The 57,671-nt window shown below is 43.3% G+C and carries 53 protein-coding genes (1 of these 53 running past the window's edge); 27 read left to right on the top strand and 26 right to left on the bottom strand.

Going from position 1 to position 57,671, the window contains the following annotated elements; genetic code table 11:
• Positions 1 to 504, bottom strand: the 5' portion of a protein-coding gene (locus FTU01_RS03085) for an alpha/beta fold hydrolase (protein ID WP_166136318.1). The gene continues 834 nt to the left of window position 1, outside the view; 504 of the gene's 1,338 nt are visible here — the first part of the coding sequence; it begins with the start codon at positions 502 to 504; its stop codon lies off the left edge, out of view.
• Between the two features lie 324 nt (positions 505 to 828).
• Here FTU01_RS03085 and FTU01_RS03080 point away from each other — a divergent pair, with 324 nt between their 5' ends.
• The 3 genes from FTU01_RS03080 to pta all read left to right on the top strand — a co-directional run bounded on the left by FTU01_RS03080 (position 829) and on the right by pta (position 5,916).
• A complete protein-coding gene (locus tag FTU01_RS03080) occupies positions 829 to 2,094 on the top strand; it encodes a glutamate-5-semialdehyde dehydrogenase (RefSeq protein ID WP_180010888.1) in 1,266 nt (421 codons plus the stop codon).
• 406 nt (positions 2,095 to 2,500) lie between these two features.
• On the top strand, positions 2,501 to 3,724 hold the full coding sequence (locus FTU01_RS03075) for an acetate/propionate family kinase (RefSeq protein WP_166136315.1): 1,224 nt from the start codon (positions 2,501 to 2,503) through the stop codon (positions 3,722 to 3,724).
• Positions 3,725 to 3,777: 53 nt separating this feature from the next.
• Positions 3,778 to 5,916, top strand: a complete 2,139-nt coding sequence (gene pta / locus FTU01_RS03070) for a phosphate acetyltransferase (RefSeq protein WP_180138098.1) — start codon at positions 3,778 to 3,780, stop codon at positions 5,914 to 5,916.
• Between the two features lie 307 nt (positions 5,917 to 6,223).
• Here the strand turns inward: pta and FTU01_RS03065 are convergent, their stop codons facing one another.
• On the bottom strand, positions 6,224 to 6,463 hold the full coding sequence (locus FTU01_RS03065) for a DUF2171 domain-containing protein (RefSeq protein ID WP_166136309.1): 240 nt from the start codon (positions 6,461 to 6,463) through the stop codon (positions 6,224 to 6,226).
• 753 nt (positions 6,464 to 7,216) lie between these two features.
• Between FTU01_RS03065 and FTU01_RS03060 the strand changes: the two genes are divergently transcribed.
• A complete protein-coding gene (locus FTU01_RS03060) occupies positions 7,217 to 8,743 on the top strand; it encodes a fumarate hydratase (protein WP_005232211.1) in 1,527 nt (508 codons plus the stop codon).
• A 60-nt stretch (positions 8,744 to 8,803) separates the two neighbouring features.
• Here the strand turns inward: FTU01_RS03060 and FTU01_RS03055 are convergent, their stop codons facing one another.
• The 4 genes from FTU01_RS03055 to tig form a co-directional block, all read right to left on the bottom strand.
• Positions 8,804 to 9,520, bottom strand: a complete 717-nt coding sequence (locus FTU01_RS03055; RefSeq protein WP_004781989.1) for a DUF2846 domain-containing protein — start codon at positions 9,518 to 9,520, stop codon at positions 8,804 to 8,806.
• Positions 9,521 to 9,687: 167 nt separating this feature from the next.
• Positions 9,688 to 10,998 (bottom strand): ATP-dependent protease ATP-binding subunit ClpX, encoded by a 1,311-nt coding sequence (gene clpX / locus FTU01_RS03050; RefSeq protein ID WP_004781987.1) that lies wholly within the window; start codon positions 10,996 to 10,998, stop codon positions 9,688 to 9,690.
• A gap of 29 nt (positions 10,999 to 11,027) precedes the next feature.
• On the bottom strand, positions 11,028 to 11,633 hold the full coding sequence (gene clpP, locus FTU01_RS03045; protein ID WP_004781985.1) for an ATP-dependent Clp endopeptidase proteolytic subunit ClpP: 606 nt from the start codon (positions 11,631 to 11,633) through the stop codon (positions 11,028 to 11,030).
• Between the two features lie 190 nt (positions 11,634 to 11,823).
• Entirely contained in the window at positions 11,824 to 13,155 is a 1,332-nt protein-coding gene (gene tig / locus FTU01_RS03040) for a trigger factor (RefSeq protein ID WP_180138096.1), read from the bottom strand.
• A 503-nt stretch (positions 13,156 to 13,658) separates the two neighbouring features.
• Between tig and FTU01_RS03035 the strand changes: the two genes are divergently transcribed.
• The 10 genes from FTU01_RS03035 (at position 13,659) to rdgB (ending at position 28,411) form a co-directional block, all read left to right on the top strand.
• Positions 13,659 to 15,896 carry a TonB-dependent siderophore receptor gene (locus FTU01_RS03035; RefSeq protein WP_180138095.1) on the top strand — a complete coding sequence of 746 codons (2,238 nt, stop codon included), beginning with the start codon at positions 13,659 to 13,661 and terminating at the stop codon, positions 15,894 to 15,896.
• A 412-nt stretch (positions 15,897 to 16,308) separates the two neighbouring features.
• Positions 16,309 to 18,564 carry a catecholate siderophore receptor Fiu gene (locus FTU01_RS03030; protein ID WP_179992401.1) on the top strand — a complete coding sequence of 752 codons (2,256 nt, stop codon included), beginning with the start codon at positions 16,309 to 16,311 and terminating at the stop codon, positions 18,562 to 18,564.
• A 79-nt stretch (positions 18,565 to 18,643) separates the two neighbouring features.
• On the top strand, positions 18,644 to 19,327 hold the full coding sequence (locus tag FTU01_RS03025; protein WP_034704407.1) for a Fe2+-dependent dioxygenase: 684 nt from the start codon (positions 18,644 to 18,646) through the stop codon (positions 19,325 to 19,327).
• Positions 19,327 to 20,433 (top strand): alpha-hydroxy acid oxidase, encoded by a 1,107-nt coding sequence (locus FTU01_RS03020; protein WP_180138093.1) that lies wholly within the window; start codon positions 19,327 to 19,329, stop codon positions 20,431 to 20,433. Before FTU01_RS03025 ends, FTU01_RS03020 begins: the two co-directional genes overlap by 1 nt.
• Before the next feature lie 313 nt (positions 20,434 to 20,746).
• Entirely contained in the window at positions 20,747 to 23,065 is a 2,319-nt protein-coding gene (locus tag FTU01_RS03015) for a TonB-dependent siderophore receptor (RefSeq protein WP_180032204.1), read from the top strand.
• 464 nt (positions 23,066 to 23,529) lie between these two features.
• Positions 23,530 to 25,227, top strand: coding sequence for a 2-isopropylmalate synthase (leuA, locus tag FTU01_RS03010; RefSeq protein ID WP_034704399.1), 1,698 nt, complete (start codon positions 23,530 to 23,532; stop codon positions 25,225 to 25,227).
• A 112-nt stretch (positions 25,228 to 25,339) separates the two neighbouring features.
• Positions 25,340 to 26,500 (top strand): homoserine O-acetyltransferase, encoded by a 1,161-nt coding sequence (locus FTU01_RS03005; protein WP_034704397.1) that lies wholly within the window; start codon positions 25,340 to 25,342, stop codon positions 26,498 to 26,500.
• Positions 26,500 to 27,093 carry a methionine biosynthesis protein MetW gene (gene metW, locus FTU01_RS03000; RefSeq protein ID WP_004781976.1) on the top strand — a complete coding sequence of 198 codons (594 nt, stop codon included), beginning with the start codon at positions 26,500 to 26,502 and terminating at the stop codon, positions 27,091 to 27,093. The genes FTU01_RS03005 and metW overlap by 1 nt, the downstream gene beginning before the upstream one ends.
• Entirely contained in the window at positions 27,090 to 27,680 is a 591-nt protein-coding gene (locus FTU01_RS02995; protein ID WP_166136288.1) for a tetratricopeptide repeat protein, read from the top strand. Before metW ends, FTU01_RS02995 begins: the two co-directional genes overlap by 4 nt.
• A 104-nt stretch (positions 27,681 to 27,784) precedes the next feature.
• The gene (rdgB, locus tag FTU01_RS02990; protein ID WP_180138092.1) at positions 27,785 to 28,411 is read left to right on the top strand and encodes an RdgB/HAM1 family non-canonical purine NTP pyrophosphatase; all 627 of its coding nucleotides are present in this window, start codon (positions 27,785 to 27,787) and stop codon (positions 28,409 to 28,411) included.
• Between the two features lie 166 nt (positions 28,412 to 28,577).
• Here the strand turns inward: rdgB and FTU01_RS02985 are convergent, their stop codons facing one another.
• Together FTU01_RS02985 and FTU01_RS02980 are read right to left on the bottom strand one after the other, a co-directional pair.
• On the bottom strand, positions 28,578 to 29,459 hold the full coding sequence (locus FTU01_RS02985; protein ID WP_180032208.1) for a permease: 882 nt from the start codon (positions 29,457 to 29,459) through the stop codon (positions 28,578 to 28,580).
• Positions 29,460 to 29,572: 113 nt separating this feature from the next.
• A complete protein-coding gene (locus FTU01_RS02980) occupies positions 29,573 to 30,355 on the bottom strand; it encodes an NRDE family protein (RefSeq protein WP_180032210.1) in 783 nt (260 codons plus the stop codon).
• Between the two features lie 93 nt (positions 30,356 to 30,448).
• On the opposite strand from FTU01_RS02980, the gene lgt reads away from it, so the two are divergent.
• The 3 genes from lgt (at position 30,449) to FTU01_RS02965 (ending at position 32,122) form a co-directional block, all read left to right on the top strand.
• Complete coding sequence (lgt, locus tag FTU01_RS02975; protein WP_180033533.1) at positions 30,449 to 31,261, top strand: prolipoprotein diacylglyceryl transferase; 813 nt, start codon at positions 30,449 to 30,451, stop codon at positions 31,259 to 31,261.
• Between the two features lie 89 nt (positions 31,262 to 31,350).
• Positions 31,351 to 31,743 carry a hypothetical protein gene (locus tag FTU01_RS02970; RefSeq protein ID WP_034169880.1) on the top strand — a complete coding sequence of 131 codons (393 nt, stop codon included), beginning with the start codon at positions 31,351 to 31,353 and terminating at the stop codon, positions 31,741 to 31,743.
• Positions 31,736 to 32,122, top strand: coding sequence for a hypothetical protein (locus FTU01_RS02965; protein ID WP_179992411.1), 387 nt, complete (start codon positions 31,736 to 31,738; stop codon positions 32,120 to 32,122). The genes FTU01_RS02970 and FTU01_RS02965 overlap by 8 nt, the downstream gene beginning before the upstream one ends.
• A 49-nt stretch (positions 32,123 to 32,171) precedes the next feature.
• On the opposite strand, the gene FTU01_RS02960 is transcribed toward FTU01_RS02965, so the two are convergent.
• Positions 32,172 to 32,717, bottom strand: a complete 546-nt coding sequence (locus FTU01_RS02960; RefSeq protein ID WP_179992412.1) for a CHAP domain-containing protein — start codon at positions 32,715 to 32,717, stop codon at positions 32,172 to 32,174.
• Between the two features lie 388 nt (positions 32,718 to 33,105).
• Between FTU01_RS02960 and FTU01_RS02955 the strand changes: the two genes are divergently transcribed.
• From FTU01_RS02955 to msrA, 6 genes are all read left to right on the top strand, one after another.
• Positions 33,106 to 33,597: a lipocalin family protein gene (locus tag FTU01_RS02955; RefSeq protein ID WP_179992413.1), complete on the top strand. Its 492-nt coding sequence runs from the start codon at positions 33,106 to 33,108 to the stop codon at positions 33,595 to 33,597.
• A 170-nt stretch (positions 33,598 to 33,767) separates the two neighbouring features.
• Positions 33,768 to 34,610 (top strand): thymidylate synthase, encoded by an 843-nt coding sequence (thyA, locus tag FTU01_RS02950; RefSeq protein WP_180010908.1) that lies wholly within the window; start codon positions 33,768 to 33,770, stop codon positions 34,608 to 34,610.
• Positions 34,611 to 34,708: 98 nt separating this feature from the next.
• Positions 34,709 to 35,221 carry a trimethoprim-resistant dihydrofolate reductase DfrA40 gene (gene dfrA40, locus FTU01_RS02945; RefSeq protein WP_180057611.1) on the top strand — a complete coding sequence of 171 codons (513 nt, stop codon included), beginning with the start codon at positions 34,709 to 34,711 and terminating at the stop codon, positions 35,219 to 35,221.
• Between the two features lie 26 nt (positions 35,222 to 35,247).
• A complete protein-coding gene (locus FTU01_RS02940; protein WP_180138090.1) occupies positions 35,248 to 36,294 on the top strand; it encodes a DUF4105 domain-containing protein in 1,047 nt (348 codons plus the stop codon).
• Positions 36,295 to 36,397: 103 nt separating this feature from the next.
• Entirely contained in the window at positions 36,398 to 36,859 is a 462-nt protein-coding gene (locus FTU01_RS02935; protein ID WP_180057617.1) for an META domain-containing protein, read from the top strand.
• 98 nt (positions 36,860 to 36,957) lie between these two features.
• Positions 36,958 to 37,482: a peptide-methionine (S)-S-oxide reductase MsrA gene (gene msrA, locus FTU01_RS02930; protein WP_004781907.1), complete on the top strand. Its 525-nt coding sequence runs from the start codon at positions 36,958 to 36,960 to the stop codon at positions 37,480 to 37,482.
• 89 nt (positions 37,483 to 37,571) lie between these two features.
• On the opposite strand, the gene FTU01_RS02925 is transcribed toward msrA, so the two are convergent.
• The 5 genes from FTU01_RS02925 to FTU01_RS02905 all read right to left on the bottom strand — a co-directional run bounded on the left by FTU01_RS02925 (position 37,572) and on the right by FTU01_RS02905 (position 41,236).
• Positions 37,572 to 37,976 carry a biopolymer transporter ExbD gene (locus FTU01_RS02925; RefSeq protein WP_004781905.1) on the bottom strand — a complete coding sequence of 135 codons (405 nt, stop codon included), beginning with the start codon at positions 37,974 to 37,976 and terminating at the stop codon, positions 37,572 to 37,574.
• On the bottom strand, positions 37,976 to 38,599 hold the full coding sequence (locus FTU01_RS02920) for a MotA/TolQ/ExbB proton channel family protein (protein ID WP_034702346.1): 624 nt from the start codon (positions 38,597 to 38,599) through the stop codon (positions 37,976 to 37,978). The genes FTU01_RS02925 and FTU01_RS02920 overlap by 1 nt, the downstream gene beginning before the upstream one ends.
• 25 nt (positions 38,600 to 38,624) lie before the next feature.
• Positions 38,625 to 39,395 carry a TonB-dependent receptor gene (locus FTU01_RS02915; RefSeq protein WP_159123617.1) on the bottom strand — a complete coding sequence of 257 codons (771 nt, stop codon included), beginning with the start codon at positions 39,393 to 39,395 and terminating at the stop codon, positions 38,625 to 38,627.
• 193 nt (positions 39,396 to 39,588) lie between these two features.
• Positions 39,589 to 40,455: a formyltetrahydrofolate deformylase gene (gene purU, locus FTU01_RS02910; protein WP_004781900.1), complete on the bottom strand. Its 867-nt coding sequence runs from the start codon at positions 40,453 to 40,455 to the stop codon at positions 39,589 to 39,591.
• A 61-nt stretch (positions 40,456 to 40,516) separates the two neighbouring features.
• Positions 40,517 to 41,236, bottom strand: a complete 720-nt coding sequence (locus tag FTU01_RS02905; RefSeq protein WP_034580311.1) for a TetR/AcrR family transcriptional regulator — start codon at positions 41,234 to 41,236, stop codon at positions 40,517 to 40,519.
• Positions 41,237 to 41,350: 114 nt separating this feature from the next.
• On the opposite strand from FTU01_RS02905, the gene FTU01_RS02900 reads away from it, so the two are divergent.
• The 4 genes from FTU01_RS02900 to FTU01_RS02885 all read left to right on the top strand — a co-directional run bounded on the left by FTU01_RS02900 (position 41,351) and on the right by FTU01_RS02885 (position 45,254).
• The gene (locus FTU01_RS02900) at positions 41,351 to 42,799 is read left to right on the top strand and encodes a coniferyl aldehyde dehydrogenase (protein ID WP_159123618.1); all 1,449 of its coding nucleotides are present in this window, start codon (positions 41,351 to 41,353) and stop codon (positions 42,797 to 42,799) included.
• A gap of 165 nt (positions 42,800 to 42,964) precedes the next feature.
• Positions 42,965 to 43,201 carry a 50S ribosomal protein L28 gene (gene rpmB, locus FTU01_RS02895; protein ID WP_000048256.1) on the top strand — a complete coding sequence of 79 codons (237 nt, stop codon included), beginning with the start codon at positions 42,965 to 42,967 and terminating at the stop codon, positions 43,199 to 43,201.
• 16 nt (positions 43,202 to 43,217) lie between these two features.
• Positions 43,218 to 43,373 (top strand): 50S ribosomal protein L33, encoded by a 156-nt coding sequence (rpmG, locus tag FTU01_RS02890; RefSeq protein ID WP_001205031.1) that lies wholly within the window; start codon positions 43,218 to 43,220, stop codon positions 43,371 to 43,373.
• A 153-nt stretch (positions 43,374 to 43,526) separates the two neighbouring features.
• Complete coding sequence (locus tag FTU01_RS02885) at positions 43,527 to 45,254, top strand: cation:proton antiporter (protein WP_159123619.1); 1,728 nt, start codon at positions 43,527 to 43,529, stop codon at positions 45,252 to 45,254.
• A gap of 200 nt (positions 45,255 to 45,454) precedes the next feature.
• On the opposite strand, the gene FTU01_RS02880 is transcribed toward FTU01_RS02885, so the two are convergent.
• The 12 genes from FTU01_RS02880 to FTU01_RS02825 form a co-directional block, all read right to left on the bottom strand.
• Positions 45,455 to 45,733, bottom strand: coding sequence for a hypothetical protein (locus FTU01_RS02880; protein ID WP_004781893.1), 279 nt, complete (start codon positions 45,731 to 45,733; stop codon positions 45,455 to 45,457).
• A gap of 104 nt (positions 45,734 to 45,837) precedes the next feature.
• Positions 45,838 to 46,341, bottom strand: a complete 504-nt coding sequence (locus FTU01_RS02875; protein WP_159123620.1) for a DUF6586 family protein — start codon at positions 46,339 to 46,341, stop codon at positions 45,838 to 45,840.
• Positions 46,342 to 46,549: 208 nt separating this feature from the next.
• Positions 46,550 to 46,801 (bottom strand): RNA-binding protein, encoded by a 252-nt coding sequence (locus FTU01_RS02870; RefSeq protein ID WP_005232301.1) that lies wholly within the window; start codon positions 46,799 to 46,801, stop codon positions 46,550 to 46,552.
• An 83-nt stretch (positions 46,802 to 46,884) separates the two neighbouring features.
• Positions 46,885 to 48,873, bottom strand: coding sequence for an ATP-dependent helicase (locus FTU01_RS02865; RefSeq protein WP_180138088.1), 1,989 nt, complete (start codon positions 48,871 to 48,873; stop codon positions 46,885 to 46,887).
• Between the two features lie 289 nt (positions 48,874 to 49,162).
• Positions 49,163 to 50,305: a glycerate kinase gene (locus FTU01_RS02860; protein WP_180032015.1), complete on the bottom strand. Its 1,143-nt coding sequence runs from the start codon at positions 50,303 to 50,305 to the stop codon at positions 49,163 to 49,165.
• Positions 50,306 to 50,428: 123 nt separating this feature from the next.
• Positions 50,429 to 51,001 (bottom strand): HdeD family acid-resistance protein, encoded by a 573-nt coding sequence (locus FTU01_RS02855; protein ID WP_166136256.1) that lies wholly within the window; start codon positions 50,999 to 51,001, stop codon positions 50,429 to 50,431.
• A 125-nt stretch (positions 51,002 to 51,126) separates the two neighbouring features.
• Positions 51,127 to 51,885, bottom strand: coding sequence for a hypothetical protein (locus tag FTU01_RS02850; protein ID WP_180138086.1), 759 nt, complete (start codon positions 51,883 to 51,885; stop codon positions 51,127 to 51,129).
• Positions 51,886 to 51,917: 32 nt separating this feature from the next.
• A complete protein-coding gene (locus FTU01_RS02845) occupies positions 51,918 to 52,115 on the bottom strand; it encodes a hypothetical protein (protein WP_180138084.1) in 198 nt (65 codons plus the stop codon).
• A gap of 124 nt (positions 52,116 to 52,239) precedes the next feature.
• Positions 52,240 to 54,882 carry a type I DNA topoisomerase gene (gene topA / locus FTU01_RS02840; protein ID WP_005232311.1) on the bottom strand — a complete coding sequence of 881 codons (2,643 nt, stop codon included), beginning with the start codon at positions 54,880 to 54,882 and terminating at the stop codon, positions 52,240 to 52,242.
• A gap of 31 nt (positions 54,883 to 54,913) precedes the next feature.
• Positions 54,914 to 55,363: an ammonium transporter gene (locus FTU01_RS02835; protein ID WP_179993121.1), complete on the bottom strand. Its 450-nt coding sequence runs from the start codon at positions 55,361 to 55,363 to the stop codon at positions 54,914 to 54,916.
• Between the two features lie 71 nt (positions 55,364 to 55,434).
• Positions 55,435 to 56,337, bottom strand: a complete 903-nt coding sequence (locus FTU01_RS02830) for a PIN domain-containing protein (RefSeq protein ID WP_180138082.1) — start codon at positions 56,335 to 56,337, stop codon at positions 55,435 to 55,437.
• A 19-nt stretch (positions 56,338 to 56,356) separates the two neighbouring features.
• A complete protein-coding gene (locus FTU01_RS02825) occupies positions 56,357 to 57,358 on the bottom strand; it encodes a hypothetical protein (RefSeq protein WP_180138080.1) in 1,002 nt (333 codons plus the stop codon).
• Positions 57,359 to 57,671: the final 313 nt, after the last annotated feature.

Below are 57,671 nucleotides of genomic sequence, written 5' to 3'. Positions count from 1 at the left end.
GCGGGTTTTCTGCATTACACCCATCAAAATCATACGGTCTACCAGTTCAGGACGCTGATCTGCCAGGCAGGAAGCCACCACTGAACCTAAAGACATTCCCAGAATAGCCACCTTAGGCAGTTGCATCTGCTCCAGCCATTGGCCTAGCATCGCTGCCAGATCTTCCAGTTCAAGTGTTCCTGCAGATAAGCCGGTATCAACGTTAGTAATTTGCTGGTTGGCCCCCATGGAAGGTAAATCAATTAAAATAATAGGTCCCGCATCAAATAACTGTTCTACACAATATTTGTAAGAATTAAAGTTCTGAAAAGCTCCCCCAATAATCACCATTGGGCGCATATGCAAAGTATCAGGACGCGCAATGGCCATATACTCGATTTTCCAGCCATCGATCCATGTCGTACGTGCTGGTTGCTTGAAACTGTGCTTATCATAAAGATCAAAAAAACCGTAATGGCTATGTTGGTCCAATGCCTGGGCATCCATCTGGATAATGGAATTCATATTCCTTTCCTCCGTCCTTGCCTTATTTTTATTGTGCAAGTCATTATTTACAGATCTTATGCTTCAGGATTATTCCGATTATCCTGAACACGCATCCTGCGCTGTAGTAATTATATCAATGACATCTATGTCGCTACATTTCATTCTATACAGAGCGGCTTTTCACAAGCAACTGATTCGACAACCACTTATCTGCTTTTAAAGATAAAACAATTTCAAAATGTTTAGAAACAGTGAAAAGCTTATGATTTTTAAGTGATGGGCTTCATTGTCCGGCATCAGACTGTTAATATCAAAGTGAAATTTCTAAGTGATTGAACCGCTATGCAAGAGTCTATTGAACAATATATGCAAACGGTAGGACAGCAGGCACGCCAGGCTTCTCGCATTTTGGCTCGTGCGTCTACCCAAACTAAAAACAGCGCATTGTCAGCAATTTATACCGCTTTAGAAAACAGTCAAGCTGCTATTCTGGCTGCTAACCAGATTGATATGAATAAAGCTCACCAGAACAATCTGGATAGTGCCCTGCTTGATCGCTTAGAACTCAACCCCGCACGCTTTAAAGGTATGTTACAGGGCCTGAAAGATGTGATCAGCCTGAAAGATCCAATTGGTGAAATCACTGATATGGCTTACCGTCCTACAGGGATTCAGCTTGGCAAGATGCGTGTGCCTTTGGGCGTAGTGGGCATGATTTATGAATCACGTCCGAATGTAACTCTGGAAGCTGCTTCACTGGCATTAAAATCTGGAAATGCGATTATTCTGCGTGGCGGTTCAGAAGCTCTGGAATCTAACCAGGCCATTGCAACTGCCATCCAGCATGGCTTAAAAGTGGCAAGTTTACCTGAAGCATCAGTTCAGGTGATTAATACGACTGACCGTGCTGCAGTTGGCCAGCTGATTACTCTGACTGAATATGTCGATGTGATCGTACCGCGTGGTGGTAAAGGCTTAATTGAACGCATTACTGAAGAGGCACGTGTGCCTGTGATTAAACATCTGGACGGGAATTGCCATGTCTATGTCGAAGCACAGGCTGATCTGCTCAAAGCCCTGCCAATTGCTTTAAATGCCAAAACCCATCGTTATGGCGTATGTAATGCCATGGAAACTTTGCTGGTTGATGAGAAAGTGGCTGAAGATTTCCTGCCTCGAATTGCTGAGCTGTATCAGGAAAAACAGGTGGAACTTCGTGGTTGTCGTGAAACCCAGCGTATCTTGGGCAATCAGGTAGTCGCAGCGACAGAAGAAGACTGGTACACCGAATATCTGGGTCCGATTCTGGCAGTTAAAATCGTATCGGGTGTTGAGGAAGCCATTGAACATATCAATAAATATGGCTCGCATCATACTGATTCAATTATTACTGAGAATTACAGCATCGCTCGTGAATTTTTAGCTGGTGTAGATTCGAGTTCAGTAATGATCAATGCCTCTACCCGCTTTGCCGATGGTTTTGAATATGGCTTAGGGGCGGAAATCGGTATTTCGACGGATAAGATTCATGCCCGCGGCCCGGTTGGCCTAGAAGGCCTGACTTCTCAGAAATGGGTAGTCTTCGGTGATGGTCAGATTCGCCAGTAAATAGATAATAAAATCAGCCTTGTTCGCAAGGCTGATTTTTTATGCATTAGATGAATAAAAGATATGTTCAAGTAAATATGCAGCCTTTATAAAATTGCATATAATTTCTTCATATCCATACCTAAAAGGTAGAATAAATAAACATTATTTTTAAGAAATATAAGTTACAGTTTAATAGATCATTTTTTAGCAGTATTTTATTTATAAATGAAAACTATGAACTGATAAATTTTAATTATTATTGTCGCTATGGTCGATAATGCTTAAGTCTAATCGGCTAAAGTCTATCTAGGACAGTAAAAAAACCCATGTTAAAACATGATCACAGACCTATCTTGTGTCGCTTTTGCCAGCAGACAGGTCAACGAAATGGATGAGAATTTTAATTAGAATCGGGTAAACAATCGTGTCTAAATCAGTATTAGTTATTAATTGTGGCTCTTCTTCAATCAAGTTTGCCCTATTGCTTGAAGAACAGAATTTCCGTATTCACGGCTTAGCTGAAAACTTAGGCACAGAAAATGCCCGTATTAAAGGTGTGACTGTCGGTAATGAACCCGTCGATATTCATATTCCTTTTGCAGATCATAAAAAAGCGTTAGAAGTAGGTTTAGAGCGTCTGGCAAACTATAAGCCGGATGCGATCGGTCACCGTGTGGTACATGGTGGCAGTCTGACCAAAGCTGAACTGATTACTGACGAGATTATTGAAAAAATTCGCGAAGCAACTCCACTTGCGCCTTTACACAACCCGGCTCACCTGATCGGGATCGAAGCGACTAAACGTTTATTCCCAGACTTGCCACAAGTCGCAGTATTTGATACTGCTTTCCATCAAACCATGCCGGCACATGCTTACCGTTATGCGCTGCCTAAATTCCTTTATACTGAATATGGCGTACGTCGTTATGGTTTCCATGGTACCAGCCATGCTTATGTGTCCGATCGCGGTTCTGAACTGGCTGGTAGCTTTAAGCAAGGTGGCTGGTTAACAGCACATCTCGGTAATGGTAGTTCGACCTGTGCGGTATGGAATGGCCAAAGTGTAGATACCTCAATGGGTCTGACGCCACTTGAAGGTGTGGTGATGGGGACCCGTAGTGGTGATGTCGATCCAAGTTTGCATAGCTTCCTGGCTGCAAACCTAGGCTGGGATGTATATAAAATTGACAAGATGCTCAACAAAGAAAGTGGCTTGCTTGGTTTGTCTGACAACCTGTCTAATGACATGCGTACCCTGATTGAAGCCTCAGAACAAGGTAGTGAAGATGCGACTCTTGCGATTGAAGTATTCTGCTACCGTCTGGCGAAATCTTTAGCTGCTTTAAGCTGTGGTCTGCCACGTATTGATGGTCTGTTCTTTACCGGTGGTATTGGTGAAAACTCGGCGTATATCCGTGAAAAAACCATGGCTTATTTACCACATTTCGGTTTCAACCTGGATAAAGACGCTAATAGCAGTTTGAAACGCGGTACAGAAGGTCGGATCGATAACGGTACAGGCCCACAAATCTGGGTAGTTCCGACTGATGAAGAAGGCCGAATCGCGAAAGAAACTCATTCTGTGGTAGAGAATGAAGTGGAGCAAGCCACTGCAAAAAAGTCTGAACCTGAAGCTGCGCTTGCATAAGCAAGCCCGGTTCCCTTTTACCTAATTTCTATTATTGCGCGACTGATATTACTATGAAAACGATTTTATTGGTGCCGACCGGGGAAGGCGTCGGCTTAACTTCAGCCTGTTTAGGTTTGGTATATGCTTTAGAATGCCAAGGGGTAAAAGCAGGTTTTGTGAAACCTTTTTCACAGGAAAAAAGTCAGGAAACAGATCGCACTACAGCACTCTATCGTCATTTATCCCAAAGTGAAACCGTTGAACCGATTGCTTATGAAAGTCTGATTCAGCGCTTTAATCTGGGTGAAACAGATGAATTGCTTGAAGATGCAGTACGCCTGCATCGTGAGATTGCCAAAAATCACGACCTGATTATTGTTGAAGGTTTGGTACCAAATAGCCGCGATACCTTTGCGCCAAGCTTTAATGCGGCATTGGCGCAGGCACTCGATGCCAAAGTCATCATTGTCAGCAATGCTGATATCAACCAGCCTGAAGTGGCAGCTGAAAAAGTTGAAAGCCAATTACGTTATCTGGGTGGATCCTCTTCTACCCGTATGGCTGGCGTATTGTTTATGCGCACCAAAGGCCTACCGGAAGATTCTGCACAGATCCCGGTGACTATTGATCCTGGTTTACGCCTGATTAGTGATACCAACAAATTTATAGCAGCTATTCAGAAAACTCATGCCCATATTGGGTCTGAAAAGCTTCCAGTCATTGGTCTGGTTCCATTCAGTAATACTTTAAGTGTGCCACGTATTTCTGACCTGGCAGCGCATATTTCAGCAGACTGGGTGAACTTGGGTGAAGCAAAACAGCGCCGTGTCTTACACAGCAGTTTAATTGCGTCCAACATTGAACATGAATTGCATAAATTTGTAGCTGGCGAACTGATTATTAGTGCATCAGACCGTATTGATGTCTTGCTGGCAAGTAGCTTGGCGAGCAGCAATGGCATTCCATTGGCAGGTCTGGTACTGACTGAACATTATGAGCCAAATTCGGCTGTACTGGAGTTCTGCCAGACAGCGATTAAACATGGTCTGCCTATTCTGCATACGCCACTTAGCACTTTTGAAACTGCCCAAAGTCTGGCCAATTTAAGCAATGAAATTCCATGTGATGATACTGAACGTGCTGAACAGGTCACTCGTTTTGTGTCCAGTCATTTAAATGAAGAATGGATTGCACAGCTAATCAATGGTTCTTACAAGCCACGTCTGTCTCCTTCTGCATTCCGTCATGAACTGGTACAAAAATCGATTACTGCGAAAAAACGTATTGTGCTTCCGGAAGGTGATGAGCCACGTACCATTCAGGCGGCTGCGATCTGTCAATCTCGTGGGATTGCGCACTGTATCTTGCTGGCAAAACCGGAAGAAGTGGTGGAAGTTGCTAAAGCACGCAATATTGAATTACCGCACGATCTTGAAATTATTGATCCAGACCTGATTCGCGAGAATTATGTGGAAAAAATGGTTGAACTGCGTAAAGGCAAAATCAATGAATTGCAGGCGCGTGAACAGCTACAGGATACTGTGGTACTCGGCACCATGATGCTGGCACTTGATCAAGTGGATGGTCTGGTTTCTGGTGCAGTACATACGACTGCCAATACCGTTCGTCCTGCTTTCCAGTTGATCAAGACAGCACCTGAATATTCACTGGTTTCTTCTGTGTTCTTTATGCTGCTGCCAGATGAGGTCTATGTTTATGGTGACTGTGCGATTAATCCAGATCCGGATGCTGAACAACTGGCTGAAATTGCAATTCAGTCTGCTGACTCTGCAAAAGCCTTTGGCATTGATCCACGTATTGCCATGATTTCTTACTCTACCGGGACTTCAGGCACAGGTGCAGACGTAGAAAAAGTGGCGAAAGCGACTGAGATTGCGAAACAGCGTCGTCCTGATCTGTTGATTGATGGTCCACTGCAATACGATGCCGCTTCAGTTGAAAGTGTAGGGCGTCAGAAAGCACCAGATTCACAAGTCGCTGGTCGTGCCAATGTGTTTATCTTCCCTGATCTAAATACTGGTAACACCACTTATAAAGCGGTACAACGTGCGGCAAATGTCGTGAGTGTCGGTCCGATGCTGCAAGGCTTGAACAAGCCGGTGAATGACCTGTCACGTGGTGCGCTGGTCGATGACATTGTATTTACTATAGCCTTAACTGCGATTCAGGCAGATCAGCAAGCTAGTTAATTTTCTTTACTTACTCTACAACCATCCGGTCAAAAGATCGGGTGGTTTTTTTATTGATCTATTTATAAGTTTTCTCAGTAATCATTAGGCGTTCTATCATCTACAGATCGTCTAGCTCAAAAAATTATGCAGCTTCGTAATCCGCGCTATGAGTAAATAAAACTAAAATAAAAAGATTGATGATACAAAATAAATGCCAGCCGAACAGGCTGGCATTTACCACTTTAACAGATCAGAGTGCCTATTTAAGCTTGCATCCAGTTTGACTATTTAAGCCAAACCAGAACAAGTCAGGCAACGATCATGCTTATACCGTGGTCCATTCTTTGTGCACATCTTCTGCTGTTTTATTCAAGATCACGCTGTCATCTTTCACTTCGCTTACCCAGCTGACCGGAATCAGATGATGCTCATTATTCTCGTCATCACTTCTTGTCAATTTAATCTTGTCCTGACCTTCTAAATGATCCACTTTACCAACTTGAGTACCATCTGAAGCAATTACTGAAGCATGTTCTTTGATGTCATTTGTATTAAAGTTACTCATTCCAATTGCCCTATTTATAGAAGTTGAGAGACCTCAGTCTAAGCCCTAAAAAATTGGCTGTGTGTAAGGGTTTTCAGGCTTTGGGTTTTTCTGGGTTAATAATGTAATGAAGAAAAATAACTGTGTCACAGGCGTGTTGTGGCAAGGCCAAGATGATTGAAATATTGTTTTTTTATTAAGGTAATTTGAAGATTTGAAGATTTGAAGATTTGAAGATTTGAAGATTTGAAGATTTGAAGATTTGAAGATTTGAAGATTTGAAGATTTGAAGATTTGAAGATTTGAAGATAGGCTAATTTTTTAGCTCTTAAAATGTAAAAAAGAAGATAAAGCTTAAGCTTGATCTTCTTTCTGGCCGTAGAACCAAGTAGCAGCGATATAAAGACTAAAAGCAATTACCATCAATACACTAGTCAGGGTCATAAAGAAAACTCATCATTCATTTGATAAGCGCATTATGTAAAAGTTTTATGACAGTTATATGACAATGATGAAATTTTCATAATTTTAATTAATTAATAAAAATCATATATTTAGAATATATTTAATTATATTCCAATAAATTTTAAGCTGAAATATGACAGTAAATATGACAAATACCTGTCATTTTTAACCAATCTTTCAGCCAAAGTAATTTTCCTTATTGCTTAAACTATAAACTTTTGGCCAATGTCCCTGCAAAACGCCCACAACCGGATTCATTTGTCTTATAATTTAGCCCGCTAGCTAACAGCCCGCTCAAGAGATATTTGTATGACAACTATTATCAAGCAAGATGACTTGATCACATCGGTTAAAGATGCGCTTCAGTTCATTTCTTACTATCATCCACAAGACTTCATCCAAGCGATGAGCCGTGCGTACGACCGTGAAGAGAACAAAGCTGCGAAAGATGCGATCGCGCAAATCTTAATTAACTCACGCATGTGTGCAGAAGGCCACCGCCCTATCTGCCAGGATACTGGTATCGTCAACGTATTTGTTGAAGTGGGCATGGACGTTAAATTTGATTTAACCATGAGCCTGGACGATGCGATCAACGAAGGTGTACGTCAAGGTTATCTTGAAAACTCTAACGTACTTCGTGCATCTGTACTGGCTGACCCTGCTTTTGGCCGTAAGAACACCAAAGACAACACGCCTGCTGTGATCTATCACAAACTTGTTCCAGGTAACAAAGTAGACATCACTGTTGCTGCTAAGGGTGGCGGTTCAGAAAACAAATCTAAACTGGCAATGTTGAACCCGTCTGACTCAATCGTGGACTGGGTATTAAAAACTGTTCCAACTATGGGTGCAGGCTGGTGTCCTCCTGGTATGCTGGGTATCGGTATTGGTGGTACTGCTGAAAAAGCCATGATGCTTGCAAAAGAAGCATTGATGGAAGAGATCAACATGGACGAATTGCTTCGTCGTGGCCCACAAAACAAACTTGAAGAACTTCGTATCGAAATCTTCGAGAAAGTAAACGCATTGGGCATTGGTGCTCAAGGTCTTGGTGGTTTAACCACTGTTCTAGACATCAAGATCAAAGATTACCCTTGTCACGCTGCGGGCAAACCAGTCGGCATGATCCCGAACTGTGCTGCAACCCGTCACGCACACTTCACACTTGATGGTTCAGGCGTTGCGCATATTCAAGCACCAAGCCTTGAAGACTACCCATCAGTCACTTGGGATTCTTCATCTTCTAAACGTGTTGACCTAGACAACATCACTCAAGAAGAAATGAACTCTTGGAAACCAGGTGATACGCTGCTTCTAAACGGTACAATCTATACTGGCCGTGATGCTGCACACAAACGTATGGTAGACATGCTGAACAACGGTGAAGAACTCCCTGTTGATCTAAAAGGCAAATTCATCTACTACGTAGGTCCTGTTGATCCAGTGGGTGACGAAGTTGTAGGTCCTGCAGGTCCAACAACTGCAACTCGTATGGATAAATTCACTCGTCAGGTATTAGAAGCAACTGGTCTTTATGGCATGATCGGTAAAGCGGACCGTGGTCCTGCTGCTGTTGAAGCAATTAAAGACAACAAAGCGACTTACCTCATGGCGGTTGGTGGTGCTGCATACCTCGTATCTAAAGCAATCCGTGAAGCTGAAGTGGTTGCATTTGCTGATTTGGGCATGGAAGCGATCTACAAGTTTGTAGTGAAAGATATGCCTGTATCTGTAGCAGTTGACGTAAATGGTACATCTGTACACGCGACTGCTCCAAAAATCTGGCAAGCAAAAATTGGCAAAATTCCAGTAGTTGACGCTGCTGCGGGTTAATTTAAGCTATATAAAAAAGCACCCTTAATGGGTGCTTTTTTATTGGAATTTTAAAATTAATTACCAGGTTCTTGGATCCCAGAGTTTAAACGGTGTGGTTAACTGTACATCTGTAGATGGATCATATTCAGTTGCCTTAATTTTCTGAGCTTTCTTGCGGATTTTCCCAGTTTCCTGATCCTGTGCAAAAAAGTTAAAACTGTCCGATTTTAACTGGGTAAAAGCAATTTCATTGAGGCCCACACTGCTCGGCATCAGCATCAGAGGTCCCGGAACACTACGACGGGTGCTTAGATTTTCTTCATCATACTTAATAAAATAGGATTGACCCGCTTCTACGGTAAAGTCCAGATATTTAGGTTTCTGGAAGTGCAAAGCACCTAAAGGACGGCTGGTACTCAAGCGATAAGTGCCTGCAGGTAACTCAATCCAGTAATGATGATTATGCAATAAACTCGGAATACGATGCTGATTGATAAATAGGCTGGCAGCGACAATTTCCTGACGGTTCCATTTGGAATCCGGGCGGTATAAATAAACAATTGCTGCATCCTCATGCTGAGGTTTAACTGCCTGAAAATGATTGCCCTGTTTCTGGTTGACCCAGCCGCCAATTGTAAACATCCCCACCCGATGCTGTTCGACGAAGCCTGGTTTTTTTTCAAGATCAATATTTTTTAAAGTGCTGAGTGGCTGTGTAGGCTCAACTACGGCTTTTTTACCGTGACAACCCATCAGCGCCAAACTGCCGATGAGCACCATTGCGACTCCACGCATGCTTATCCCTCACTGCGTCTTTATTCTTGTATGCAAGTGCTTTGCGATATATTTTTATAGCTTTCGGCGTCCACGCCTAGATGTTGAGATTAGCATCTGCTTTTATCTTTTGGAAATAAAAAACGTGCGAAAACACGGGGTTTTCGCACGTTTCTGACGAATAGCAATCAAGCAGATTTGCTATTCACCACCTTTAAATCAACTTTTGCCGCTGTTTCTGGCTCATCATGTGGTTGACGTTCAGCACGAAATTCTGGTGCAGCTTCACCATTAATGACAGCTTCATTCACCACCACGGTGCCTACATCGCTACGACTCGGCAGGTCATACATGGTTTCTAGCAATGAATTTTCCAGAATCGAACGCAGGCCACGCGCACCAGTATTACGTTCCAGTGCTTTTTTCGCAACGGCACGTAGTGCTGAATCTTCAAAGACCAAGTCCACATTTTCCATCTCAAACAAATGTTTATATTGACGAGTTAATGCATTCTTCGGCTCAGTCAGAATCTGCATTAAAGCTTCTTCATCGAGCTCATCCAAAGTCGCAATCACGGGTAAACGACCAATGAATTCTGGAATCAGACCAAATTTCACTAAGTCAGTCGCTTCGACCTGACGGAACAATTCAGACAACTTTTTGCTTTCGTCTTTATTACGGACTTCTGCAGTAAAGCCAATACCACCTTTCTCCTGACGCTGCTGTACGATTTTCTCAAGACCTGAGAATGCACCGCCACAGATGAACAGGATATTCGAGGTATCAATCTGAATGAATTCCTGCTGCGGGTGCTTACGACCACCTTGTGGTGGAATTGAAGCAACCGTACCTTCGATCATTTTCAGCAAGGCTTGCTGTACGCCTTCACCTGATACATCACGAGTAATGGATGGGTTTTCAGATTTACGGGTAATCTTGTCGATTTCATCGATATAGATAATGCCCTTTTGCGCTTTTTCGACATCGTAATCAGCTTTTTGCAAAAGCTTTTGTACAATGTTTTCAACATCTTCACCCACATAACCCGCTTCAGTTAGGGTTGTTGCATCTGCCATGGCAAATGGAACGTCCAGAAGACGGGCAAGGGTTTGTGCCAGCAAGGTTTTACCTGAACCGGTCGGACCGACCAGCAGGATATTACTTTTGGCAATTTCAACGGAATCATCTGCTTTCTTACCATTGGTCTGTACTTTCAGACGTTTGTAATGGTTGTATACGGCCACAGATAATGTCTTTTTCGCTACGTCCTGACCAATCACATATTGATCGAGCGCCGCACGGATTTCATGCGGTTTCGGTAAAGGACGGTTCGCCCAGTCATTGGTTTCGACCTGTTGACTGGTTTGAACCAAATCTAAGCATACGTCCACACATTCATTACAAATGTATGCGTCCTCGCCTGCAATCAGCTTTCCGACTTCAGACTGCGTTTTACCGCAAAATGAACAATGCTTTTGTCCTTGAGGATGTTCGGACATATTTACTCCAATATCTCAATCTCTAAAACTTATGGACGTTTCGTTAGAACTTCATCCACAAGACCGTATTCTTTCGCTTGCTGAGCAGTCATGAAGTTGTCACGGTCTGTATCGCGTGCCACTTTTTCATAGTCCTGACCGCTATGTTCAGCCATTAAACGGTTTAAACGTTCTTTAATGAACAGAATTTCACGTGCGTGAATTTCAATATCTGATGCCTGGCCTTTGAAACCACCCAAAGGCTGGTGAATCATGACACGTGCATTTTCAAGGCAGTAACGTTTGCCTTTAGTTCCTGCATTGAGCAGGAATGCACCCATTGATGCTGCCTGACCCATACAGTAAGTCACAACATCCGGTTTAATAAACTGCATGGTATCGTAGATCGCCATGCCAGCAGTCACCGAACCACCCGGTGAGTTGATATATAAATGAATATCTTTATCTGGGTTCTCAGCTTCTAAAAACAACATTTGCGCAACGATCAGGTTGGCCATATTGTCTTCAACTTCACCTGTCAGAAAAATTACCCGCTCACGTAAAAGGCGTGAATAAATATCAAAAGAACGCTCACCACGAGAGGATTGTTCTACCACCATTGGCACTAAAGCGTTTTCAATCGTTGGAACATACATAGGTTTATTTATTCCTAAATTTTTGTGACTTAATCCATAATCACAATATGAGGGATAATCAATGAAATTGCAAAATAATCGCGAATAATTCCATCATATTTTTTGCATTAGTTTTGTGAAAATCAGATATGTCAAGAAATTACTAATATGAAAAAAGGCGCACGAAGCGCCTTTTTAGGGAAAGCTTGAATTAGCCTTGTTGACGAGCTTGTTGCTCTTTCAATAAGTCTTCATAGCTTACAGTCGCATCAGTCACTTTAGCAGATGCTAGGATGTGATCAACAACTTGGTCTTCAAGTACAACTGCTTCGATTTGAGCACGTTGTTGCTTGTCATTTTTGAAGTATTCGATTACTTCGTTTGGATCTTCGTAAGAAGAAGCCATGTCTTCGATATAAGCTTCAACGCGCGCTTGATCTACTTCGATTTTCGCATCAGCAAGAATGCGGCTTACCAATACGCCAAGTTTAACTGATTTCTCAGCTTGTTCTTTAAACAGGTCATCTGGAAGCATGCTTGAATCAAATGCTTTCGCGCCTTGAGCACCGAACTGTTGAGTGAACTGCTGGATCATTTGTTGACGTTGACGGTCAATTTCTTGAGCAACCATTGCAGATGGAAGTTCAACTTCGTTTGCAGCTACAAGTGCATCGAAAGTTGCGCCTTTAACCTGGTTACGCAGGCCGTTTTTCACTTCACGTTCCATGTTTTTACGAACGTCGGCTTTCAGTTTATCAACGCCATCTTCTTCAGAAATACCGAAGATTTTCAGGAATTCAGCATCAATTTCTGGAAGTTTTTGTTTTTCAACAAGTTTCACATTGATTTTGAATTGAGCTTGTTTACCAGCAAGGTTTTCAGCTTGGTAATCTTCAGGGAAAGTAACATCGATCACTTTCTCTTCGCCTTTCTTCATACCGATGATGCCATCTTCGAAGCCAGGGATCATACGACCAGAACCTAAAACAAGTTTAAAGTCTTGCGCAGCGCCGCCTTCAAATTTTTCGCCATCAACAGTACCTTCGAAGTCGAAAGTTACTTGCATGTCTTTTTTAGCCATGCCTTTAGTTTCAGCCCAAGAAGCGCGTTGTTTTTGAAGATTTTCAATCATCTTCTCAACGTCTTTATCATTTACTTCAGACGCTTTACGTTCAACTTCCAGACCTTCGAATTTCACTTCAACTTCTGGATAAACTTCAACAGTCGCTTCATAAACTAAAGCATCATCTTTCATTTCAGTTTTTTCGATGTTTGGCATACCAACAGCGTTGATTTTTTCTTGTTGGATTGCTTCGAAAACTGTGTCGCGAATGATGTCGTTGACAACTTCTTGGTAGATACCAGCGCCGTATTCACGACGAACTACGTTTACAGGTACTTTACCTGGACGGAAGCCGTTGATCTTCGCAGTTTTAGCAGTGCGTTTTAAACGAGCTTCAAATTGCTCATTAATACGGCTCGTCGGTACAGAAACATTTAAACGACGGGCAACGCCCGAAACCGCTTCAGAAGTTACTTGCATGGCTTCCTCTATATATTTGGTAATAACAGGTTTATAAAAATGTGCCACATTATATGACAACATTTGCAGATATACAAAACACAATACTTGAATCGTCTTTATTGATGCTGTAATAATCAAATTTATTCAGTCAAATTCATTTTTCTTTGATTAAATATCCCTTCCCTCAAATAAGAGTAGATATATTGATTACTCAAACTGGACAGATCATCTCATTCATCGGCATTTATGGATTTTTATAGGACTTTTAGTAAACTTTTCTTTATCTTTTCTTCAAAATTTTTAAACTCTAATAATCTCAATAAAAGTAACGATAATAATCTATTAATCAGATCTATTTTAAATACATTAACTTAGAAACATTTTGATACACTATCACATTGATCAAACCAATTAATACAATCCTTAAAATCGTCATTTCCTATCGGCAAGTAATTCTTAATTTAAATAAGAATTATTATTATTCGCATACATAAATTTTAAGCTTTTTTTCGGGTTCCCACATGTCGTTTATCAAATCACGTAAAAAACTCGTTTCATCGGCGATTGCCTCTTCCCTCTCGATTGTAACCGTAAATGCTGTGGCTGATGAAAATGTGGTCAAGCTCGAAACTATTCATCAAGAAGTTAAAGCTGAACAGACACCAAGTTTAAAAGTAGATAATTCCGCAAATAAGAAATTTGTTGCAACTTTACTGGATACACCTAAATCTGTATCAGTCATTTCTAAGCAACTGATTGAAGACACTCAAGTCACTACACTTTCTGATGCTTTACGTACTGTACCTGGTATTACTTTGGGTGCGGGTGAAGGTGGCAACCCGAATGGCGATCGTCCATTTATTCGTGGTTATAACTCTGAAAGCTCAATGTATGTAGATGGAGTTCGTAGCGCGACTTCACAAAACCGTGAAATGTTTGCGGTCGAACAGGTTGAAGTGACCAAAGGCTCTTCTTCTGCAATGGGCGGTGCCGGTACGACTGGCGGTAGCATCAACATGATCTCTAAGGTTGCTAAAGCTGGTGATTCTTTAGAAGGTTCCATTGCACAAGGTACCGATAATTACCAGCGCATCACTTTAGATGGCAACAAAGATTTCGGTAATGGCATTGCAGCGCGTATTGCTATGATGGGTCATCAAAATGAAAAAGCAGGTCAGAAAGACGGCGCTGAATATAAACGTGTAGGTATTGCACCAAGTATCAGTTTTGGCCTGGATACTCCTACTCGTGGGACTTTAAGCTATTACTACTTAAAATCTGATGATACGCCTGATGCTGGTGTTCCATATAATTATGACAAAGATAAAAAAGCGACTGTCGGTAAACCTATCGATGTTAAACAAGGCATCTACTATGGTTTATTAAATCGTGATTTCCAGAAACAAGAAAATCAGATTGGTACACTTAAATTAGAACATGATCTGACTGATGATTTGACTTTGAGTAATACTGCTATTTATAGCAAGTCAAAAAATGATTATCTATGGACGCAGCCTGATGACTCAAAAGGTAACGTACTCAATGATAAAGTATGGCGTCGTATTAACTCACGGATTACAGATACAGAAACCTTTAGCGATCAACTTTCTTTAGCAGGTAAGTTTAATACCGGTGCTCTAAAGCATAGCTTTAATACAGGTGTTGAATACTCTAAACAAGAATCTGATAAAGGTAACTATTCAACCACCTACCCTGGCTACCCTGATAGCACGACAGGTGGATTTAACAGTGATTGTGCAAATAATGATGCATGGTGTACTTCTTTAACCAATCCAAACTCACGTGATCAATGGTTAGGTGCTCGTACAGCCAACAGAGCTACCACGACCACTACCACAGAAACAGCTTCTATTTATTTACTGGATAACATTGAACTCAATCCGCAATGGTTATTGGACTTAGGATTGCGTTGGGATGACTTTGATACCAAGCAAAAAACCAATGCTTCAGGTGAAACCATTTCAAGTGACGCTGATTTCTTCACTTACCAGGCAGGTCTTACTTTTAAACCGCGTGAAAATGGATCTATTTACACAAGCTTCGCTACTTCAGCCAACCCTGTAGGTGTTGACTCAGGTGATGGTTCAGAAGGTATTGCAGAAAATTATAGCAATCTCGATCCTGAAGAAAGCCGCACATTTGAAATTGGTACGAAATGGGATCTATTTAATGACAAATTGAATTTGACTGCTGCAATTTTCCGTACTGAAAAACAGAATGCTCGAGTTCAGTTAACACCGACTACTTATGCTAACGTTGGTGAAAGTAAGGTAGATGGCTTTGAGCTTGGTTTAAACGGTAATCTTACTGATAAATGGGCAGTCTCTGCGGGCTATACATACCTAGACAGTGAAGCTGTTGATAATGGAAAAAAATGTAGCGGTCGACCAACTGTATGTACAAATGAAGATAGTCCATACAATGGAAATAAAATGCCTAACGTTGCGAAAAACTCAGCCACACTTTGGACGACTTATGATCTAACCCCTGCGTTAACAATCGGTGCTGGTGCAGTTGCGATGGACAAAGTGTATGGTGACCTAGCGAATACTAAATATGTTCCAGGTTATGTACGCTATGATGCCATGGCACGTTATAACGTAAATCAAAATGTTGACCTGCAGTTAAATGTAAATAACTTATCTGATGAACGTTATTTCACTAAAGCTTATGCATCTCACTATGCAACTGAAGCAGAAGGCCGTAACGCAGTTCTTTCTCTGAACTTTAAATACTAAGTTTTAGCTTCTTCCCTCATCAAAAAATAGCCTCATTCGTGAGGCTATTTTTATTTTCTGAAAGATATAAAACTTTAAATCTAGATTTAGTTGTATTTATAAACCTTTTGATAAAAAGCTTTAAATAGAAAATAATTACATTTTTTAATCTTAGGTAAAAAACTGAAAAATAAGTTTATTTTGAAATTTTTCTTAATAGAAATCCCAGATTAAAGTTTGAATATTAAACAGTAATTTCATCCATAAATTCATAAGAATGATTTAATTAAATATTGTTAATGATAATTATTATCACTACAATTCGCAAAATTGTTAAAGGCCATAACAATAACTCCATAATTGCTGCTATTTGATGAACTCGAGCATATCAAGGTGGTAAGGGAAATATTATTCAATTCAGGAATTCTGTCACATGGCGCATATCAAAAGCCGAAAACATCATTACAAGACTTCATTGGTCGCACTTGCTGCAACTTTGCCACTGATCACTCATGCAGATAACATCACCAATGAAGGCGTTATTCAGCTTCCAGAAATTACAGTTAAGAATAAAACTGCAAATGAATATAAAGTAGATCAATTGAGTTCTGCTAAATCTAGCCAAGCTTTAGTAGATACGCCTCAGACTGTTTCGATTATCAACAAAAACTTATTAAAAGAACAAGGTGCAACCACCCTGGTTGAAGCCTTACGTAATACGCCAGGAATTACCCTACAACTCGGTGAGAATGGGAATACCAGTGCTGGCGATGCCTTCCAGATGCGCGGCTTTTCAACTCAAAGCTCCACCTATCTGGATGGCATTCGTGACCTCGGCGCTGTAAGTCGTGATGTGTTTAACCTGGAACAGGTGGAAGTCGTAAAAGGCCCTGCGGGTGCCGAAGGTGGGCGTGGTACGGCGTCTGGTTATGTGAATCTGGTCAGCAAATTGCCTCATTTGGAAAACAGTCGTGAAGTCTCTGCCACCTACAATACGGCTGAACATACGCGTCTTGCCACTGACATTAATCAGGCGATCAATGACAGCGTTGCTGTCCGTTTAAATGCAATGGGTCAAGATGGCGGTGTAGAAGGCCGCGACTTTATCCAGAATCAAGGCTGGGCTGTTGCCCCTTCTATCGCCTTTGGTCTGGATAGTGATACTCGCCTGTATCTTTATTCCCAGCATATCCGCCAACGTAACATTCCGGATGGCGGTATTCCAACGATTGGCATGAAAGGTTTCTGGAATGCTGACCCACTGATTGCCAGTGCACCTAAAGTAGACCGTGAAAATTATTATGGCCATACCGATGACCATGAAGATGTTGATGCTGACATGTATACAGCAAAAATCGAAAGTGACTGGGCTGAAAATCTGAAATTTACCAATATTACCCGTCTGGGTAATACCCATATGCAGCGTACTTTGACGGGGATTAATAGCCTTTCAAGAAATGACTCTACCAATCCTCAAGACTGGACAGTAAGCCGTTCACGCCAGGGTGTCGATCAGGAAAATAAAATTCTGGCTAATCAGAGCACGGTGAACTGGAATGTCAAAACCGGTTCAGTGGAGCATGATCTGGTCGCTGGTGTAGAACTATTAAAAGAGCAGCAACATTCCAGAACACTGGCCACACAAATGCCGGGACAGCCAAGCAACACCACACCACCCGCGAATCTATATCATCCTGACCGTCACCAGAATCTGCCTGATCCTGTGTATACGGGCGCTTATTCGGATGGTGAAACCCAAACGGCGGCTGCTTATCTTTTCGATACGCTCAAGTTTGGCGAACGTTTTCAACTTAATGGTGGCGTCCGTGTCGATTATTACGATACTAATTACGATGCGCTGGGTTACTCAACCGACAGTACGACACTAGCAGTGACTGAAACCAAAACAGATTTAAAAGCCCATGACACTTTATTCAGCTGGAAGCTCGGTGGTTTATATAAGCCAACCGCCTACAGCAGTGTCTATGCATCTTATGCCAAATCCCTGACACCGCCGGGTAGCAGTAACTTTAGCCTTTCATCCACAGGAATAAACAGCTCAGCCGCAGACCCTCAAGAAACTCATCATTATGAAATTGGCACCAAATGGGATCTGCTAGAGGGTGATCTGGCTTTAAATGCTGCGGCATACTACACCGAAAATGAAAACCAGTTTACCCAAGATCCAATTACCCGCGAGTCTGTTCAGGAAGGTAAAACTACAGTTAAAGGAATCGAATTGGGTGCTGTCGGTAAAATTACTGATGCCTGGAATATTTCAGCAGGTGTTGCCCATATGAAAACCGAGCAAAAAGACCAGTTCAGTGTCAACTCCAACACGGGTGTAGTGACCCAGACCAATAGTGTACGTTGGTCACCTGAATGGACCGCTTCTTTATGGACGACCTATAACATTGCTGGTTTAAAACTGGGCTTGGGCGCACGTTATGTGGATGAGCAAAAACGTGTGATTACCGATAGTACTGCAGCAGCGAATATGCCAAGTATTCCAAGCTATGTGGTATTTGATGCTATGGCCGGTTATACCTTTAATGACCAAACTTCCTTAAACCTGAATGTTTATAATCTGGCAGATAAAGAGTACATCAGCACGCTGAATAATGGAGGTGGCCGTGTGATCTTAGGCCAACCACGTTCAGCAGCTTTAACCCTGAACTATAAATTTTAATTCAGCTTTTATCTCTATCTATCAATATCGTGTATTCTCTTGAATGCACGATATTTTCAATTGCAGGAATGCTTTTAAAATGATGTTACATATCCCGGCAGTATTAAGCAAAGCACAAGTTGCCGAACTGAGACAACAACTAGATCGTTCAGAACACTGGATGAATGGGCAACTCAGCGCCGGGAGTCAGGCACAGAAAATCAAAAAGAACCTGCAGCTGGATTCTTCTTCTGTCCTGTATCAGCAGATTAGCCCTATCATTTTACAAGCGCTTAAAAGTCATCATTTAATTACCTCTGCTGCCCTACCGAAACATATCCTGCCGCCCCTGTTTAACTGCTATCAGGATTCTGGTACCTATGGCAATCATGTCGATAATGCCATTCATTACTCTCCTCTACTCGGACAGGCCATTCGTACCGATGTGTCACTAACTTTATTCTTATCTGAAATCGATGAATATGAAGGTGGTGAGCTGGTCGTTGAAGACCAGTATGGCTGCCATGAAGTCAAGCTGGATGCGGGTGATGTGATTGTTTATCCATCGACCAGCCTGCATCGGGTTGAACCAGTAACTCAAGGCAAACGTATTGCTGCCGTAACCTGGATTCAAAGTATGATCCGTGAAGATGCTAAACGCAGTATGTTGTTTGATCTGGACATGACCATTATCAAACTACGCCAGCAGATTGGCGATACTGAAGAAGTCCTACAACTGACCCATCATTATCACAACCTGATTCGTCAATGGGGTGATTTATAATGTCACGTGAACCAATGGCGCCATTAACCCAGATCCCGGCCTACCTACAAACCATCGCCGATTATGAGGTCGAAGCAGAAAAACATCTCTCCAGTATGGTCTGGAACTATCTGCAAGGTGGCTCCATGGATGAAATCAGTGTCCAGGATAATTTACAGCAGTTTCAGGATATTCAGCTTCTGCCACGTATGCTGAAAGATCTGACCCAAGGCAGTACTGAACTTGAAATGTTCGGACAGAAATTTCCGCATCCGATTTTTTTGGCACCGATTGGACATCAGCAGCAGTTTCATCCTGAAGCCGAAGCCGCTTCTGCACTTGCGGCAGAAGTGATGGGCAGCAATATGATTCTCAGTACGTTTACCAATACCGATATGCGCGCATTGAAACAGGACAATCCACGCAAATGGTTTCAGCTGTATTGGCAAGGGGATCGGGAAAAATCTTTAGCTTTGATCAAAATGGCTGAAGCGCATAATTATACGGCGCTAGTGATTACGGTAGATTCACCGCATACTGGCATCCGCGATCGTGAACGTCGTGCTTTTTTCCATTTACCGGAAGGCATGCAACATCCGCATACACCTACCCATATTCCCCTACCAGAATTAAAGGAAGGTGATCATCCTGTCTTTAACGGACTAATGAAAATTGCCCCAACTTGGAAAGATATTGCCTGGATGGTACAGCAGACTCACTTACCTGTGATTCTGAAAGGCATTGTGCATCCTCAGGATGCCCAGCTGGCGATTCAGCATGGGGTAAAAGGCCTGATCATTTCCAATCATGGCGGTCGCGTGCTGGATACCTGCATTTCTCCTCTCATTGCCTTACAGCTGATTAAAAAGGTGGTGCCAGCAGATTTTCCTCTGCTCTATGATGGCGGCATCCGTCGTGGATCGGATGTATTCAAGGCAATTGCCCTAGGTGCTTCTGCTGTCCTGATTGGCCGTCCTTATATTTATGGTCTGGCGACTGCCGGAGCTTTGGGCGTAGCGCATGTGATCAAAATCCTGAAAGAAGAATTTGAGATTACCATGGCCTTAATGGGAACAGCGACCGTGGCAGATATTCAACCGAGCTGTCTATTTAGGGGAATTGATTAATTAGGATTTAATTGAAAATAAAAATGAAAAATAAATTAGTTAAATATCTTACCCTTAACTCCTTGAAGCGTCTTTAAAGGCAATTCAACATAGCTTTATCTATCAATAGCTATTATCAATAAAAACCAAATAAGATCCATATTTAATCAATCTATATTAAAAACATGGTTTTAATTCTCAGTTCGCACTCTAGTCTATCTATTTTTTAAATTGATTAAATTTTGTTCATTGCCAATATCAATGCAAGAAGGATAGCAACGATAACAATAATAATTATTTGCGAATCCAAACTTAAAAATAAAAAAGAATGATTATGAGTTATATAAAATCTCGTAAAAAAATAGTTTCTTCAGCCATCGTTTCTTCCCTTTCTTTTGCATCTGCACACACGATTGCACAAGAAAATGTGGTGCAGCTTGAGACCATTCATCAGGAAGTACAAGCTGAACCCGTGCCGGGTCTAAAAGTCGATCAGTCAGCCAATAGCAAGTTTGTTGCGCCACTCCTGGATACGCCAAAATCTGTGGTCGTGATTCCCCAACAACTGATTGAAGATACGCAGGTCACTACGCTGGCTGATGCTTTGCGTACCGTACCAGGTATTACTTTAGGCGCAGGTGAAGGCGGCAATCCGAATGGGGACCGGCCTTTTATTCGAGGCTATAACTCGGAAAGTTCGATGTACGTCGATGGCGTACGAAATTCGACTTCACAAAACCGAGAAATGTTTGCCATTGAGCAGGTCGAAGTTACCAAAGGTTCTGCTTCTGCCATGGGCGGTGCGGGCACTACGGGTGGCAGTATTAATATGATCTCCAAAGTGGCGAAAAAGGGAGATGCGCTGGAAGGCTCTGTTGCGGGTGGTACAGATATGTATGCACGTATCACTCTGGATGCTAACAAGGACTTCGGCAATGGCATGGCGACTCGTATCGCGGTCATGGGCCACCAGAATGAAAAAGCCGGTCAACATGACGGTGCTGAATATAAACGTGCTGGTATTGCACCCAGCTTCAGTTTCGGCCTGGACAGCGCAACGCGTGGTACTTTCAGTTATTACTATCTAAGAACTGATGATATTCCAGACTCTGGCATTCCCTATAACAATCCATTTGCAGCGACCAATGCCAATGTCGCTTTAAATGGCAATGGGAAACCAATTGATGTGAAAGCTGGCCAATACTATGGCTGGAAAGATCGTGATTTCCAGAAACAGGAAAACCAGATTGGTACCCTTAAATTGGAACATAACCTGAATGACAATCTAACTCTGAGTAATACGGCGGTATTTAACCGCTCTAAAAATGATTATCTCTGGACCAACCCCGATGATTCACGTGGGAACTTCATTTTGAATGGCAATGTCTGGGCGCGGGCCAATTCACGTATCGCAGATACCGATACCTTTACTGACCTACTGGCTTTAACAGGCAAATTTGATACTGGTGCTATTCAACACAGCTTTAACCTAGGTGCAGAATATTCAAATCAGGATACCGAACGTACCCAATATATTATTAATGGTCTGAATGCTACTGGAAGCTCTTTTGCGGCCTGTGGTACTTCTGCCAATGTGGCCTTAGGTTGGTGTACTTCTGTAGACAATCCAGACCGGGGCGCCTGGACGGGGACAATTAGCACAGATGGTGCGGACCGTTATGGTATCGAGACCAAATCAAAGTCGATCTACTTACTGGACAGTATCGAATTGCATCCACAATGGATTCTGGATCTGGGTGTACGTTGGGATGATTATAAAACCCAGCAAACCTTGACCTATGGACGATTCAATAATGCGGTGACAGGCGCAAACAATACGCCGATTACCGCCGTTCCAGGTGATCAGCTTACCCTCGAAAATGAAGAAGACTTTTTTAATTATCAGGCCGGTCTGGTCTTTAAGCCAAGAGAAAATGGCAGTATTTATGTCAGCTATGCCACTTCATCGAATCCGGTCGGTGTCGATGGCGGTGATGGCTCTGAAAGTATTAGTGCAGCTATTGAAAATTTAAAAGCTGAAAAAGTTCGTACCATGGAACTGGGAACTAAATGGGATCTTCTGGAAGATAAACTGAATCTGACGGCTGCCATTTTCCGTACTGAAAAAACCAATACCCGCTCCACCGATGCTGATGGTAGTACCCGTAATATCGGTGAGACCCGTGTCGATGGGATTGAGCTGGGTATCAATGGAAATATTACTGAGAAATGGGCAATTTCCGCAGGCTATACCTATTTGGATAGTGAACTGATTGATGGTGGCTTTGAAAATATTGGAACCACGGCCGAACCGGTTTATGTTCCAAGCACAAACAATGGCAATCAGGTTCAGAACGTAGCAGAAAACAGTGCAACTCTATGGATGACCTATCAGGTCATGCCTCAACTGACATTGGGTGCCGGTGCTGTGGCAATGGATAAAGTCTATGGCAATGCCGCCAATACCAAATTTGTTCCCGGTTATGTGCGTTACGATGCCATGGCACGTTATCAGGTGAACTCCAATGTAGATTTACAGCTGAATATCAATAACCTGTCCGATACGCGTTATTTTACCAAAGCCTATTCTTCCCACTATGCCACTGAAGCAGAAGGCATCAGTGCCGTTTTAGGCCTGCATTTTAAATACTGATCTGAGCAATCTTCATGATATTAAGGGCTAGTCTGGATTCATCAAACTAGCCTTTATTTTTTGATATGAAAGATTTCATGTATGCATTGCTTAAGAACTTCCAACAAAGCTATTATATAAAGAAATATTTTAGCCTTATCGCTTAATTACAGGAAAATCCAACAAAATTAAAATAGATTATAGAAATATTTTTCCAATTAATAACTTTATAAGAAAATCTTTTTTAAGATACGACTAAAATCCATAGAAAAAGCAAAAACTTTTCACGTTTTCTGGACTAAAATTTAATTATAGGTTCACCATGCAGGTGTCTGGTTGATCCTGATGATCAAAACTTAAAAAAGACAGGATTGATCTAATTTACCCTCACCTGCCTGTAAACGAATATATAGACAAAATCTATGCTGTAGACCGAGCAACTGCTACACCAAGCAAGTATGCCAGGCTACCTAAGGAGCTCTCTCATGATGTTGGCTGATCCAAGTAAAAAATACCGTCGCATGTATCAACGTGTGGACTTACCAGACCGTCAATGGCCGAATAATGAAATTACTAAAGCGCCAATCTGGATGAGTACTGACCTGCGTGATGGTAACCAGGCGATCTTCGAGCCAATGAACATTGAGCAGAAGTTCAAAATGTTCCAGATGTTGGTAAAAATCGGTTTCAAACATATTGAAATCGGCTTCCCGTCTGCCTCTCAAATTGATTTCGACTTCACTCGTAAATTGATTGAAGAAGGTCATATTCCGGATGACGTCTACATCGAAGTATTGGTTCAGGCACGTGACCATTTAATTGCACGTACTTTTGAATCTTTACAAGGTGCGAAACGCGCAATCGTGCATATCTACAACTCTAACTCTCCAACCTTCCGTCAAAAAGTGTTGAACGTAGACGTTGAAGGTGCAAAACAGTTAGCGATAAATGCAGCGCAAAAAGTGAAAGAATACGCAGCAAAACAGCCTGAAACTGAATTTGTCTTCCAGTACAGTCCTGAATGTTTCTCTGCAACTGAATTAGAAGTTGCCAAAGATGTCTGCGACGCTGTGACTGAAATCTGGGAAGCATCTCCAGAAAACAAAGTGATCTTGAACTTGCCAGCCACTGTCGAAGTCTCTACACCAAACGTATATGCCGATCAGGTGGAATGGATGCACCGTAACATCGAGCGTCGTGACGGCGTGATCATTTCAGTTCACTGCCATAATGACCGTGGCTGTGGGATCGCAGCGTCTGAATTAGCAATTATGGCCGGTGCTGACCGTGTTGAAGGTTGTGTATTCGGTAATGGTGAGCGTACCGGTAACGTGGACGTAGCAGCAATTGCCTTGAACATGTATACCCAGGGTGTTGCACCAAACTTGGATTTCTCGAATATCAACGAAATCATTGCAACTGTTGAAGAATGTACGGGCTTGCCAGTCCACCCACGTCATCCATATGCGGGTGACTTGGTGTTCACAGCATTCTCTGGTTCACACCAGGATGCCATCAAAAAAGGTTTCGAATTCCAGAAAAACGAAGAAATCTGGGATATGCCATACTTGCCGATCGATCCGAAAGACTTGGGCCGTGACTATGACGCTGTCATTCGCGTGAACTCACAGTCTGGTAAAGGCGGTATCGCTTACTTGTTAGAATCGAACTACAACGTGACCTTGCCACGTCGTTTACAGATCGAATTCTCGCAAATCGTGCAGCAAAAAACTGATGAAGATGGTACTGAGATTTCAGCACAAGCGATCTGGAGCTTGTTCAAAGAGACGTATGTTGCCGCGAAAGATGCTCATTACTCTGCCAAAAACTACAAATTGTCAGATGAAAATGGCAATCAGGTCATTGAGCTGGATATTGAAGTCAATGGTGAAACCCAGCACTTACGTGGTGAAGGTAACGGTCCGATCTCTGCAATCTTGGATGCTTTACAATTGCCAATCGATGTCTTGAACTATGAAGAACGTAGCATCAGCTCAGGTGCACATGCCAAAGCCTTGGCATTGGTTGAACTTCAAGTAAAAGGCACAGGTAAATCTGCCTTTGGTGCTGGTGTACATGACAACATCGTGACCTCTTCAATTGAAGCGATTATCGCATGTACCAACCGCCTGATCGACCAGGATGTGTTAAGCACTGAACAGGTGATTGCTGCTGCCGTCTAAACCCGGTATTTGAATTAGCAATAATTCATAGCATTAAAAAGACTTTAGAAGGATACTTGCAAATGGTATCCTTTTATTTATTCATACTAAAGATTTAAGGCGAATCATTCCCGTGTCTTTTCCAGCTGACTCAGTGGGCCTTGTTGTCCCACAAAAGTTCCAATTCGAACAGCCGTTAGAGCTTGAATGCGGTCGCATCCTCCCACGTTTTGAACTGATGGTAGAAACTTATGGCGAACTGAATGCCGATAAGTCCAATGCCATTTTGATCTGCCATGCCCTGTCTGGCCATCACCATGCTGCCGGTTATCATCATGAAGATGATAAAAAACCAGGCTGGTGGGATGCCTGTATTGGCCCGGGCAAGGCAATCGATACCAATAAATTCTTTGTGGTGGCGCTGAATAATATCGGCGGTTGTAATGGTTCTACTGGTCCTACCTCTCCTAATCCCGAAAATGATAACCGTCCATATGGTCCAGACTTTCCGCTGGTCACTGTGCGTGACTGGGTAAAAACACAGGCGATGCTGTCTGACCGTCTGGGGATTGATGTGTGGTATTCCATCATTGGCGGCTCACTCGGGGGCATGCAGGCCTTGCAATGGTCGGTAGATTATCCGGACCGTCTGCAAAAATGCGTGATTATTGCTAGTGCACCGAAACTGTCTGCACAAAATATTGCCTTTAACGAAGTCGCGCGTCAGTCCATTCTGTCTGATCCAGACTTCCATCATGGCCGTTATCTGGAAAATGACAGCTATCCAAAACGTGGCCTGATTCTGGCACGTATGGTCGGTCATATTACCTATCTGTCTGAAGAAGCCATGAAGCAGAAATTTGGCCGTGATTTAAAATCTGGCAAATTCATGTATGGCTTCGATGTAGAATTCCAGGTCGAAAGCTATCTGCGTTATCAGGGTGAACAGTTTAGCCGTAACTTTGATGCCAACACTTACCTGATCATGACCAAGGCACTGGACTACTTTGATCCTTCACGTGAATATCAGCAGTCACTGGTCAAAGCGATGGCACAAACCAAATGTAAGTTCCTGGTAGTTTCTTTCACGACTGACTGGCGTTTCTCGCCTTCACGTTCTGTTGAAATCGTGGATGCCCTCATTACCAATCATAAGCCTGTCAGCTATGTCGATATTGATGCTGAACAAGGCCATGACTCCTTCCTGTTCCCGATTCCCCTGTATGTAAAATCCTTGCGCGCCTTTCTAGGCGGTGAAGAACATCTGCGATCAACACCGAAGGAGGCTGTGTAATGCGTATTGACCAACAACTTGCTGAGAAATGGATCAAGCCCGGTTCACGTATCCTCGACCTCGGTTGTGGTGATGGCGAACTGCTGGCCCATATGAGCAAAAAGCACAATATTCGTGCATATGGATTAGAAATTGATCAAGAAAAGATTGCAATTGCGATCAGTCGCGGGTTAAATATCATCCAGCAGGACTTAAACCTCGGTTTAAGCCGTTTTGCTGACCAGTCTTTTGACTATGTGGTGATGGCACAAGCTTTGCAAGCTGTAGATGCACCAGACGTATTATTGCGTGACATGGTGCGTGTAGGGAAACAGGCCATTATTACCTTTCCAAACTTTGCGCACTGGAAGACCCGTTCTTTCTTGGCATTAAAAGGGAAAATGCCGGTTTCGGAAGCCTTACCCTATATGTGGTATAACACCCCGAATATTCACCTATGTACCTTCCGTGACTTTGAAGCATTATGCGCGGAAAACAACATCAAAATTATTAATCGACTCGCTGTGAATGGGAATCAAGAAGATAGTTTGCTTAGCAAACATCTCCCAAATCTGTTTGGTGAAGTCGCAATTTATCGAGTGAGCGCTCTATGAAAAAATTATTATTAAGTACGACGCTACTGGCTGGACTTTTTGGCATGCAGGCCCATGCCGATTACGTTGCACCAACGCCTTCTGTGGCCAGCCAAGCAGCGCAATATTCAGTAATGGACATTCATAGTCTGACTAAAGCGGCTAAAGCAGGTCAGCCTGGTGCACAATTTTATTTAGCAACAAAATACCAGTATGGTAAAGACATTCAGAAAGATGAACGTCAGGCTTTTGCCTGGTATAAAGCAGCAGCAGATCAAGGTCTGGCAGTGGCTCAACTGAATGTTGGCCGTATGCTGGCAGATGGTATTGGCACCAAGAAAGATGAAACACTGGCTCGCCAGTACTTTGAAAAAGCAGCCAGCCGCGGTGATAATCGTGCCAGCTTTAACCTGGCGATGATGGAAGAGAAAAAGAAAAACTATATGGGTGCTTATCAGTGGTATGAACTCTCTACCCGTGACGGCATGCTGGACAATAAAGTGATTACTTTATCTGAAGGCAAAAAAACTGCATTGGCAGCCAACTTGACCCAGGAACAGATCCGTCAAGCACGTGATCGTGCAGACCGTTGGATTCAGGCACAATAAGCTGGATCTGCAAAAGAGCGCCTTCGGGTGCTTTTTTTTATGGCCTAAAAACTGCAGCAAGTTGCTACACTACATATATGTAATTTGAAAGATGAGTAATTAATATGACTTCAACTGACTGGCTCTCCCAAGGCACACTGGTATTGGCAAGTAATAATAAGGGCAAGATTGCAGAATTCGAAAAGATGTTTGCTGAGCTTAAACTTCCGGTTGAAGTGATTCCTCAAGGTCAGCTGAATATTGAAGACGCAATTGAAGATGGTTTGAGCTTTGTTGAAAATGCCATTATCAAGGCACGTCATGCCTCACGTATTTCTGGCAAACCTGCGATTGCTGATGATTCAGGGATTTGTGTACCAGTTCTGGGCGGTGCACCTGGAATTTACTCTGCTCGTTATGCGGGTGAACATGGTGATGATGCAGCGAACAACGAAAAATTACTGGCTGACCTGAAACCACTGCGTAAAGACGGTGAACCGATTGAAGGCATGTTTGTGTGTGTACTGGCCTTAGTTCAACATGCCGAAGACCCATTACCACAAATCTTCCAGGGCATCTGGAAAGGTGAAATTCTGGAAGCAGCACGCGGTGAAAATGGCTTTGGTTATGATCCATTGTTCTGGTTACCAGAACTAGGAATTTCCAGCGCAGAAATGAGCAAGGAAGAGAAAAATAAAATCAGCCATCGTGGTCAGGCGATGAAACTGTTTAAGGCGAGTTTGGAAAAATAAATCTAATTCCTAAAGGAGTCCTCCCTCCTTTTAGGAGGGAGTTAGAGGGAGGCCATTTCCTCACCCTTGGGGAGAAGGAGCCCCTCCCTTTTTCAAAGGGAGGTTGGGAGGGATTTAAATAGTAAATTACCTCTCCCTAACCCTCTCCTACAAGGAGAGGGAACTTTCATAACGTTGGCACCACCGCATGTACCACCATCCCATACACCCCAATCAAAATTGCACTCGCAATCGTTCCTGAGGCAATATATTTCGCTGAATAACCTGTGCCCTGATAATGGGTTTCCAGTGCCACAATATTCGCGGCGGGTGGAAGCAGGAAATACATCATCATCACAGCATAGATCAGGGCTTGATGTGGAATCGGTAATAAGAAATAAGCCCCTGCTGCCAGACCTAGAGCTAGCACAAAACGACCGCTGATCAAGATCAAACTACGTTTTAAATCACTCAGTTGAATCCTGACTTTACTCAACCACATTCCCAGAATACACATACCGGCAAAAGTCACTAGAAACTTGTTCGTGGCATAGCCCCATTGAATCAGCGGATGCGCTTCATAGGTAGTAAAATCCCAGAAGGACAAAATCGCTGCAATAGAAAGCGCAATCACTGGCGGGGATTTCAGCATATTTTTAATAATGAATTGGGGATCCTGTTTATCAGGACTAACAGCGACTACAGCACTGACATTGCCAAATAAAGAACCGCCAATATAAAGAGCCACAATGGTATTTAAGGCATCCGGACCAAATACAGCTAAGGCAAAAGGAAAGCCGAGCCAGACCCCGTTTAAATAACTAAAACATAATGCCCGCAACTTATCTTTGGAGAAAAGAAAGAACAGGCTAAACAGAAACAGTGAGCTAAAGATACTAAAACCGATCAGCCACAGACTGCCCGGCTTATAAAACACCATGTTGTAAATGACAATCAAGGGAATCAAAAGACGTGCCAGCAAGGCCGCCATGAATGGACGGATCGACTTTAAATAATGAACGCCCCAGAATCCAATCAGAAATGAAATAAGCGGAAGGAGCAGTGCCATAGGAGAGCTGAAAATTGCATAGATAGATGGGCTTTATCCTAGCACACCTATCTACTCTCAGAGTTCACTGTTTAAACTAAGCTTTTTATCAAGATCATCATGAATACTATTATTTATACAATGATCTGAATGACTTTTTCTACGATCTGCCCTGCACTCTCTCCCTGCTGGGATTTTTCCAGCCATTGCCAATGCTGCTGATGCAATCTTAGAAAATTGGAACAACGTGTGCCGTAGACCGGACTCTGAATAAATGTAGATGATAGGAGTTCTTCCATCTCCTCGTTAATTCCGGTTTTGGGCAATAGTGCCGGAATCACTTTACGCTCATCTTCCAGAATATCCCAGGCAGCATGATAAATGTCTGCTTGTGGAATGTTGTTCTGTTGAAGCATCGGCAGAAGCTCCTGAGTAAAGCGCTTGCGCAAATGCCTGGTCTTTTGCCAGTCTTCGCTCATTAGGCCATTTGAGACTACATATACCCCATGTGCCAGTACTTGTGGCGCCTCACCACGATTACTCATATAGACGGCTTGATCACGATCACCGACAAACAGGTTAAAGCCCGCATAATCACATTGACGTTTTTCCAACTCTTGAGCAAACCGGATAGGTTTCAATTCAGATTCCAGAAAATGCTGAATGATATGTCCACGTGAAGTTGGGTAGTTATTCTTGTCATTACCATCCCTGAAATTGGTAATCACTGCCCATCGTCCTGAAGCAGTTATACCCATCCAAGTACCACCAGACTGCAGATCCTGCCCGGCAATAATCGGACTGTTCTCCCATTCATATAATGCCTGTGTTGGACGTTGATAGAACTCATCACGATTTGAAATCAGACATAAAGGCGTTTCATCCAGAACTCGCCAAGCCAGTGCCACAATACACATAATTGATGCTCTCGATCTTTACACATTGAATGTACAACAATTTTCTTCGCTTTCAGCTAAAATCTGTGCAAAACAGAATCACAAGGAACAGGAATGCTCACCTATCCAAACATAGATCCCGTTGCAATTTCGCTCGGGCCTTTGCAAGTCCACTGGTATGGACTGATGTATCTCTTGGCTTTTTTATTTGCCTGGGGACTAGCGACTTATCGCGCTAAACAACGCGGCTGGACACCAGATATGGTCTCGGATCTGATTTTCTTTGGGGCTTTGGGTGTGATCATCGGCGGCCGGGTCGGTTATGTTTTATTCTACGGTTTTTCTCAGTTTTTGGAAAATCCACTGTGGCTGTTCCAGATCTGGACCGGTGGGATGAGTTTCCACGGCGGCTTCCTCGGCGTAATCCTGGCCATGTTGTGGTGGTGCAAGAAATATAAGATGGCCTGGTTCCAGACACTGGACTTTATTGCGCCCTGCGTTCCGACAGGCCTGATGTTTGGCCGAATTGGTAACTTTATTGGTGGTGAACTCTATGGTCGTCAAGTCACTGATCCAAATTTTGCCTTGGGCATGATTTTCCCAACCGATCCGCTGCAGCTGGTACGTCATCCCTCACAACTGTATCAGGCGCTCTGTGAAGGCTTGATTCTGTTTATCGTACTGTGGTGGTTTAGTAGCAAGCCACGTCCACGTATGGCAGTTTCTGCGGTATTCCTGACCGGCTATGGTCTAGCCCGTTTTATCGTCGAGTTCTTCCGTGAACCGGATAATGGTCAGCTATTTATTGGTTGGATGAGTAAAGGACAATTCCTGAGCCTGCCAATGATCCTGGTTGGTCTGTGGATGCTTTGGTATGCCTATCAGAAGAAAGTTTATGACTGGGGTCCACAGAAAAATAACGGATAATTTTCCTAAATATTGCGAGGCATCTGCCTCGCTTTTTTATATTTAAAATATGCTAAAGTGCTTTTTATCTTTTCTGTTCATACATCATCATGCTTGAGTTCTGGTTCAATCCGCAGGTGTCGCTCCTGAAAAAACTGCTGTTCTTTGTTGTGATTGCTGCAATTGCCGTAGGTCTGTACTGGATGGAACCTTTGCCTTTAGATGCCATCCTGATGTTTGCCGGTACCGGAATTATTTTTCTGATTTGTCGTTACTGCAAAATTCATTTCGCAGCAAAAAATCCGACTGGCCTGTTCTATCGTGTCCTGACCTGGATTCCGATTGCCTTATTAATCAGCCTGATTTTTATGAACATGAAACAGGGTGAAATCTTGCTGCCAGGCGCTCAGGGAATTGCCTTTATGGCTTTGACAATCTGCCTGTTTTCGCCTCTGTCTTTGCTTAATCAGAACAAGTCGGATTCAGGTTCCCCACATGCTTGAGTTCTGGTACTCCGAACGCTGCAACCGTCAGCTCAAGCTCATCATTATTATTGCGGTATGTATCGTAATTTACATAGCATCGACTGTAACGAAACTGGGTTCGATATTTGTTGGAATCAGTCTGGCGATTGGAATGCTGATGCACGTCTTGCGTGAATTCAGATTAAAGCTTGCTCCTAAAAATCCTTATGCCGAAGGTTTTCGTGCTTTAACAACAGCGATTCCGATTGTGGTAGTAATTAGCCTGATCGGTTATTTACCTAAAACGGGTGAGATCTGGGAAACTATAGCGCTAGGTCTACAATGCTTGGGTTTTGTGGCGATTGGACTGTTTATCTTGTCGATTTATAATAAACGTGCGAAACGCTTCGAAGATTGAACCATTTCGCGACTTTCATTTTTAAGTTCTGAAATTTTCAGCGTCTGATTTAAAGATATGAATCTAGACGGTAATACGTATATTTCACATCGGAATTACGATAGACCGCATAGCCATTCTGTTTAAAATCAGAAACCCAGGCCGAACCAGAATATGCTGCAATATGACCATACTGATGCTGTGAAGTCCGGTCGATAATGTAGATATCACCTTTTTTCGGACGGTCAAAAGACAGGTTGATTTTTCGATAGCCTAATTGCTGGAGGGTATTGCCCCAGTCAGCTGCGGCAACAGGATGATTCACAATTTTTGCGCCTGAAGACTGCAAACCGACGCGAATACTGCGTGCACATTTCTGTGTACTAGTACTGCGGGTAATGCCTTGCAGGTAGCTGGTGAATTTTTCAATATCGAAACGCTGGCCGTTCATTGCACCGAAAGTCTTGCGAGATTCAGAGCTTTTGTTACGAGCTGACACAGAGGTATAGCGCTGAGGCTGACGTTTGGAATTTTGTCCCGATTGGGAACGAATTATGACGTTCGCTTGAACAGGAGCATGCACTTCGCTCATATTCACTTGATGATCATAAATCATATTGGACCAAGTACTCCTCGCCTGTAAGTTTGGCTTTCAAATCTTCAACACGCGGTGAATACTAGACGGTTAAATGTTACTTTTCACGTTAAAAATGTAAATATATTTTTCCGCATTTGTTTAATTTTACTTAACTTGTTATTTCTTTTAGATTTATAAAATTTACAATTTTCACAAAAAAGTTATAAATTCACTACTTTTCAAATTAATTAGCAGTTCTGCTCAGACTATTTCTAAATCAATATTTGAGCGCCTTTCTGACTAAATCTGTAATTTTACTCACGATAATAAAGTCAACATTTCACTACAGGATTACATCATTCCGGCTAACAACTCTCGTATTAGACTGATTTAGTAAATTTAAATTGAGATGATGAGGAAGAAAAATATGAGTCATGATGTAAAGACTATTTCAAATTTCAATTTAGAACAATATTTAGGGATCTGGTACGAAATTGCCCGTCTGCCTATGAAACACCAACCTGAAGACAGTACTGATATTTCCGCAGCCTACAGCCTGAATGAAAATGGCACAGTCCGCGTCCAGAACCGTTGTCTGGATGGTGCGGGCAAACTGGATGAATCTATTGGGGAAGCCACCATTGTGGATGCTGAGCATGGGAAACTGGAAGTCAGTTTCTTGCCTGAAGGTTTGCGCTGGGTACCTTTTACCAAAGGGGATTACTGGATTCTCAAACTGGATGACAACTATGAAACTGCATTGGTTGGTGAGCCAAACATGAAATATCTATGGCTCCTGCATCGTAAGCCGACACTGGATGAAGCAACCAAACAGGAATATCTGGCCTATGCTAAATCTCTGGGTTATGACCTGTCTGATCTGATCCATACGGTACATACCGGTAAGCCAACAGCTTAAAAAAGATGATAAAAAAGCATCCATCATGGATGCTTTTTTATGCCCTTTTCTCTTATGTTTAATCATTTTCACTGCTATGCGGAAGTGCTCAAAAAAATGTTATGATGAGCGCAATTTTAAATTGCCCAATTCAAAGAAAAGCAATTTGCAACAGATTTTAAGAGAGACCTATGCGCCAATATCTTGACCTTTTACAACATATCCTCGACAACGGCGGCGATAAAGGCGACCGTACCGGCACAGGTACACGCTCGGTATTTGGTCATCAGATGCGCTTTGATCTTTCCAAGGGCTTCCCTTTACTCACCACTAAAAAAGTTCATTTCCGTTCGATCGTGATTGAACTGCTGTGGTTCCTGAAAGGCGATACCCATGTAAAGTATCTTCAGGATAATAAAGTGACCATCTGGGATGAATGGGCAACTGCGGAACAGACCGCGCGTTTTGGTCGTCCAGAAGGTGAACTCGGTCCAGTCTACGGCCATCAGTGGCGTAATTTTGGTGCTACTCAAAATACGGATGGCAGCTACAATCAGGATGGTTTTGACCAGATCAAATGGCTGATCAATGAAATCAAGACTAATCCTAATTCACGCCGTCTGATTGTATCGGGCTGGAATCCAAATGAAGCGAGTCAGGTGGCTTTACCGCCTTGCCATACCCTGTTCCAGTTCTTTGTACATAATGGCAAATTGTCTTGCCAGCTTTATCAACGCAGTGCTGACGTTTTCCTTGGCGTTCCATTTAATATTGCCAGCTATGCTCTATTGACTCATATGATTGCACAGGTGTGTGATCTGGATGTCGGTGATTTTGTCTGGACGGGTGGTGATACGCATTTATATGCCAATCATTTTGAACAGGCCAAACTTCAACTCAGTCGTGAGCCTTTAGGCCTGTGCCAGTTAAAACTGAATCCTGAAGTTAAAGACCTGTTTGATTTCAAATTTGAAGATATTGAAATTGTGGGTTATGAATCACATCCAGGAATCAAGGCACCAGTTGCAGTTTAATTCTGGTTAAGCCCCGGAAAATATTCAAATCCCACTTTGCTTAAAGTGGGATTTTGCATTTTAATAGCAATAATTTTTATCTGTTTTTGAGTATGGGTATGGCATTTCAGGATTTAGAAGTCGTTCATGTCGTGGCAATGGATCAGCAGCGCTGTATTGGTAAGGACAATGATCTGCCTTGGCATATCTCAGCAGATCTCAAGCACTTTAAGGAAATTACCCAGGGTGGCGTGATTGTCATGGGTCGTAAAACGCTTGAGTCGATGGGCCGTGCGTTGCCTAAACGTGTGAACTGGGTGATTACCCGCGATCCTGACTGGTCTTTTGAAGGCGTCAAAGTCGCGCATACGATTGAAGATGCCTTGACTCAAGCCGTGGCCGATGTGCAGACTTCAGAAAAACCGAATGCTATTTTTATTATTGGCGGTGGTGAAATCTTTAAACAGACTCTGGAGATCGCTGATCGTCTGGAACTGACCCATGTTGAACTGGATGTACAGGGTCACGCCTACTATCCGGAAATTCCAGCCGAGTTCAAAAAAGTTGCATCAGAACAACATATCGATGACAAAACCGGTATTGCATTTGAGTTCGCAACATACAGAAAATAAAGCCTATTTTCTATAAAAGATTGAACATGCAAGGACAAGAAAATTCAGAAAAGCATTGGAGCCTGTGGTTATTAGGGAGTCTGTTTAGTGTATTTGTCCTGTGTTCAAGTCTTTGGCTGAGCCTGATGCTCTGGGTGCAACAACCCTTGGGTAAAATTGGCAGCATCATTCTGATCGGTCTCTGGCTTCTATTTGCCTGTGTGGTCTTGAGCATTTATTTCACCAAGCATCTGATTTCCCGCCAGGTGGATACAGTGCTTTATCTGCTAGCCTTTCTGGTCAGCTTACTGGCTTATTTAAGCATAGAACCTCGTCAGGATCGTGACTGGAATCCTGAAGTTTCCCGACTGCTCTCCTATGAGCAGCAAGGCAATCAAGTCACCTTGCACAATATCCGTAATTTTGACTGGCAAGCAGAGGGTCAATATACTGAACGCTGGGAAAGCCGGAGTTTTGATCTAAACGACATTACCGGGGTAAACATTATTACCTCTTACTGGATGGGACCTAAAATTGCCCATACGCTGGTCAGTTTTGATTTTGCCAATCAGAAACCGCTCGCCTTCTCGATCGAAATTCGCAAAGAAAAGGATGAGAAATTTTCTGCTATTGGTGGCTTCTTCCGAAAATATGAACTGAGTTTGGTCGCCTCAGATGAGAAAGATATTGTATATACGCGTAGCAATATTCGTGGTGAGCAGGTTTACTTTTTTCCGGTCAAAATGCCGCAAGCAGAAGCTCAGGCCCTATTTAAAGAATATCTGCGTAAGGCTGATGAACTGGCCAAAGAACCTAAATGGTATAACACCTTGAGCAGTAACTGCACGACGCTGGTCTTTGATATGGCTCAGGCAGTATCTCAACAACAGCTTCCTTCAGATTACCGTCTGCTGGCTTCTGGATATTTACCCGATTATCTATATGATTTAAAAGCGCTAGATCAGCGCTGGGATATACAAACCTGGTATCAGCGTGCACACGTTAATCCACGGGTTAAAGATATCGGTCAGATCTCCAGTCAGGAGTATTCACAACGCCTGCGTCAAGGCCTACCTGAGCCGAGTTCCAGATAATTTTCTAAGCTATCCAACTTAAAGAAAGATACAAAATCAACTGGCATATATTGCATTTTTTTGTTTATATACAAATAGCTAACTCAGAATTAGAGTCTCTCTCATGCTAAAAAAATTAACAGCAATCATGATTTTAGGTTCAGTCTTTGCTATATCAGGTTGTGAAACCGTACCTAGTACCTCATCAGTCAAAACTGAAAATAATTTACAGCTCCTGCAAAATCGTACCTGGATTGTGAACCAGATTGGTAATACCGAAATTACTACAACACCGACAACACGCAATATTCCAAGTCTGCAATTCGATGCAGCGACTCAACGCGTGTCTGGCGCAGATGGCTGTAACCGTATCATGGGCAGCTACACTGCCGGCAAAGACACCCTTAACTTAAGCCAGATGGCGAGTACCGAAATGGCTTGTCTGGATAATGCAGGTCTGGATCAGAAATTTAAGGAGACACTGAGCAAAGTGACTCATTATCAGGTCTATGGTAAAACCCTGAAATTAATGGACCGTCATGGCAATTTACTCATTCAGTTAGAAAGTGCAGTACAGCCTCGCTAAGTTTTGACTACAAAAAACCTGTGTCGTGCAGGCTTTATATCTTTCATACTCATATGAACATTCAATAATCAGCACTCTACAATGATGAGGACTTAACCATGCAACAAGCACTATTTGGTGGTGGATGCTTTTGGTGTACCGAAGCAGTATTTTTACAGCTTCAGGGCGTACAGAAGGTCGTCAGCGGCTATGCGGGTGGACAAAATCCTAATCCGACCTATGAGCAAGTCTGCGGCGGTGATACCAATCATGCCGAAGTGATCCTGATCGATTTCGATGAAAATCAGATTACGTATAGTCAGTTGCTCGAAGTCTTTTTCGCAACCCATGATCCAACGACATTAAACCGTCAGGGCAATGATGTCGGCACGCAATATCGTTCTGTAATTTATTATTTTAATGATGAGCAGAAAGAAACTGCACAGCTCACAATAGACTCATTGAAAGCTGAAGGATTGAATATTGTGACTGAACTTAGCCCTGCACCGACTTTCTACCCTGCTGAAGAATATCACCAGAATTTCTTTGCCAAGAATCCGAATCAGGGCTACTGTAATTTCGCGATTCCGCCCAAGCTGAACAAATTACAACATAAGTTTATGACGCTGCTCAAAACTCATTAATCTGGATGCGGCTTGATCAAATGCCCTCTTAAATTAAGGTAATAAAAAAGCGACTGAGATCAGTCGCTTTTTTCATTGAGAGTAAAAAATTAGTTATCAGTTGCAAAGGCAATATCGCTGAGTCCGGCTCCACTCGCGCGTGACATCACTTGAGCAACGGTGTCATAACGTGATTCTTTATCTGCTTTCAATACGATGGTCGGTTGACGCTGTGCCTGGCTCGCCTCATTGAAACGGGTTTCAAGTTGATCCAGGGTCAGTACATCACCATTCCACGCTACATCACCTTTGGCATTGATGCTGATGGTGACATTTTCAGGTGGCAGGTCAATAATTTCTGCAGTGGTTTGCGGCAAGGTTAATGGAATTGATGGGTTCGCAACGGTCGCTGTCACCAGAAAGATGATCATCAATACCAACATAATGTCGATCAGGGGAATGAGATTCATCTCATTCATGCCTGTATCGTTGTCTTCACCCAATTGAAAAGCCATTAAGCTTGACCTCCAACTAAACTGTCTTGTGTTACTTTCGCATCAGCCTTCTTTGCAGAAGAGTCCTGCTGCAACATGGTATCAATCAATAAGCTATGCGCATGGTCTTGCAGTTCATTGCTTAAAGTACGGTTGACACGTACACAGATGTTATATGCAAGTACTGCAGGAATCGCCACAGCCAGACCCAGACCGGTCATGATCAGCGCTTCACCCACGGGAGTGGCTACTTGTGCCAGACCTGCCTGACCGCTCTTACCCACGGCAACCAGTGCGTGGAAGATCCCCCATACTGTACCGAACAGACCGACAAAGGGTGAAATTGAAGCGATGGTACCCAAGACAGATACACCTTTTTCCGCATTACCTTTTTCTAATGCGATCTGACGCAATAAAGCCTGCTCAGCTACAGCTTTACGTTGTTCAAATGCCAAAGGAGTCATTTTATTTTTCAATTGTCCTAATGCTTTAGATAATTGAGCATAGGCAATCTGTTTAAGTTGGCGAGTGCCCATTAAACGCAGCACAAAAATGGTCCATGTCGCAATCGACATTGCCAATAACACGAAATACAGTGTTTTACTGACTGCATCAGCGTGTTGCCAATAAACTGAAAAGTTCATATTCGAACTCCTAATGGGTTAGCCGTTATTTGGTAATCTGAAAATCGAAAGGCTGTTCCACTCGGGTTGGATAAGCCACACCATTTTCAACATATTTGGTCAGTTGTGCACGACGTACCGCTGATTCAACTTTGCGCGTAACGGCCGGACTACAACTCGAATTTCGTGCGGTCGCAGAGACCACTTTCCCCTGCTCATTTGCAGATACATCCACCACTAATGAACAGGCTGATTTTAATTCTCCTGCCGAGAGCGACACTTTTGGTGCACGCTGCCAAGATACGCCGCCGCCAATTGCCACACTTTTCGGTGCTGGCGGTGCAGGTGGAGTCGGCGGTGCGACAGGTACTGGTGGCGCAACCGGCGCAGGTGCCACTTTTTTAGTTTCAGTCACAACCGCAGGAACCACTGGACTTGGTGCCGGTTTGGCCTCAACTGGCGGTGCAGTAACAGGTTTAGGCGTTTCTGCTTTTTTCACCTGCTCAATTTTTTCTACTTTTTTGGGTGGCGGTGGCAGCGGTTTTTCTACAATTTTAACTTCTTTCGGCTTTGGTGGCTCTTGTTTAGGCTCTGGCGGCTTTGGCTTCGGTGGTAAAGGTTTTGGGGCTTCCTGAAGTTTGACGAAACGAACCTTTAAAGGTTCTTTATCGACCTGTTTCAGTTCAGGTGCTTCCATCTGGCTGACTGCCCATAAGAGACCCACGTGTCCAACCAGAACCGCCGCCAGAATAGAAACGACTTTCTTTTTCATCTGATTTGACGGTGGTGGTGTCATGGGAGCAGCAACTTGACTCATTAAATCTATTTACCTCGAAGAGATGATACGAAACAAACTATCAAGCTCATCGGTTAGCACAATTAAAGTACGCCAATAATAAATGAGAAGTGTTTTCATTTGCAACTACTAATCCCACTTTTCTCCATTATTTTTGTTTCAAACAAAAAAGGCATACTTAAAGTATGCCTTTTTTAAACAGAGATGCAAGCGCTTATTGGAACACGACAGTTTTATTGCCGTCGACAATCACACGGTCTTCCAGATGCCATCTCACTGCACGTGCCAGCACATTACGTTCAACGTCCTGACCCAGTTCACGCAGCTGTTCCACAGTAAAGTCATGGTTCACACGCTCCACATCTTGCTCAATGATTGGACCCTGATCCAGATCGGCTGTCACATAGTGTGCAGTTGCACCGATCAATTTTACACCTTTGTCATAAGCTTGTTTGTATGGATTGGCGCCCACGAATGCTGGCAGGAATGAATGATGAATATTGATCACTTTCATTTCCCATTTACTTACGAATTCTTCATCCAGAATCTGCATATAACGGGCTAATACCAGCAGGTCGTTACCCTGCATCAGTTCATCAATCTGTGCATAGGCCTCACGTTTGTTCTCTTTGGTCACCGGAACCACTTCAAACGGAATACCAAAGTTTTCTACTGATTCACGTAGAGTTTCGTGGTTAGATACCACTTTAGTGATTTCACATGGCAGGCCGCCGCGTGCATGACGCCATAACAGCTCTAGCAACGCATGGTCGACTTTAGAAACCAGAATACCGACCTTTTTCACATCACTGACCAGTGCCAGACGCCAGTGCATGCCATAGCGCTCTGCAACATTGCCAGCAAAAGTCTGCAACAGGCTTTCTTTACGGCTTTGCAGATTGTCCAGTTCAAACTCAACACGCATGAAGTAACGTCCGCCCTGCGCTGCTGTCGCGTATTGATCAAGCGCCGTAATGTTGGCACCCTGATGATACAAGAAGCTTGAAACAGCCTGCACGATGCCCGGCTTGTCTTCACAAGTAATCAATAAACGTGCGGTATTAGCAGTCGTCATATTCATGTTGGTTAAGGTCACTAATTAGTTAAATTAAAAAAATAAGCCGAGTATTCTAACGCGTTTCTTAGATATTCTGAATAGTTTGTTCAGATTCAGGCGGTTTAGGCGACGACAGACTGGCAAATAGCTCTGAAGAACCGAACGAGTTAAGTAAGCTTTCATACGTCTGACGGCTTTCACCACGCAGATAAGCACCTTCCAGGAACACCATCTGACGCAGTGCCTGCCAGACCCATTTTTCTTCCAGAGTGTTGGAATCGGTAATATGACCCGACATATACAGGAAGTTGGTCCAGTTGGTCAGCACGATCCAGAGGTTAATGATCAGCGCTTCAATTTCTGAATCGGTCATTTCCATCAGGCCGGCATTTACGAAGGCTTTATAAATTTTTTGTCCCTGCTGCATCACCTGTCCGGCAAAACGCGGATAAAGCTTGCGGAAATCTTCGTTATTTTCGACCAGATGGTATACATCACGGTGCAGAAAACGATAAGCCCAAAGCTGACTGCTCAGTACCTGAAAATAATGAATCTTGTCATTGGCATCCAGAGCACGGTCTTCCGGAAGTGCCAGCATTTCCAGCGTCTGATGCTGATACTGCTCCATCAGTTCCTTGATAATTTCATTTTTATTACGGAAATGGTAATACAGATTACCCGGACTCATGCCGAGTTCAGCAGCAATATGGTTGGTGGTTACAGATCGTTCGCCACGTTCATTAAACAACTGCAAGCTGAGCTGTAAGATACGCTCTTTGGTTTTTAACGTTTTGGTTTGGGACATCCTAAAATAACCATTCAGTTCATGCATTAGTAGACTAACACACAAAGTAACTTGACTAATTAGAGTATTTGCTCTAAAAATTAATTAATCGATTTTGAATAATGGTAGTGCGGCATGAACAGTCACACAAAAACAACTTCAATGACACCACATTTTCTTGATAGCCAGCACCTCAATGAAATTCTGGCTCAACAAAAACACGCCTACTTACGCTACCCACTGCCGACTGCAAAGGAACGTATCGATCGTTTAGCTCGGCTTAAGCGTATCTTAGTTAAGTATCAAGATCAATTTGCCGATGCAATTAATCAAGACTATGGTAACCGCTCTATCGGGGAAACCAAAATTGGCGAGTTACTGACTTGTCTTGAACATATTAAATATTACAGCAAAAACCTGACCGGCTGGATGAAACCGTCCAAGCGTCATGTCGGTATTATTCACCAGCCGGCAAAAGCCTGGGTACAGTATCAACCTCTAGGCGTGATCGGCATCATCGCACCGTGGAACTACCCTTTATTATTATCCATTGGTCCTCTGATCTGTGCGTTAGCTGCGGGCAACCATGCCATGATCAAAATTTCCAGTTCATCGGCTGCTTTTGGCAAGGTACTGGAAAAAGCCTTAGCTGAAGCCTTTCCTAAAGAACTGGTTGCCGTGGTGAATGGTGGCGGTACGGTATCTGATGCCTTCTGCCGACTGGCTTTTGACAAGATGATTTTTACCGGCTCAACGGCTGTGGGTAAAACCGTGATGGCAGCAGCTGCGGAAAATCTGGTACCTGTGATTCTGGAACTGGGTGGCAAATCCCCTGTACTAGTGCATCCATCCATTGACCTGCGTGATGTAGCTCAGCGTATTGCCGTGGGCAAGCTCTGGAATGCGGGCCAAACCTGCGTGGCACCGGATTATATGTTCCTGCCGCGTGGCAAAACTGCCGAGTTTATCGATCATTTTAAAGCCTGTGTCGAAAGCATGTATCCGGACATCAGCCATAATCAGGATTACACCTCGATTATCAATGACAAGCAGTACAATCGTTTGCAAGGTTATCTGGATGATGCCCGTGAGCAAGGCGCGCAGATTATTGAAATCAATCCACGTAATGAATCGCCAGCAGACCTGCGTAAAATTGCACCGACCATCGTGACCAATGTTATGCCAAGCATGCAGATCATGCAGCATGAAATCTTTGGGCCGCTCCTGCCGATCATGGAATATGATCAAATTGACGACGTTATCGACTTTATTAATAGCCGTCCGCGTCCACTTGCATTATACTATTTCGACTTTGATCAGGCGCGTGCTGATTATGTCGCACAGCGTACCCATTCAGGGCATTTCGGGCAAAACACTGTATTAACCCATGTCGCACAGGATGACCTGCCATTTGGTGGTGTCGGTGCTTCCGGTATGGGTAAATATCATGGGCCAGAAGGCTTCTTCAGTTTGTCGCATGAACGGTCTGTAATGTCGAATCCTAAGCTGTATAGCTTGAAATACATTCTGCCTCCGTTTAATAAGCCGATCCATAAGCTGATTTCGAAGACACTTCTTCGATAAATGATCAAGGCATGAGCTATCACACGGGCTCATGCTTCGTTTTAGACAAAATCGCTTGTCTTTTAAGCGCATTTTTGATATAAAACGCCCCTTGAATGAATTCAATCCGTTTATTTTTGACTGGCCATACAGATTTGCTGTTGGCTAAATCAATGGAGTTACACCATGTCTAAGGTTTGCCAAGTTACCGGCAAGCGTCCAGTCGTTGGTAACAACGTCTCACACGCCAACAACAAAACTAAGCGCCGGTTCGAGCCGAACCTGCACCACCACCGTTTCTGGTTAGAAAGCGAAAAACGTTTTGTACGTCTTCGTTTAACCACTAAAGGTATGCGTATTATCGACAAATTGGGCATTGAAAAGGTTGTTGCTGACCTTCGTGCTCAAGGTCAAAAGATCTAAGTAAGGAGTCAGGACAATGCGTGATAAGATTCGCTTAGTTTCTTCAGCTGGTACAGGTTATTTCTATACCACTACTAAGAACAAACGTACTATGCCGGAAAAAATGGAAATCAAAAAATTTGATCCAAAAATCCGTCAACACGTAATCTTCAAAGAAGCTAAAATCAAATAATTTTAGTTTTTTGAAAAAAGCGACCTTCCCGGTCGTTTTTTTTTGCATTTTTTTTATGCGGCTTGATAAACTTTCTGTTTCTTCTGGCATTTTCTGTGCTTATTTCCCATAAAAAACTGAAATTTCATAAAATTTATTTTAAAGGAGTGTTTAGTGCCACATGACGTAGAGCTCATTATCCTGTTAGCTGTCGGTTTTGGCTTGGCCCTGGTTTTTGGCTATATCGCTGCACGTCTACGCCTTCCCCCACTGATTGGTTATCTGGTTGCCGGGATTCTGATTAGCCCGAACACCCCAGGCGTGGTTGGAGATGTGCATCTGGCGAACCAGCTGGCCGAACTTGGCGTCATGTTCCTGATGTTTGGTGTCGGGATGCACTTTTCTCTGAATGACCTGATGCAGGTCAGGCGTATTGCCTTGCCGGGTGCAGTCTTGCAGATTGCAGTCGCGACACTGCTCGGGGTCGGGGTCTCCATGCTCTGGGGCTGGAATTTTGGCTCTGCCCTGATCTTTGGCTTAAGCCTGTCCTGTGCCAGTACCGTCGTGCTTCTCAAAGCCCTAGGGGATCGTGGCCTGCTCGAATCCATTAACGGGAAAATTGCAGTCGGCTGGCTTCTGGTTGAAGATCTGGTCATGGTGCTGGCACTGGTATTATTACCCGCAACTGCAGTACTTCTCGGTGGTCAGGCACTGGAAGGTAGTAGTAGCGATCAGAATGTCTGGATCACCTTAGGCATTACCTTGCTCAAAGTAGCCGGCTTTATTGCTTTCATGCTGATTATTGGTAAACGTTTAGTGCCAATGATCATGCAGGTGGTGGCACGTTTAGGCTCACGTGAGCTATTTACCTTAACCGTCGTAGCTGCAGCCGTATCGATTGCCTTTGGGGCTTATAAGGTCTTTGGCGTATCCATGGCACTCGGTGCGTTCTTTGCCGGGATGGTAGTGAAAGAGTCTGACTTCAGCCACCGTGCCGAAGAAGAAACCTTACCGCTGCGTGAAATCTTCTCGATTCTGTTCTTTGTGTCCGTCGGTATGCTGTTTGATCCGCGTATCCTGATGGATCAGCCACTTCATGTGTTGGCGGTGCTCGGTATTATCATGATTGGTAAAACCATCGCAGCGATGGCACTGGTGCTGTTCTTCCGCTACCCAATCAATACGGCACTCACCGTCGGTGCATCTCTGGCACAAATCGGTGAATTCTCTTTTATTCTGGCCGCACTTGGTGTATCGCTAAATCTATTGTCACTCGATGGACAAAACCTGATTCTGGCGGGTGCCCTGATTTCGATTACCCTGAACTCGTTTATTTTCTCAGCAGTAGAACCGGTACAAAAATGGATCCGCGAACGTTCGTCTCTGGCGCGCTTATTGGAGCGTAGTGGTGATCCGCTTGCCATGCTACCGGATGAGGTCTCGCAGGACTATCTGCGTGATCAGGTGGTGATTGTGGGGCATGGTGAAGTCGGTCGTCGAATTACCTTATCTCTAATGGAGCAAGATATTAAGGTAGTCATTGCCGAAGAAAACCGTGAGATCGTAGAGAACTTGCGTAAAAAAGGCATTGCGGCAGTTTCTGGTGTCGCAACTGAACCCGGTGTGTTGATTCAGGCTCACATTCAGCATGCACGTCTATTGGTGATCTCACCGATGGATATTATTGATATCCATAAAATCGTGGATATTGCCAAGACCCTAAACCCTGCTATTCAGATCCTGCTATGTGCGGAAAGCAAGGAAGAAGCTGAAGTGATTCGCCGTGACAATATTGGCGAGGTGTACTATGCCAAAGAGGAAATGGCGAGAAATATGAGCAATCATATTTTGAACCAGATCGAGATTGCGCATAACCATCCGCCTACGCATTATTCAGGCTGATTTCTTAAAGAAGTTGTCAGAATTGGCAACTTCTTTTTTTTGATTGAACTGGAATTTATCAGATCGCTGAACCATAAAATTTCAAATTGCGTCTCTAATCTAACCGACTTAATTTTTCTCTTATTCTCTATTTTTTTCATTTGATAAAAACAAAAAAAGCACACTTCAAGTGTGCTTTTCTGCTCGCCAGGGTAGGCAATTCAGCTCATATATTTTGGCTCTTCATCCACAACTTCAGCTTGCCATTCATTGACCTGCTGTTCCAGCAAACCATATAAAGCGGCCTGAATCATGTGTTGTGCAATCACAGGCGTTTGATCACCCAACAGGGCTTTGACCTCGTCATTAAACTGAATCATGACTAATGGCTGTTTTTTTGAGCCCGCATTTCGTAATGCCAACGCGCCACCTTCAAGTTGAACGAGTTCCAAAATCGCGTCTTGATTACCAAATAAATCTTTCAACTGTTCTATAGACATATATCCTCCATGTTCAACATGGTGGCAAAGAGCGATTGCACTTTGCATCATTAGAGTAATTGATATAGGGTTAATAATCGCAATTTCAAGTACAGCTGATCAGATTAAAATTCAACCATCTCATTACGAAAACCATCAATAAGCTGCGTCAGGTCACGATGCCATTCTCGTAATATAGCAGTATCAGGTAACCAGGCTTGTGGTGTCTGTGTGACTTTAATGATGAGATTTGAAGAAGTTTCGTCTTCGGGTTGTGGCGAACTTGGCTCTGGCGCATATTGGCAGAGACGGTAAGCACGTTTCAGTTCAGCAAGAAAACCATCTTTGGATAAATGCTGTAATACGGTCACTTCAGGTGATACCTGCCCCTTAGCCGCCATAAGCTCTTCAATCGATTTCAGCGTCGGGCTCAAGTCATTCAGACGGTAATAGCGTACCAGTTCCTGCAAAAAGGCCAGCAGCGCCCCATGCAGATGGAATACGGCAGCTTCACGATGAGCTTGTGCCTGCTGCACATGATCAGTCTGTTCAGCCTGCTGACAGGCCATACGGGCGAAATAAAGTTTTTGATTGGTACGGTCCGCATGATAGCGAGCAACTCGTGTCATCGAGATTTCCTAAGCATTAAAACAAATTTTGGCTCTTATAAAGTAAAACGTCCGCTCGCATTACGCAATGCAAGATTGTCTACGCTGTCGATCTATTCTGCATGATCTTGATACTTCAGACTGCTGATATTGACTCTTCAGTAAAAATCCAAGCCTTTTTAAAGGCAAAAAAAAGAGCATCACACATGCTCTTTTTTATCAGGTGTTATTAAGCCTGTGGCTTTTCTTCAGCTTGCTTCACACGAATCCCCTGACCATGCAGGCGCAGTGTATTTAAACCTTTAATTGCTTTAACGGCTTCACGGCCATGTGGCATTTCTACGAAAGCAAAACCTTTAGACTTGCCTGTTTCTGCATCCATGACTAGCGCACAAGATTCAACAGTACCGTATTGCTGAAACAGGGTCAGCAATTCAGCTTCTGTTACAGTGCGTGCCAAGTTACGAACTAAAATTTTCATCGGATAACCTTAAGAAGATAGGCAAAAATAATCAAAAAGCACGTGCCTACTCTACTTTTTGCGTCAAACCCAGAAGGGATAGTTTAATCGAGATCAATCCCAAAATCTAAATTAATCGACTGGCGCTCAATTAAAGCACTTTTCACAGTCTGTTGACGGGTTTTGTAATGAGTTTCTGTGACACATAAATTGCGGGTCAAATCATTGAGAAAATAGCTTTCAATTTTACGCCCCTGCTCATCTACCGTTTCACGCGCCCAGTGATTCAGGTTTTGCTTGGTCAGAATCAGTTCATTCTGTGCACGAGTCAGCGCCACATACAATACACGCCGCTCTTCCTCGACATCATCAAAATCCCCTTGCGCCCGTGCATGCGGATATTGTCCCGGCGTAACATTAGCCACATAACAGACTTTCTGTTCCGTACCCTTGGCCGAGTGAATGGTAATGAGGGTCACCACATCCGTATCCGACTGGCGTTCAATTTCGGAAATAGAGACCGGATCGAGCACATACTCTTCCAGAAACTCACTCACTTGAGCATGCTTGGAAGCCAGCTGTTTTACCAATTCAAAATCTCCCTGACGGCGATTCCAGTCTTTTTTATAGTTCTCGGCCAGTTGTGCTTCAATGGCTTGGACTGCCAGACCAACACAGGCCTGTACTTCGGTTTTGAGTACCGCCATTTGCTTCATAATCAGAATGGTTTCCAGTGGAATCTTGCCAAATTTTTTTAGCTTGTCGGCAATGATATCCATCTCTGGCTCAGCTAAAAGCTGCTGAGACAGCTTACTCGCCCCGACATCACCCACACCATTCCATAAGGTCAAAAAGCGCATCCAGGCAATATCATCCAGAGGATTCGCCACCACACGCAACAGGCTGAGCAGATCTTTCACATGCGCAGTTTCTAACAGTTTCATCCCGCCGATGAATCGATACGGAACATTGGCCGCGATACAAGCTGCTTCAATATGTCGCGCTGCATAACTGGAACGTACCAGCACCATATGATCGGACCATTTGCTGCCTTGCAGATAATGGCGCTCTTTAATATCAATCGCGATCCATTTCGCTTCATCAAACTCGTTCGGGAAAATGTGCATCTTTGGCTTGATGCCTTCACCACGATGCGCATCCAGCCGCTTGTCATATTTAATTTCGGACTGATCCAGCAGCCAGTTAGACAGATCAAGGATTTCCTGAGTTGAACGATAATTTTTTTCTAGTTTAAAAATCTGGGCATCCGGTACACGTTCTTTGAAATGATGAATATTTTCAAAATCGGCACCACGGAAACCATAAATTGACTGGGCATCATCGCCAACACAGAACAGGCTAATATGTTCTTTGAGAGGTTCGAGTAATGCCCATTGCAATGGATTAGTATCCTGCATTTCATCCACCAGCATATGCCGACAAATTAAGGACACATATTCCACTAGCCCTTCAGACTGTGCCAAAGCAGTCGCCACCACAGCGAGGATATCATCATAATCCAGAAAGCTACGCGCACGCTTACGCGCTTCATATTCCTTCATAATGTCGGCAATCTGGTCTTTGAGTGCCAGATATTCTGGCATCTGCTTTTCCAAAGCCAGACTCAGTTTCTGCCGGGTATTCCGCGCAAAGGAATATAAATCACAGAGTTCCTGTGGCTTCGGCAAGTAATTTGGATTTTTCTTGTCATCACGCCCGCGAATCAGGCGGAACATCATCAGCTGATCATCACGGTCAATAATTGAAAACTGTTCCAGTCCAAAAGCCTTTGGAATCCGGCGCAGCAGATACATACAGAAGGTATGAAACGTTGATGCACGTAAGCCTTTGGCCTGTTCACCGAGTGCCAGTTCCACCCGTGCCACGATTTCACTCGCCGCACGACGTGTAAAGGTCAGAATCTGAATTTGATTCGCTGGTACGCCTTGATCAATCAGATAAGCTGCACGTGCCACGATAGTTTTGGTCTTGCCACAGCCTGCCCCAGCCAAAACCAAACTGTGCTTTGCTTCTGTTGTCGCAGCTTGCTTTTGTTGCGGATTTAATTCATCTATCAGGGAGGCTAAACTCATGGTCACTCATCAATTTGTGGATAGGTGTAGTTTAACAGATCACTCTTATTATAGCTTTGAGCTGCTCTGAAACAGAGCGAACTTTTATTCTTAATGAGCTATAGGGTTGACGGCATGGATGCCTTCCGCTGGATTGAGGTATAGGGATATACCCTAAATCCAGCAAAGGATTTTTGTTACCTTACAAACTCAAAATATATTTTGAGGCTTCTCATCCCTGAAAAGTAAAATCTGCTTACGCGTTTATATTTGTCTTTTTATAAAGCTTTTGCGGCAATGACCATCTTACTCAAACACCCTGTTCCTTAATATTTTGAACAGTTTGAACAACCGCTTTTTCCAGATTGATTTCTGCATTCTTTAAGGCTTCTTCCAATAAAAAATCTGGTGGATTAATCCCCACAATCTGACTAAAACCAACCTGATACAGTGACTCAATCCCCTCACCGACCAAACCTGCAAACGCAATTACCGGTTTATTTAATTGCTGGGCGACCTGAGCCACACCAAATGGTGTTTTTCCTAAAGCAGTCTGATGATCAATCTTGCCCTCGCCAGTGAAAACATAATCTACATTCGCAATTTTTTGTGCCAGTTTATTCTGTTCCATAATTAACGCTACACCGGATTGCAGCTTTGCTCCTGCAAACGCCATCAGCCCAAAACCTAACCCACCGGCTGCCCCTGCGCCGGGAAGGTTTTTAGAAGAAATATCTAAGCTTGTTTCAACCAGATCAGCAAAATGACTCAGGTTCCGATCCAGTTGTTGCACCATTTCCGATGTTGCACCTTTCTGCGGCCCAAAGATCGCTGAAGCACCATTCGACCCACAGAGCGGATTATTCACATCTGAAGCGATCAAGATTTCCGTATTGTTTAAACGAGCATCGAGTTGGGAAAAATCAATTTGATCAATCTGATCCAGATTACCACCGCAGACCTGAATTGATTCTCCTGCAGTATTTAAGAATCGGACTCCCAAAGCCTGAGCCATACCGGCACCACCGTCATTGGTAACACTACCACCGAGCCCAATAATGATTTTCTTTACGCCAAGATCTAGCGCCTGTTTGATCATTTCCCCTGTGCCATAAGTCGAGGTCAACATGGGATTACGCCGAGTAGCTTCGAGCAGATGAATGCCATTGGCCTTGGCCATTTCAATCACTACGGTCTGACCTGCATTAACCAATCCAAAATAAGTTCCGATCGACTGACTGGCTAATGGCCCTGTAACTCGGCACGTTACTCGTTCACCCTTTAGACTTGAGATTAATGCATCTACAGTTCCCTCACCACCATCTGCCATGGGTACAGTAATACAATTTGCGTCAGGAAAGACCTGCAAAATACCACGCTGCATCGCCTGACAGGCCTGCTCGGCAGTCATACTTTCCTTAAAAGAATCTGGCGCTAGAACAAAGGTTTTCATGAATATGATCGGCCGCGTGATAGGTTTTATACTAATTTGAAGTGCATACCCATCTTACAGGCAAAGCTGAACATGCCAATAAAAAAGAGCGCTGATTCACACTCTTTTTTATACTGATCTTACTTAAAGATCTGCGGAGCTTTTTGGCACACGATGTTTGATATAGGAAGCCAAAGTCAAATAGTTAATCCCTTGGAACAAAAGATCGATTGCCAGAAAAGCGCCCAGAACCCAGAACGGTGCATTCGGTGACAATAGAATCAGGATACCTGTAGCTAAAGTTAAAATCCCGGAAAATAAAGTCCAGCCCCAGCCACGGAATGCTTTAAAGATAAAAGCATTGAAGATGCGAATTATTCCCGCCGCAAGCAAAGCAATCGCAAGTAGATTGGTCAGTACAATCGCAGTTTTCGCTGGCGTGCTAAAAGCATAATAGCCCGCAATAAAATAGATAATACCAAATAGCAGCCAGAGCCAGCGAAATGCCCCATCGAAGATTTTAATCCCGGCGATCAGATGAACCACCCCACCTATCATCATCAGGACCCCAAACAAGAATACGATGGATAAGGTGGCAAAAGGCAGCGACGCTAACAGTACGATTCCAAATAACACTAATAAGGCACCCAGGCCTAAATACCATTTACGGTTTTCATGCAATTGATGCCGAACAAGATCATTTCCAACAGTCTTCATATTCTTCTCAAGTCATTGGCTATGACTTTGATTATACTCTTAAATCATGGAGAAATTTGTTAGAAATTCACTGAGTTTATCTATAGAAATAGTAAGTTATGCCGGTTTATTTAGCACTTTGTTAATTATTTTTTCCAGCCAAGTTCAATCGCCGTGATTTCATTAATCAGGGTCTGATTTAAAGATTCTGGCATTTTACTGGTACTTTGCGATACCGGAATGTGCCCTGCCATCAGCTCAGCTTTGGTTTGGGGAAATAAAGGCTGCTGATTGGGATTGGCATAACCCACTGGGTATATCGGCTGGCCTGTGGCGAGATCATATTTATCTGAAGCGCCAAAGGCATGCAGTAATTCATGCACTAGGACAATCTTATTCTGGTCAGACTGTCTGCTTGAAGCAAATAGATTGACTGAACCGATTCGGCCTTTTTGCAGAGCCGTTGAATGTTTTAATTGCTGGGTGTGTGCAGGATCATAATAATTTAAAAAGAGAGTAACATTCGATGAAGGATCTGAACCTTGCTGCTGTTGCCAGGCATAGAAACGGAATTTTAGACTCCATAAAATGGTGCCAAGTAAGGAGGCCTGCTCCGGCACTTTAGGCGGCAATTCTTTGAGTTCACGTCCCAGATTAAAATAAAAATAAGTAGGCTGTCCACGGTACTGCTGGGCCGCTTTTTCCAGATATTCTTGTGTCCCTTTTAAATCCTGAGCAGACAATTGCTGGATATATTGCTGTGTGGTCGCCAATCCATCTGCATTGATCGGATGCAACAGAACAAAGACTGGTTTGTTCCAGTCCTGATTCTGATCCCGATAAGCGTTAATTGCCACCACAAATAAAATCATCAATAAAATCAGGATTCGGATTTTTTTCCACATATAAGCATGCCAATAGAGAGTTTATTTAAATGTTATTTTTGTTTCGTTTTTTGATCTTCAGAGCGTAGATATAAAACACAGCTCAAAGTAACCAGCAACATAATAATCACCAAAATAATCATCATTCCCCGATCCATAGGAATACCCATTTCATTAATCTTTCCAAGCATGAAATACAGGATAGATCCTAATCCGATACTTAAGAACAGGAATTTATCTAGCCAAGTCATGGATGATTCCTATTTTAATCTTTTATTATTTAACGCCTAGAATATCCTAGAACTGTGTTGATCAAAAATACTTAGTCATAAAAAAATGCCGACTTTCGTCAGCATTTTCTTGATGTCTTATAGCTTAGGCTTCAACCCATTTGCCATCCTGATAGACCAGTGACCATTTGGTTTGTTTGCCTTCAGGGGTTTCTGAACCAATGTATTGAGACTGGTTCTTACGGCTGAATTTCACCAAGGTTGGATTTCCTTCAGGATCCACATCTGGCGCCTGCAAAATAAACTGATATTTTGGATCTAGCTGATCCGCTACAGTACGCAGTTCTGCGACCTTCGGTGCGCGAGTTTCACGGACTTTCGGGAACTTGCTCGCGGCCAGGAACAGACCGGCTGCGCCATCACGCAGAACAAAGAAATCGTCATGCTTGGTTGAACGCAAATGTTCCATCTTGATCGGATCAACACGCGGAGGCGCAGGCTGACCATTCTTCAGGACTTTACGGGTGTTTTCACAACTGGTGCAGGCAAAATATGGACCAAAACGGCCAGTTTTCAGCTGCATTTCACCATCACATTTATCACATGGAATGGTTGGGCCATCATAACCCTTAATCTTGAATTCGCCTTCTTCCAGCTCATAACCTGTACAGTCCGGGTTATTACCACAGATATGCAGTTTACGGCCGCCATCAATCACATAGCTGTCCATTGCAGTGCCACAGACTGGACAACGTTTTTTCGACATCAGGTCAGCAGTTTCTGCTGCATCATCATCAGACAGTGCTGCCAGAGATTCAACCGGAGTCAGGTTCAATGTACCTTTACAACGTTCTTTCGGTGGCAAGTTATAACCCGAACAGCCCAGGAATACACCCGTTGTTCCGGTACGGATCTGCATCGGACGGTCACATTCTTTACAGTGTACAGCTTCAACTTCTACAGGCTGATTGCGGCGCATGCCGTTTTCACCCTGAGCATTGGTCAGACGTTTTTTGAAGTCACCATAGAAGCTATCTAACAGATCTTTCCAGTTACGCTCACCATCTGCCACTTTATCCAGCTGACCTTCAAGGTCTGCAGTAAAGTCATAATTCATCAGGTTGTTGAAACTTTCGTCCAGACGGTCGGTGACGATCTCACCCATCTTCTCAGCAAAGAGACGACGGTTCTCTAGTTTTACGTAACCACGATCCTGAATGGTCGAGATAATGGCAGCATAAGTCGAAGGACGACCAATACCTTTTTTCTCAAGCTCTTTTACCAATGATGCTTCAGTAAAACGTGCCGGTGGTTTGGTAAAATGTTGAGATGGATCTAGTTTTTCCAGCTTCAGCACTTCACCAACTTTCACAGCAGGCAACAGTACATCATCATCAGATTTGTTCTGGCCACGAACTTTGGTGAAACCATCAAATACCAGAGTACGACCTTTGGCTTTCAGTTCAACACCATTCGCATCCACTAAAATAGTCGATGATAAATATTCTGCTGGTGTCATCTGACAAGCTACAAATTGACGCCAGATCAGGTCATACAGACGCTGTGCATCACGTTCCACTCCAGCCAGACTATCGCCTTTCAATGCCACATTGGATGGACGAATGGCCTCATGGGCTTCCTGCGCACCAGCTTTATTACCATAACGGTTCGGCTTGGCTGGCAGATATTTCTCGCCATATTCAGACTCGATATGACCACGCACCATATTGACTGCATCATCACTCAGGAAGGTGGAGTCAGTACGCATATAGGTAATGAAACCAGCTTCATATAGGCGCTGTGCCAGCATCATGGTTTTCTTTACCGAGAAACCTAGACGGGTACTTGCGGCCTGTTGCAAGGTAGACGTGATATACGGCGCACTTGGATTCACCTTGGTCGGCTTATCTTCACGGCTAATAACTTTATATTCAGCGTCTTTAATCAGATTCAGTAAAGCATCTGTTTCAGCTTTATTATGCAGCTTTAAAGTCTTGCCATTTTGCTTGACCGCTTCCAGACGAATATCATCTTTCTTGGATTTGGTATCTGCAAAAACCTGCCAGTATTCTTCAGGAATGAACTTACGAATTTCACGTTCGCGTTCCACGACCAGCTTTACAGCGACAGACTGTACACGCCCCGCAGACAGACCACGGGCAATTTTTTCCCATAGCAGTGGCGAAATCATGAAGCCGACGACACGATCCAGGAAACGGCGTGCCTGCTGGGCATTGACCTTATTGGTATCTAGACGTGAGGGCTGTTTAAACGCTTCCTGAATGGCATTTTTGGTAATTTCGTTAAAGACCACACGTTGATAGCGTGAATCATCGCCGCCGATCACTTCTTTTAAATGCCAGGCAATCGCTTCCCCTTCACGGTCCAAATCCGTTGCGAGATACACTTCATCGACTTGCGATGCCAGTTTTTTCAGTTCAGCGACTACGCCTTCCTTGCCCGGAAGGACTTCATATTTGGCTTTCCAGTCATGTTCTGGATCGACACCCATCCGGTTAATCAACGCCTGCTGTGATTTTTCCGCTTTTTCTGCTTCAGTCAGCTTGGTTCGGGTCACCGGTTTTTTCTCTGCAGTTTTCGCAGAGCCGCCCGTTGGCAAGTCACGCACATGACCCACCGAGGATTTCACGATGTAGTTTGAACCGAGATACTTGTTGATTGTTTTCGCTTTTGCAGGCGACTCCACAATCACCAAGGCACGTTTACTTCCAGCGTCGGAAGACTTCGCCGTGCTGCTTTTTGATGTGGACCGAGGAGCGTTCGCCATATTAACCGTTTAATCCTGTTTATTTCTAAAATTAAAGTTCAGCCAAAGAATGTAATAGTGCCTTGATGTCATCAAGTTGTGTGGCTCTAAGATCAGATTCTTCATCCCAATAGAGTCCTACACAGTTTGCCTGCATATCAATAGCATAAATGCCCTTTAATGCAATGGGAAAATCTTTAAATTTGTCATCCCCATACACCAGTTCAAGTTTGTTATCAACCACGCGAGCACGCATCAGCGGTAAACGGGCATCTGGAAGCAGCACACTATAATAGGCCACCATACTGGCACGACTTTCAGTCGCCTTGGGAATGTTGGTCCAGTCCGGTGCAACCACCAGACGTGGATGTAAGCCCATCTTGCGGGCTTTATCACGCATAAGTCCTAATGCCTTTTCTCTAGGACTCACACGCAGACCAAAAATAGACCCCAGTACGAAAACGATGATGACAACTGCCACCCAGATTCCGGTATTTTCCATAGTTCAACCTTTATGTTCTTATATTAGATTTGCATAAGCCCGCTATAAAAGGCAAGCACCGCTGGATAAATTTAATTTCCCAGCAGCTGCGGACTATAAATAATTTCCCGTTTATTTAACTGTATTAGCTGATGTTTGATGAGTAAATCGAGTGATTCTCGTACCTCTTCCTTAGGCACGCATCGCTCTAGTAACGCCTCGAAACTGGCAATAAATTTAGGCCGACGTTCTGCAAAAACATTGAGATAAGGCATCAGGCGCAGACGTAAATGACTTAATTTTCTTTCAGTCACTTCATCTTGAGTTTCGACGGTTTCGACGGTTTCGACGGTAGCTAAATGCTGTTTATAAAATTTTTCAATTGCTGCAGTCTGATATTGAAGCTTACCAGACTGATTTTTAATAATTTTTATTCTAATTAATTCATCTACTAAAAGCTGAGCATATTTTTCTTCCACTTTTAAATTGGCTTTAAGCGAGTTGATTAAAGTTTCTACTTTTGCAGGCTTAGAAAAGTTACTTCTCACTAAATTGGAGCAGTATTGAAAAATCAGCTTTTGAATGTCTATTTCTGCTTTTATTTGCTGAGCAATATTTGGATTGACTAATGGTTTAGCTGAAATAACTTTAGCCTGAAATTTGGCAATTTTAAGTAAGTCCGCCACATATTCCATAGAAAAGTCATTCGACATAATCTCGAAGCAAACTTCAGAGCTTTTATATTGGGTAGAAAGCTGTCCAGCAATAAAACATAGGCCAAAATCAGCAGCGTCTTTACCTATTTTAGGCATCTTCAGGACTTTTAGTTTTCCTGCACTGATTGCAGGTGCAAGCCTGACGACACCATCCAGACTAAACCCCATGGGCGTTTTGGCATAGACCAGATAAACATATTGATATTGGGCAAGATATTGAAGGAGCTCTGTTTCAGTTTTAGGTAAGTTTTCAATATCCAATAACAGTATTTTTTTCATATGCCCTCATGAGATTATTCTAATTTAGAAACATCTCATGACTATATAACACTTCGTGACCATTCCAATAAATATATCCTTTTTCAATCAACTCTTTAAGTAAAAGACGGACATCGGATTTTGGAAATAACTGCTCGAGCAAATCACGTAATTCATAAATATCTTTAGGCTTATTTCCCTGTAATTCGCGCAGCTTGCGTGCAACTTCGAGCTGTACCGGATCAATTTTATTAAAGTTTTTGAACAGGCCTTGCTGGGCAGACTGGATTAGAGATTGAGCAGGTTCAACAACAGGCTCTTCAGGATTAAGCTTCGAGATCACCTGATTCAAAGCTGGTTTTTCAATGGGTACATGTTCATTGAGATCCAGCTGCACCCACTGTTTCAGCACTTTTTTACGGAAACTGATTTGCTCGTCATAACGTTTGACTATTTTCAGATTAATCAGCATGCCAACTACATGCTGGGCTTTGCCTGGTAAAACTTGCAGAATATTGGTGACAGAATTTTTTAAGGTTTCGAGCGTGGTCGGTTTACCACTCATCTTGCCGAGCGCATCACAATATTTTTTCACCAGCTGCAAAGCCGGTTTAGCTTTAATGGCTTCAATACTTGGCAACTGGATTTTGGGTTTATCTTGAGTCTCTGTTGATGCATCCTCTGGTAGCACCTGAATCAGGCTGCAATCAATATCTGAAGCCTGTAGCATCTGCATTAGCATTTCACTGCTATCCATCGCGGAGATCAGCTCGACATGAGTATCTGCTTCCAGCAAAGCCATCAGCTGGCCCACAATCACGGCATATTCATATTCCTTATGCTCTGCTTCCAGGACGTCCAGAATGATAATTTGTCCGCTGCTGATCCAGCTCGCCAACTCAGTCAGTTCTTCTAGAGCAAACTCGAATTTTCCGGCACAGTTAAACAGATACAAGGTCGGATAATGTTCAACAATGTCACGTAACAGTTTGGCTGTAGGAAAGTTATTTTCGAGATCAAGAAGGACAACTTTTTGGCGCATAAGGCAAGATTAAAAACTGAGCTAGAAAAATACTATTAGAGTAGGAAGTGTGTGAAAGGTCAAATAGTTTCCTCCTTCCATGACGATATTTAGATTTTAAAGATCATCTTGGACGGAATAAAAGTAGCGACTTGGTTTAGGTTTATCGAGCTTCACCTACTTAAAAGAAAACCCTCACGACTGGAGTAATGCCAGTCAGTTAAGCAAATTTTAGTAAAATGTAGTAAAAATGAGTGTATGTAAATACGCTCATTTTTTTATGTCTTTATCTGAACATTTAGAATCCACTCTTGAACATTCTCTCCCATCACTC

The sequence above is a fragment of the Acinetobacter sp. YH12043 genome, from assembly GCF_013419915.1.
Taxonomy (GTDB): Bacteria; Pseudomonadota; Gammaproteobacteria; order Pseudomonadales; family Moraxellaceae; genus Acinetobacter.
The sequence above is the reverse complement of the archived record's forward strand: the minus strand, read 5'-3'. Positions and strand labels throughout refer to the sequence as shown.

Excerpts from the sequence above, each read along its gene's own strand:
- FTU01_RS03080 (WP_180010888.1), top strand. The coding sequence starts at position 829 with ATGCAAGAGTCTATTGAACAATATATGCAAACGGTAGGACAGCAGGCA.
- pta (WP_180138098.1), top strand. The coding sequence starts at position 3,778 with ATGAAAACGATTTTATTGGTGCCGACCGGGGAAGGCGTCGGCTTAACT.
- FTU01_RS03065 (WP_166136309.1), bottom strand. The coding sequence starts at position 6,463 with ATGAGTAACTTTAATACAAATGACATCAAAGAACATGCTTCAGTAATT.
- FTU01_RS03060 (WP_005232211.1), top strand. The coding sequence starts at position 7,217 with ATGACAACTATTATCAAGCAAGATGACTTGATCACATCGGTTAAAGAT.
- FTU01_RS03055 (WP_004781989.1), bottom strand. The coding sequence starts at position 9,520 with ATGCGTGGAGTCGCAATGGTGCTCATCGGCAGTTTGGCGCTGATGGGT.
- clpX (WP_004781987.1), bottom strand. The coding sequence starts at position 10,998 with ATGTCCGAACATCCTCAAGGACAAAAGCATTGTTCATTTTGCGGTAAA.
- clpP (WP_004781985.1), bottom strand. The coding sequence starts at position 11,633 with ATGTATGTTCCAACGATTGAAAACGCTTTAGTGCCAATGGTGGTAGAA.
- tig (WP_180138096.1), bottom strand. The coding sequence starts at position 13,155 with ATGCAAGTAACTTCTGAAGCGGTTTCGGGCGTTGCCCGTCGTTTAAAT.
- FTU01_RS03035 (WP_180138095.1), top strand. The coding sequence starts at position 13,659 with ATGTCGTTTATCAAATCACGTAAAAAACTCGTTTCATCGGCGATTGCC.
- FTU01_RS03030 (WP_179992401.1), top strand. The coding sequence starts at position 16,309 with ATGGCGCATATCAAAAGCCGAAAACATCATTACAAGACTTCATTGGTC.
- FTU01_RS03025 (WP_034704407.1), top strand. The coding sequence starts at position 18,644 with ATGATGTTACATATCCCGGCAGTATTAAGCAAAGCACAAGTTGCCGAA.
- FTU01_RS03020 (WP_180138093.1), top strand. The coding sequence starts at position 19,327 with ATGTCACGTGAACCAATGGCGCCATTAACCCAGATCCCGGCCTACCTA.
- FTU01_RS03015 (WP_180032204.1), top strand. The coding sequence starts at position 20,747 with ATGAGTTATATAAAATCTCGTAAAAAAATAGTTTCTTCAGCCATCGTT.
- leuA (WP_034704399.1), top strand. The coding sequence starts at position 23,530 with ATGATGTTGGCTGATCCAAGTAAAAAATACCGTCGCATGTATCAACGT.
- metW (WP_004781976.1), top strand. The coding sequence starts at position 26,500 with ATGCGTATTGACCAACAACTTGCTGAGAAATGGATCAAGCCCGGTTCA.
- FTU01_RS02995 (WP_166136288.1), top strand. The coding sequence starts at position 27,090 with ATGAAAAAATTATTATTAAGTACGACGCTACTGGCTGGACTTTTTGGC.
- rdgB (WP_180138092.1), top strand. The coding sequence starts at position 27,785 with ATGACTTCAACTGACTGGCTCTCCCAAGGCACACTGGTATTGGCAAGT.
- FTU01_RS02985 (WP_180032208.1), bottom strand. The coding sequence starts at position 29,459 with ATGGCACTGCTCCTTCCGCTTATTTCATTTCTGATTGGATTCTGGGGC.
- FTU01_RS02980 (WP_180032210.1), bottom strand. The coding sequence starts at position 30,355 with ATGTGTATTGTGGCACTGGCTTGGCGAGTTCTGGATGAAACGCCTTTA.
- lgt (WP_180033533.1), top strand. The coding sequence starts at position 30,449 with ATGCTCACCTATCCAAACATAGATCCCGTTGCAATTTCGCTCGGGCCT.
- FTU01_RS02970 (WP_034169880.1), top strand. The coding sequence starts at position 31,351 with ATGCTTGAGTTCTGGTTCAATCCGCAGGTGTCGCTCCTGAAAAAACTG.
- FTU01_RS02965 (WP_179992411.1), top strand. The coding sequence starts at position 31,736 with ATGCTTGAGTTCTGGTACTCCGAACGCTGCAACCGTCAGCTCAAGCTC.
- FTU01_RS02960 (WP_179992412.1), bottom strand. The coding sequence starts at position 32,717 with ATGATTTATGATCATCAAGTGAATATGAGCGAAGTGCATGCTCCTGTT.
- FTU01_RS02955 (WP_179992413.1), top strand. The coding sequence starts at position 33,106 with ATGAGTCATGATGTAAAGACTATTTCAAATTTCAATTTAGAACAATAT.
- thyA (WP_180010908.1), top strand. The coding sequence starts at position 33,768 with ATGCGCCAATATCTTGACCTTTTACAACATATCCTCGACAACGGCGGC.
- dfrA40 (WP_180057611.1), top strand. The coding sequence starts at position 34,709 with ATGGCATTTCAGGATTTAGAAGTCGTTCATGTCGTGGCAATGGATCAG.
- FTU01_RS02940 (WP_180138090.1), top strand. The coding sequence starts at position 35,248 with ATGCAAGGACAAGAAAATTCAGAAAAGCATTGGAGCCTGTGGTTATTA.
- FTU01_RS02935 (WP_180057617.1), top strand. The coding sequence starts at position 36,398 with ATGCTAAAAAAATTAACAGCAATCATGATTTTAGGTTCAGTCTTTGCT.
- msrA (WP_004781907.1), top strand. The coding sequence starts at position 36,958 with ATGCAACAAGCACTATTTGGTGGTGGATGCTTTTGGTGTACCGAAGCA.
- FTU01_RS02925 (WP_004781905.1), bottom strand. The coding sequence starts at position 37,976 with ATGGCTTTTCAATTGGGTGAAGACAACGATACAGGCATGAATGAGATG.
- FTU01_RS02920 (WP_034702346.1), bottom strand. The coding sequence starts at position 38,599 with ATGAACTTTTCAGTTTATTGGCAACACGCTGATGCAGTCAGTAAAACA.
- FTU01_RS02915 (WP_159123617.1), bottom strand. The coding sequence starts at position 39,395 with ATGAGTCAAGTTGCTGCTCCCATGACACCACCACCGTCAAATCAGATG.
- purU (WP_004781900.1), bottom strand. The coding sequence starts at position 40,455 with ATGAATATGACGACTGCTAATACCGCACGTTTATTGATTACTTGTGAA.
- FTU01_RS02905 (WP_034580311.1), bottom strand. The coding sequence starts at position 41,236 with ATGTCCCAAACCAAAACGTTAAAAACCAAAGAGCGTATCTTACAGCTC.
- FTU01_RS02900 (WP_159123618.1), top strand. The coding sequence starts at position 41,351 with ATGAACAGTCACACAAAAACAACTTCAATGACACCACATTTTCTTGAT.
- rpmB (WP_000048256.1), top strand. The coding sequence starts at position 42,965 with ATGTCTAAGGTTTGCCAAGTTACCGGCAAGCGTCCAGTCGTTGGTAAC.
- rpmG (WP_001205031.1), top strand. The coding sequence starts at position 43,218 with ATGCGTGATAAGATTCGCTTAGTTTCTTCAGCTGGTACAGGTTATTTC.
- FTU01_RS02880 (WP_004781893.1), bottom strand. The coding sequence starts at position 45,733 with ATGTCTATAGAACAGTTGAAAGATTTATTTGGTAATCAAGACGCGATT.
- FTU01_RS02875 (WP_159123620.1), bottom strand. The coding sequence starts at position 46,341 with ATGACACGAGTTGCTCGCTATCATGCGGACCGTACCAATCAAAAACTT.
- FTU01_RS02870 (WP_005232301.1), bottom strand. The coding sequence starts at position 46,801 with ATGAAAATTTTAGTTCGTAACTTGGCACGCACTGTAACAGAAGCTGAA.
- FTU01_RS02865 (WP_180138088.1), bottom strand. The coding sequence starts at position 48,873 with ATGAGTTTAGCCTCCCTGATAGATGAATTAAATCCGCAACAAAAGCAA.
- FTU01_RS02860 (WP_180032015.1), bottom strand. The coding sequence starts at position 50,305 with ATGAAAACCTTTGTTCTAGCGCCAGATTCTTTTAAGGAAAGTATGACT.
- FTU01_RS02855 (WP_166136256.1), bottom strand. The coding sequence starts at position 51,001 with ATGAAGACTGTTGGAAATGATCTTGTTCGGCATCAATTGCATGAAAAC.
- FTU01_RS02850 (WP_180138086.1), bottom strand. The coding sequence starts at position 51,885 with ATGTGGAAAAAAATCCGAATCCTGATTTTATTGATGATTTTATTTGTG.
- FTU01_RS02845 (WP_180138084.1), bottom strand. The coding sequence starts at position 52,115 with ATGACTTGGCTAGATAAATTCCTGTTCTTAAGTATCGGATTAGGATCT.
- topA (WP_005232311.1), bottom strand. The coding sequence starts at position 54,882 with ATGGCGAACGCTCCTCGGTCCACATCAAAAAGCAGCACGGCGAAGTCT.
- FTU01_RS02835 (WP_179993121.1), bottom strand. The coding sequence starts at position 55,363 with ATGGAAAATACCGGAATCTGGGTGGCAGTTGTCATCATCGTTTTCGTA.
- FTU01_RS02830 (WP_180138082.1), bottom strand. The coding sequence starts at position 56,337 with ATGAAAAAAATACTGTTATTGGATATTGAAAACTTACCTAAAACTGAA.
- FTU01_RS02825 (WP_180138080.1), bottom strand. The coding sequence starts at position 57,358 with ATGCGCCAAAAAGTTGTCCTTCTTGATCTCGAAAATAACTTTCCTACA.